The organism is Clostridioides sp. ES-S-0001-03 (assembly GCF_020676075.1).
Lineage (GTDB): Bacteria > Bacillota > Clostridia > Peptostreptococcales > Peptostreptococcaceae > Clostridioides.
On the sequence record NZ_JACVWJ010000006.1, the window covers coordinates 173,015 to 230,685 of the forward strand.

Sequence of the window (57,671 nt, forward strand, 5' to 3'; positions counted from 1 at the left end):
TATTATCCCTATGCAACTATTTTATTTATGCAATTTTAAAATTCCAATTAAATTACTTCCTTTTCTAACTTCTTCTCTTTTTCAGCTTTCATTTCTTCTTCTGTTTTCTTTCTATATGTACACTTTATTTCTAAATCTACATCAAAAAGTCTTTTTATCATCATTTCTTTCGCTCTTGCCAATCCTTTACAAAAGTAATCCATATTCATTTCGCCTTTAAATTCAACTTTTTCATATGGTTTTGACATATGTATTCCCCCATTTTTTAGTATTTTAATTATGTATTAGATAGTGTTATTAACTTATTTTGCAAAGTGATTTTTAGTACTTTCTAGTATTTCAAAAACACTATTCTTTTCTATAAATTCTCTTGAATAAAAATAAAAATTTCCTTCACACTTCATTGCAATTAAAAGTTCTTTTTTTAAATTTACATTTGGGTATTCTTCAACATGCTTTCTATATAAAGCACTTTTTTTATTTATATTTTGTAACATATAATCTTTATCTACTCTAAAGTAACCATACTTTTCTAATTCATTTATTTTTATTTCTACATCTAAATCATTCATGTTTCTATCACTCCTTATCTAACTTTTATCAAATCAGAAAATGAGTTCAATTCATTTTTAAGTTCTTCATACAAGCCTTTAATTTTACTCATTTTCTGATTCAGAAGTTCCTCGTCTATTTCTATATTCACTTTTAAAGTTATTACTTCTTTTTTCTCTTCCATCTTTTTCTCCCCATAAATTTATTTCTTTTTATATTATTATTTTATTTTTCTATTCAATTCTATTAAGCTTCTTATCTCTTTTGAAAGTTCAATTTTCATAGTAATAATTTCTTTTGTACTTGGAATAGCTTTTTCTTCTAAGATACTCATTTCTTGTATAAGTCTTTCTAACACTTCTTTATCTGTTTTCACTTCTTTTATTTCAGCCATTTTTATTACCTCACTTAATTATTTATTAGATATTGAATAAAACATTTTTATCATAATATTCAAATTCTCTTTTGCAACCTTCTTCAACATCAATTTCCCTTCTAAATTTTAAAATAAGTTTTCTATCATCATCACAGTAAAAATTAATACTTATTGAATCTTCTGGTACTTCACTTAATATTGTTATCTCATTAGCTCCTATAAGTTCAGTTATTTCTTTTAAATACTGTTTTAAACTCTTATAAGAAACTATTGTATCCAGACAGAATGTTTTATCGCTATTATTAAATTTAAAACTTTTTTTAGAAAAATTACCTCTATAGTTGTCCTCTTTATTTTCATTCCATTTTATATTTTTTCTATCTTTTTTATCTTCTTCTAATTCACATTCATAAAAATACTCTTCTTTTGTCAAATCGCAAGAAATAACTATAACTAGTTCATCAATCACAACATACTTTTTTTCTATATCAAATAATGAATTATCATGTGATTCTAGTCTATTTGCTACTCTTAAATCTTCAACTTCATAATCTTCCAATCTAAAACAAAATTCTTCTGCACCTAGAGAGTCATATACCAACTCTCCTTCCGTTTCTTCGTCAGTTGTAATCCAGTAAGATACATTTAGTTTTTCTGTTACTTTTTCAAAGTCTTTACCTTTCAATATAAACAACTTTATCACCTCAATCATTTTATTTTCATTACATTACCATCGCATCCAATTTATTAACAAACTCTATTCCATAAAATATCTTTACTCTTTCCTCATCTGGCAATTTTTTAAATGCTCTTACTAAATCTTCTGCATCAATTTTTTTACTAAGAAATTCATTTTTTACTCTTTCTTCTGCTTCAATCATTTTTTTTGTTTTATTATCAATAACTTTATTCATAAATTACACCCCTTTGTCTGCTTTGTAATCTTAATATATCACTTAATAAGCACAGAGTCAACTCTTTTTGTTTACATAGCAATCTTAAATATGATATTATATCAGAAGAGGTGATAAATTAATGAATGAAAAAATTAATGAAAGAATTAAATTATTAAGGAAGGAATTAAATTTAAATCAAAGAGATTTTAGTAAAAAAATTAAAGTTGGACATGCCACTTTAGCTATGTTTGAAACAGGTCAAAGAACTCCAAAAGATATACATATATCCCAAATTTGCCAAGCATTTAATGTAAACGAAAAATGGTTAAGACAAGGAATAGGAGATATATTTTTAGAAATTGATGATACAATAATTTCTGAACTATCAAACAAATATAATCTTGATAATTTAGATGTGAAAATACTTGAAAGCTATTTAAAATTGACTGGAGAACAAAGAAAAGCAATAAAAAAATATGTATACTCACTTGTTGACACAATTTTAGAAGATGATGAATTGTATCAAGACTATAGAAGTGAATATATCGAAGAAAATGCCCAGCAATCTGCTGCTAGAAATGGCAATACTGAAAATATAGAAGAAGCAATAAATTTATATGACAATTTAGATAACACTTTAGAAAGGTAACTTAAAAATAAATAATGCATAAATTTTTACGACAAATAGCTTACGAATTCATTTTAAGAGAAGAACTTACGACATTACCCTATTTGTCCTTTTCAGATTATTAGAAATAATAATTTGAAAGTTTATTCCTATGACGAATTTGCAAAACTGATAAGAAGAGATATTGATTTTATTACTGAAAAATATGACAAGCAAGGATTTGTATTCTGGAGTAAAAGAGATAATACTTTTGTAATTTGTTACAATACGTATTATCCTTTTTATTCTATCCGTTGGACACTTATGCATGAACTATCACACGTTTTTCTAGGTCACGCAACAAAAACTAATGTTTTAAAACTACATTCTAAAAACAATAAATTATTTGAAGTAGAAGCAGAAGCCTTTACAAAATATATATTATGTCCTCATACAGTTTTATCATATTGTAAAATTTTGGAAATTTCTGAAATTATGTATGTTTGCGGTGTTGATAAAAACATTGCGTTAAAAAAAAGTGTTTCTTTAAAGAAAGGGAAAAATAATATTACTGATTTAGAGAATTTAGTTATAAAACAGTTTAATGTTTTTATTAAAAATTACATAAAATATAGAAAGAAAGGTACTTAGTTAACTAAGTACCTTTCTTTCTATATTTTCTTTCAATAATTATACAAATCTTCCATTTATATACTATATTATGATACTATAATTTTATTAACATGTTTTTAGGGAGGTTTTTATATTATGACTGAATATATTGTAGTTCTAAATAATTTAAATAATTGGGATTTGAAAGAATTTATAGATGAAAATAATACATATTCAATTTATAGCTCTACAGATAAAGAAATGGTTATTGACTATGCAAAAAGTTTAGCTTCTTCTATGAAACCAAGTCATTTAATTATCAAGGATAAAAATAATGTTGTAGAAAAAGATGAACTTTTTTTAAATAATAAATGTAGAAAATGTGGTAAACAACTTCCAGAAAACTCAGAACAAGATTTGTGTAAACTATGTATAGACATAGTAAAAACACAAACTATGGAAGTTGATAATGTTGAAAAACGCAAAAAGGAATTAGAAAACCTTAAACGTAACCCTGCATTAGTAATTGCATCAACTACTCCATTTTTAGAAGGATATAACATATATAAATATATCTCTGTAGAATATAGTAAAGTAACAGCAAGCTTTAAATTAAGAAAAAGTACAGATATTGACATTTCAAAAAATGAGAGTAATTTAGAACTTGCTCAAAAGCAAGCACTTTATAATTTAAAAGAAAAAGCAGTATCATGTGGTGGTAATGCTGTAATTGGTATAAGCACTAATTACATAGAATCATATGGTTCTTTTTTTATAATGACAAGTGGAACTGTGGTAAAAGTAAAGCAAAATGATAAATAAACCATAACAAAAACAAATGTATATTGATATGCATTTGTTTTTTATGTTATAATGCATTTTTTCTTCATAAGTTAAAAAAAATTGCTTGAAGTATAAGAAAAAATGCACTTAGTTTTTTACATATCACCTGTACTTTTCTATAATATTTTGTTTATATTTGACATGTATAGTATGAAAAAAGTAAAATATATATGTTACTATCTGTAAACAAAATATATAATAAAGTCGAGGTAAAATAATATGTTAATTGTACATTTATCTACTGGAGCAAGAAAAGGCATAATTCTAACACTTTCTAATGCTAAAATGAATATTCCAAAAAACGTATTACATACTGCAATAACAAAAGGTTTTAATAAAGCCATGAATACAAATTTAACTAAAAATGAAGTAATGACAAAACATTTTGTAAATATTTATGATAGAATTAAATTTTACAACAATGATAATTTTTTCAATTTAGAATACAGCATGAGTGAGTATAGTTTAGAACATAAAACAGAAAACTATATCTTTTTGGAAGAAAACCTTTCTATCGCTGAAATAGACAGCAAAAACCATACTAGAATCTTATCTATAGATTTTGAAACTGCAAATTCAAAAAGATGTTCTGTTTGTAGTATTGGCTTTGTAGTTGAAGAAGATAATGAGATTTTGATAGAAAAAGAAATCTTAGTTAACCCTAATTCAGAATTTTCAAAGACCAATATTAAAATACACGGTATTACCCCAGAAGATGTTTCTAACGCTCCTAAATGGGATGAAGCTTGGAGTATTGTTGAAGAATATATAACTCCATCTACATTAGTGATAGCACACAATCTAAGAAGCATGGAATTAGCTTGTATAAGACAGGAATGTGAAAGATATAATATGGATATACCTAAATTCGCTGAAAAATTCAATAAAATGTCTTATGATACTTTAAAGTTAGCAAAGGATTTATTACCTGATTTAGAAAACTATAAACTATCTACTCTTGCAAAAAAATATAACATAGAATTTAATCATCATAATTCCTTAGAGGATGCAAAAACATGTTTAAAAATATTCAAAAAATTACAAGAATCTGATACTTTACTTAAAGAAGTCAATAATGAGATTTTAATTAATTCTATCGATTTTGATTTTGAAGCAAATTGTAAAGACTACCCTTTAGATTGGGCATTAAAATACAGAAAAGATTTTCCTTCATTCGAGAATGTATTCTTATTTCTAAGTAATAATGATTATAGTTGGGATAGTCAAAAAAATTTAATCAAAGTTTTTGGAGAAGACTATAACATGAAAATTACATTTATTGACATAAGAAAAAATATCGTAGAAATAGAAAATCTAAAAACAAACAAAACTCTTAAACCCGTTGAAAATAAGACTTTAGAGTTTATAATCAAAGAAATAAGAAAAAGATTTTCTCAAAAAGTTACTTGTTAATACGTATTGATACGTATTGATATTTTTGTTATAATATAAATATAGTTAGAGAAAGGAGGAAATGATACTGTTGATTAATAATAAGTGGAGTAATAGTAACAATTTTCATGATAATAATAGCACACTAGATTATATAGAGGACTTTATCTACTGTATGAGTCATAGCAATAGTTTTAATGATATGATTTTTAAAGGTGGAATAACATTATTATGTGCTTTTAAAAAATATAATTATGGGTAATATAACTGTTAATAAAAATCTATATAAATGTATATAAATTTATACAAAAATACAGATAAAATATAGATAAACAGTAAGCCCTTCGTATCAAGTAATTGGTGCGAACTCCACGTTAATTGCTTTTAACTCCTAAAGCTCAATGACCAAAGCGAAGCTAGAAATGGCATATGTAAAGGTGCGAAAGCGGAAAAAATAATTGAGATGGCATATGGTGAAATAAAAGCTATCAATTTTATGTGATAGTCCTAAGTGCTAATGCAATGGATGTTTAGCAGGGAAACTCCTAAGTCTTAGATATGGAGAACCTTCAACGACTATCTCCTTGAGGGAGAGTAAAACCACAAGCTAATGGTGGAAGAAAAATGTGGCTCTTATCAGAGGATAAGATGAAGATATAGTCTACGCTTATGTGAAAGCATAAGAGGTCTACTTGTGAGAGAAAGACTGCATTAAAAGTTGCGTTTTAATGTGAATGAGAAAAATATAGACAAATTTAAAATATATAGATAAATTAGCCGATTTGTATTAAAATATAATTAATACAAGGAGGTGGTACGTATGGAATTAATTTCCATTGGAAAGTTTGCTAAAAAAGTTGGTGTTCATCCAAAAACATTAAGAAGAATGGAAGCTGATGGAAGGTTAAAGCCTCATTATGTTTCAGAGGGTGGTACAAGATACTATTCAACTGAACAACTTAGAGAATTTAATCAAAAGTCAGAGTTAAAACGCATTGTAGTTGGATATTGTCGTGTTAGTACGCCATCTCAAAAGGATGATTTAGAAACACAAGTTGAAAATCTTAAAACTTATATGTATGCCAAAGGATATGAATTTGAGGTTATTAAAGATGTAGGTAGTGGTATTAATTATAAGAAAAAGGGTTTACAACAGTTAATAGATAAGATAAATAATAGAGAAGTGAGCAAAGTCGTAATTCTATATAAGGATAGGTTAGTACGATTTGGTTTTGAACTTATAGAATATCTTTGTGAAATTAACGGTGTTGAAATAGAAATTGTAGACCATAGTGAGAAATCTAAAGAAGAAGAATTAACTGATGATTTGGTTCAAATTATCACAGTATTTGCTAATAGATTATATGGTTCACGTTCTAAAAAAACTAAACGTTTGATTGATGAGGTGAAAAGCATTGATAATAGGGAAAAAGATTAGATTAAAACCCACAAAAGAACAAGAAATGTTATTTTGGAAATCAGCTGGTGTAGCTAGATGGTCATATAATTACTTTATAGCTACCCAAAATGAAACATATCAATCATATTTAGATAATAATAAAACAGGAAAAAGATTTATAGGTGATGGGGAGGTAAGAAAATACATTAATAATGTATTAAAACCTACTACTCATGCATGGTTAAAAGAGGTTGGAAGTAATGTAATGAAGCAAGGTGTTAAGGATGCAAAAGATGCCTACACTAAATACTTTAAAAAACTTGCTGACAAACCAAAATTTAAATCAAAACATAAATCTACTCCAAGTTTTTATGTAAATTATGAATCTTTAAAAAGAATTGATGGATTTCATTTTAGAGGAGAAAAAATAGGAATAGTTGAAACTTCTGAGATGTTACCAAAAGTAAAAGATAAATATAGTAATCCCCATATTAAGTATGACGGAAAGCATTGGTGTTTATCTTTTAGTATTGAAATTGAAGAAGAAACATATCAGCTTACAAATATATCACTAGGAATTGATGTTGGAATAAAGGATTTAGCTATATGTTCAAATGGTGAAACTTATAAAAATATTAATAAAAGTAAGGAAGTTAAAAGACTTGAAAAGAAACTTAAAAGGGAATTAAGAAGTTTTTCACGTATGAAGGAAAACAATATGATTAATAAAATCTATTATAAAAGTGGAGATAAAAAAGGAAGATTAAAGTCTTTTGAATATATTCGTCCACTTAGAGAGTGTAAAAACTATCAAAAACAACTTAAAGTTGTTCAAGGAATTTACTGTAGACTTACAAATATTCGTAATAACCATTTACATCAAACAAGTTCTGAAATTGTGAAAACCAAACCTTTCAGAATAGTAATGGAAACTTTGAACATAAAAGGTATAATGAAAAACAAACATTTATCTAAAGCTATTCAACAACAAAAACTATATGAATTTAAAAGACAAATTCAATACAAGTGTAAAAAATATGGTATTGAATTTATAGAAGTTGATAAATTCTTTCCAAGTAGTAAAAAGTGTTCTTGTTGTGAAAACATTAAAAAAGATTTAAAACTAAGTGATAGAATTTACAAATGTGATAATTGTGGAATATCTATTGATAGAGATTATAATGCAAGTATTAATTTAGCAAATTATTCAGTTTAAGAGCTTTCACATTAAAAGAAATCTTAAACGTGTACCCATCGATACTGGGGAATTTAAGCCTATGAAGTGTTATATCAAACTAAAGTAGATTATCTTCGGATATTCAAAATAGGACACGTTGAAGTAGGAAAAGTTAAGTTAAAAGCCTTTTAGGTATAAGACAACTTACAGTAAAGATGTAGACAAGTAGATATATTTATATAAATTTGTGTATATTTTTCGTATCGGAATAGAAGATTAACAAAAGATATAGATATACACGGAACTGATTATAATAAATGGATTAATTTCAAAAAAGATATAATATCTTGCTCTCAGTATAGTAGATTTGAAGTAATATATAAAGTTATAAAAGAAATAACAACAAGTGAAGCTACTAAAAATGAAAGTGTAACCATAGGTGTTTATAGAGATGCTGAATTAATAACCAGATTCAGTATAGATGTGAATTTTAAGTGGTCTACTTTAGACTCAGAGAAATATTCACTAGGTGGATTAGTTACAATTAATGGATATACACCAGAATTAATATTGGTTGACAAAATACATGCTTGTGAGAGTAAACAAATTAATAGAAGGTTAAAAGATTTATTTGATATATACTCGCTAAGTTACTTAAAAGGATATAATAGCAATGATTTAGTAAGATTGTATATAGATAAATATAAAAATATACCAGAAAAAATGTACATGTTCCAATTAGAGAATTTTAATACTTTAGAGCATGGATATAATAGATTAAGAGGTATTGAATCTAAGCCTGAGTTTGCAACTGTTTATAAAAGAGTAAGCAATTTTATAGTTCCAATACACACTTTTATAGCATCAAAATCAAATAAAAATTATGTTTGGAGGAATGATAGGTGGACTTTACAGGAGTAATAAGAAACTCTTTCAATAATGTTGTACTATGTGGAGAATATGCAGGAAGCTTATTAGGAATAACTAATTTTCCAGACAATCATATAATAGCTCAATCTGCTTTTATAGATAAAGAAATTGATACAGATTATTTTACAGTGTACCCTGTTAAAAATTTAGACTTATCTTATGTAGAAGAAGTTAGAAAAGGTGTTTGGATAACAAATCCTGCAAGAACAATTTGTGATATGATAAGGTATGATAGCGAGTATAGTTTTATTCAAGAAGCTCTAGACTATTACATTTTCTATAATGAGAATGAAAAAGAACATTATAATGAGGTACTTAATGTAGCTAGATATTACAATATAGAACAAAAAGTATTGGATGCTATAAGTTTTGCAAAATCTCATGATTATTATGAAGAAAATTAATATTTGTAACTAATTTTATAAAGGCGGTGAAAATATGTATAAAAATGAATATATATTTCCAGCAGTTATAGCAAAACATGATAAAGGTGACTATGAAGTTAATTTTTATGATTTTTCAAATATAATAACTTGTGGCGAGAACTTAGAAAAAGCTTTCCTTATGGCAGAGGATGCTTTAAAACTGGAACTATTTGATTTATATTCAGATGGTTTAGAAATTCCAAAACCTACACAACTAAATAATATTAGTACTAAAGAAAATCAAACTGCTATATTGGTAAAAGTTAATTTAAAAGAAACAATAAAAGAATATGATAGTAAATCAATCAAAAAAACTTTAACTATTCCTTCATGGTTAAATAAAGAAGCTGAAAAAAATAATATAAATTTTTCTCAGTTATTACAGGAAGCATTGAAAAATAAACTTGATATTAATTAATCTTAATCAATAGTGCCTAGTGAATTTAATCTAGGCACTAAACATATAAACAATAGGAGTGATTTTAATGGACAATATAAAACGTGTTGCTCTTTATATACGTGTTAGTACAGAAGAGCAAGTATTACATGGTGATAGTATTAGAACTCAAACAGAAGCTTTAGAACAGTATGCAAAAGATAATGGTTTTATTGTAGTCGATAAATATATTGATGAAGGCTATAGTGCAACAAACTTAAAAAGACCTAGCTTACAACGTATGCTTGAAGATATAAAAGAAAATAAAATTGATTTGATTTTATTAACTAAAATTGATAGATTTAGTAGAGGTGTTAAAAACTTTTATAAAATAATTGAAATTTTAGAAAAACATAAATGTGATTGGAAAACAATTTTAGAAGACTACGACTCTGGTACTGCGGCTGGTAGATTACATATAAATATTATGCTATCTGTTGCTGAGAATGAAGCTTCACAAACAAGCGAAAGAATAAAGTTTGTTTTTAATAATAAAATTAGACGTGGTGAAGTTATCAGTGGAAGTACTCCTTTCGGATATAAGATTGTTGATAAACACTTAGTAATTGATGAGGAAAAAGCTGAAATAGTAAGAGAATGTTTTATTTCTTATGAAAAATTAACTTCTATGATAAAAGTTTTACAACATATAAACAACTCTTTCAATGCTAATTTTTCTTATAATTTTGTTTACAAACTATTAAGAGATAACATATATACAGGAATATACATTCGCAACGATTTCGTTGTAGAAAATTTTTGTGATGCAATTATAAGTCCAGAACAGTTTGAAACTGTTCAAAAGCTTTTATCAAAAAATGCTAAAGTTTATAATAACAAATTTCTTAACAATTTAGGTATGCAATATATTTTCTCTGGTATGGTAATATGTAAATGTGGGCGTAAAATGAGTGGTACATATTCTTTAAGCACGGATAAAAGAATATATAAGTATTATAGATGTCACATATCTCAGACTACAAAAAAATGTGACAATACAAAGAGATTATCAGAAAAAAAACTTGAGATTTTTTTATTGAAAAACGTAAGAAAACAATTAGAAGAAATTGCATTTAGACATGAATCTAATAATACAAAACCTAAAAGCAAAAATAATAATAAACAACTCCAAGATAAGATAAAAAAACAAATAAACAAACTTCAAGATTTATATTTTGATGACTTAATAGATAAAGAAAATTACAAACTTAAGTATCAAAAGCTTAATACACAATTGATTGAATTAGAAAAAAATAAGAGTGAGGAAAAAAATTCTATAATAAATCTACAAGCAATTAAAAGTTTTTTAGAAATTAATTTTGAAGAAATATATGCTGATTTAAATGACCAAGAAAAAAGAACTTTATGGACTAGTATTATAGATACTATAGTTATTGATGAAAATAAGAATCCTACTATCATTTTTTTATAATAATTAGCTTTAATTTTTGTACTAATACACTACTACCAGATGGTCCTAAAAATCCTAGTATTTCTCCTTTCCCTACTTCAAAATTAATATTTTGTAAAAATTTTTTATTTGTATAACTAAATGATAAATTATCAACTTTAATCATTTTTATCCCACCTTTTTATATATTTGACTATTTTAACTATATAGTCAATAAAAACCAATTTTTTTGTTTGTTAATACTTTTTAGTAAAAATATTAGCAAACAAGTTTAAAAATTTATTCCATAAGTTGTATAACTAGACCTCTTATCATCAATCTTAAAGCATCATCAAAGCAATTCTCACCAACTTCATGTTTGTATAACATAGTAAGAAATACTGCTCTAAACGCACCACTAAAGTTTTCTACACTTTTATTTTTTGCATTTGGAATATAAGATATCATCTTACTAATTTCAAAATCATCATGTTTAAAATGTTCTTCAATTATAGAATCTGGTAATTTTCGCATTAGTATTTCAAATTCTCCATTAATTAACAGATTTAAAATTGAAGTATCATCAACTAACTTATAAAATTTCATAAATATATCTGTCAACTGTTCATATGTAACACTGTCATCAAGTTTTTCTAATTCATATAACATTTGATTTTGTATTGAATCATGTATATCTCTCAATACTTCAAAAAAAAGTAATTCTTTAGATTGAAAAAACAGATAAAAAGTTCCTTTTGGAATATTTGCTCGTCTTACAAGCTCATCAACAGTAGTTTTTCTAATACCATATTGCTCAATGCACAAACTAGCTTCTTCTTTAAGTCTTTTAACTATGTATTCTCTTTCTTTATCAGAATATGATTTAGGCATCCTTTCACCTCCTATTTGACTAAATTAATCTTTACAGTCAATATAATTCATTTCCACTTTAATGTCAATAAATTTCTTAATTCCATTAAAAATCTTCGAAAATTCTGAATTTTATATAGCTTTTTTTATGCTATAATGTTATAATTAAAGTATAAATAATATATTATTCTATTTTCATATCTATTTGCTTATTTTTTAACTTAGTTTCTAATAGCAGTAATCATATTTATCTTTTTAAAAGTTCCATTTTTAATAAAAAATGAAGGAGTTGATTTTATGACTACTACTACAAAAAATCGTTTTTATGATTTTGTTCAAGAAAACTTAAATAAATATGTTGAAGTAAATTCTTATTTTAGCAGTTGCCCTTTATATGGGGAAATTATAGAAGCAGACAGCTTATCAATTACACTTTGTTCAAGATATATAGACGAATCTAATCCATCTTTAAACGAGACTTACACACTATATTTACCACTTAGCTCTATAATAGCTATTAGAACTATATAAAAAAGTTAATTAAATACAGGTTATTTTTATATAGGATGTAAGACTTTCTATATAAAAATAACCCTTTTCTATTTATACACTTAAAATATTAATACATATATTTAAAGCTGTAAATAGAATCTTATAATTATTGATTGTTTCAGTTATCAATAATTAAAATAACTATTTACAGCTTACATTTGACACTCTCTACTATAAATATATTAATCTACTAGTATCTATCTTATTTAGCACTTTTTAATTTTACTAACTCCTTAAAGGCGTTTTGATTTGCACCTCCACCAACTTGAGTTGCTTTTTCTAAAGTTTTATTTTTAAGAACATCTTTTTGACTATCAGCTAATTTATCACCAACCAAAATTACTGGTGACGCATTTTTTGCTCCTAAAGGGCCAACTGCTAATCCATCTATTAAATCATTTTGACTCTTGATTCCATTTTTAACTACATATGCATTTTTCAAAGTATCTTTTTTATAAAAATTATCTATTATCTTTGAATTTGTTTCGTCTCTGCTACTACCAGATAATCTAGTGGGATTTTTAAGTTTACTTTCCAAACTAGTTGATAAAGATACTGTACCGCCAATAATATAAGACTTCTCTATATTTAGTGAGTTTAAAAATTCATCTGCTCCTTGTAATTCGCTTTTTTCATTTGCAAGTATAATTGGAATATTATTTTCTGCTGCGGCTGCACCTACACTAATTGCATCAGCCAAACCTTTTACACCATTTACAACAGCTATTTGAGAAACATTTTTTATACTATTTAGTTTTTGAGCTAATAGCAAGCTTGTCTTATATCTGTCACTTCCTGATATTCTTTCAGTTGATATATTTAAGTTTTTTAATTGTTGTTCAGTTTCTTTACTTATGGAATTTTCTCCACCTATTAAGTATACTTTTTTTGCACCTAATCTCTGTATTTCAGCTTTAGTTTTTGAATTCAAAGCTTCCTTTTGTGTTAATAGTATTGGTGAATTGATAGCAGATGTAAAAGGAGTTGCTGCCAATGCATCCACTATTGAACTTCCATTTACTAAAACTACATTTTCTGAAGAACTAAAGCCATTTTGACTAACTTTAATGGCAGTTTCATATCTATCACTACCAATTAAAGATTCATTTGGAATACTTTCCCCAGAAGATTTTTCTGTAACAGCTTTTATAGTAAAGTTACATGGATAAAACTTGCTATCTCTATTTATATCATAGAATTTTCCAGTACTATCTATAATGTAACTTTCTCCTAAGTTTGCTTTTGCTTTAAACGTATCGTAACCTGGAACATTTGATTCTGAACCTATAGTTGATTCTCCACTTTTATCTTCTATGCTAACTACTATAGCACCTTTTCCTTCTGGTATATCAAAAGAATCGATTGGAACTGTTATGTATCCCGAATATTGTGTAGTGCCCTCTTTTAATTTTTTCATGTTATTTTCTTGAGGTATGCTATTTACTACTGGAGCATAATATATTTCATACTTAGCTCCTATACTCTCAGTTAAAAACATTACAGACTTTAGAGTCTCATCTCCCCTATTAAAGTCAAATACATTTGCAGCTGTTATCTTGTTTGAAATTAAAGGAACAATACTTGCATAGTCATGTTGATACATTTTTTCATCATCATTTGGTTTTTGACCTCCTCTGATTGAGAAATTATCTATATCAGACATAAGAGTCTTATCTTCATAAGATATCCAGAAGTATCCACGTTCAGAATTATAATCTCCCCAACTATTTTTTATTAGCCATGCACCATTTTTTGATGGTCTATTGCTTGAATTAAAGTTATCCTTAGAATAATTGTCATCCCAACCTACAACTGAAATAGCATGGTTAGTGTTAAAACTTTTTGTTGGACAATAATATGAATTTTGGTCTTCACTTTGATACCTAATATCTTCATAATAACCTGATGTTACTGCTCCATACTGTAATATAGCATTTTTTGTAGAGTTCATATCATTACTTACACATACAGCATCTGTTACATTAAAGACAGTTGGTGCTGTATTCATATTAGCTGGTTTTGTTGCTCCTTGTGCTTTAGATATTTTACCATTATATGGAATATCTTTTTCCAATTTAGGACCTGACCAAGATGTTAAGTATCCCATAGCTTCATAATTTAAAGCACCATCCATATCATTTACAGTCCATCCATATTCACCTTCTGAAGCCCACCATCTTAAATGTTCTTCTGATAAATCATAGTCTCCATAATTCTTCAATTTCAGGAAACTTTCTAAAGTTGCCATAGCTGCAAAGTCCCAGCATATTCCAAGATTTTCTTGATTTTTTATTGATGTCATTAATCCTAACTTTCTTGGGTCATAAGATGCTGGAGCTGTTCTTCCTTTGCTTTGAACTTTAGTACCTTCCAATTGATATGGATTTGGTATAATACCATTATATTTTTCTGTACGTCCATTTTTAGCATCTTCTAGATATTGTTTATAGGTCTCACTGTATTCAGCTTTTTTTATCTGATTCAATGTATTTCCATTTTCAGCTGACACAGGAATCGTTGACATTACTAAAATAGAAATTAAAAATAATGCAATAAACCTTGATGCTTTTCTTGAAGCAAACTTTTTCATACTTTCTCCCCCTAACTTCGAGCTAATTTTTAAAGATTTAATACTATATATGACTAAATATTGATTATTTCTAAATATATAATCATTTAAATCAATTATACCAAAGTTTTCCTTTAAAAATAAATAGAATAAAATAAAAAGCTGAAATTATCTTGGATAACTTCAACTTTTTATTTTATTATTTAAGATATTTTTATTTAAATCCAATTACTGCAGCTCCTAGAGCCCCCATTATCTGAGTATCTTCTGCAATAAATATTTTTTTATCTAATATTTCTTCTATCATTTTTACTAACACTTTACTCTTTGCAAGGCCTCCAGTAAATGCAATTTCATCTACTATTTCTCCTCTTGCTAGCATTGATGTTGACTTATTTGCAATAGATTTAAGTATTCCTGCTGCTACATCTCCAGTAGAAATATTTTGAGCTAAGAGACTTACTATTTCTGACTCTGCAAAAACTGTACACATACTAGATATATTAACTGGTTCATTTCCTTGAGCTAGTGTATCAATACTTTCTATATCACTCCCCAAAAGATTAGAAGTAATTTCTAAAAACCTACCAGTACCAGCAGCACACTTATCATTCATTATAAAATTAAATACATTTCCATCTCTATCTAAATTTATAACTTTACTATCTTGGCCACCTACATCTAAAATAGTCCTTACATTCTCATTTAAAAAGTAAACGCCTCTAGTGTGACACGTTATTTCTGTTACTTTCTTATCAGCAAAGTCCATTACTCCTCTGCCATAACCTGTGCCTACTACTTTTTTTATATCTTTTTTATCAATTCCATCGCTTAACAACTCATAAACTTGTTTAGATGTACTTTTAGGGCTCCATCCAGTTGGTATAATTATTTTTTTGACAATTTTTTGACCATCAAATAACACACCTTTTGTTGCTACTGACCCTGAGTCCACTCCTATACTAAACATAAACCCTCCTATTATTTACTCCTATAACATCTCCACAAACGCTTCAAATCTAGTTCTTAATTGTTCAGTGTCTGATTTTGAATAATCAGTTTCAAGAGACATAAATGGCTTATTTTTTTCTTTTGTAACAAATTCTCTTACTCTGTAACTTTCTATATTAAATGTATGACAGGCTTGTAAAACTACATCTATTACACCATCTACATTATATTCATCTATTATTCTATCTAATAGTTCAATTCTATGGTCATTGTTCATCATACAAGAGCAACCTATATTTATGTATTTTTGTGTTAAAGCATCATACACATCTTCATTTTCTTCATCAACTAATAAATCATTTGATCTTATAGCTCCACAAAGTTCATATGCAACAACTGATGCTCCAGCATCTTCTAAAGTTTTAACTATTTTTTCACTTATTCCACCAATTGGAGAACCTGTTATAAGAATTCTTGGTTTATCTTTTGTAATTGGACATTCTCCTTTTTCATATCTTTCTTTCATATCATCTATAACTTTTCTTAAAGATTGTTTAAGTTCAGCACGGTCAAATTTAAAACCTGCTTGATATAGAACATTATGAAGTTCAAGACCTGTAAGTGCAGATGGTTGTAATTTACCAAGTGCATAAAACTCTTTTAGAAGTTCTCTTTCTTCATTCTTATCTTTTATAGCAGCTCTTATATCATCTTCTGTTATAGTCACTCCTAAAGACTTTTCAACTTCATCTTTTAATTTTATCATTTCATCTTTCCAAAGCTTATAAGCAAACTCACCTTTTGCAGTATTTGGTAAATGCATTACATATGTTGGTTTAACCTTTGCAAGTTCTTCATACATTTTTTTCTTGCCATCACAGGTAGTTTCTCCTATTAATAAATCAGAAAAATAGAAATATGGACATGTATCTGTTATTGCATGTCCATAACTTGATTTTATTAAAGGACAAAGATTTCTTGGTAACACTTTTTCTGCATCTGGAATTGGTTCTTCACTAACTCCACAAACACCTACTACTGTTGCTCCTGCTGCCATTGGAATTTCAACTGGAGTAAATGTACAGAACACTCCAACCATTTTTTTCCCACTTTCTTTAAGTTCCTTTGCATTTATAAATCCTTTTTGTCTAGCTTCATTAAAACTATCAAATTGTTTTGGTAAATTTGCCATGAAAACATTCCTCCCAATTACTTCTCTTTATAATTCATTTTGTATTTTAAACAGTAAAACTTAAATATTTCCATTAAAATACAAACCTCTACATTAGATTTTATCATGCTTTACCTTTCACTCATCATTGTTTTTATCAATGCAAATCAATATATATATAGATATATTTTATAGTCATTTTTAAAATTTTAACACTTATTAATTAAACTCTCTAATCCTCAATCTATAAGCAAATACTGCTGTTTCATGCAATTTATCAATTAATTTTCCATTCACATAAAATCCTACAAATGCTCCTATTCCAGGCATTAGTTGCAAAAATTTGGCTAAATCTAAATAGTCCCTGTATTCTTGCTGAAATGTTCTCCAATCAAAATCATTGATATCATTTGGTAAATTTTTTATATACTCATCCCAATTATCCATCAATTTAAGTGTTGTATTTATATGAGATTGGCTAGAAAAGGCCAACTGCAATATATTTAGTATATAAATTCTTTCTCTATAGTCTTTGACATCATATCCATATATTGAAGCAACATCGTATAAAAATTTTATCTTAATACCTAAAAGTAGAGGAAAATCAGAAAGCCCCAAAAAAATCCCTCCAGCTCCTGTACCTGCTCCTTCAATCATTGCTGTAGTTTTATAATTTTTAGCCTTTTCATCAACTAGCTTTTCCCTTTCCTCTAAAGATATATTTCTAATTGGTGTCTTTGTCGCATATTTATATCCAAACAATACAGTTTTTGTCATTCCTTTTATTGAAGAAGTCATTATTTCATGGTATTTATCTGGCAAGACTCCATTGAATTTATTTTGTATACCTTTTGACGCCTTATCAAATATAGACGGTTTTTTTAATATATCTTTCTTCCATTGTTCTAATTCTTTTTTTGCTAATTCATTATAAGAAATCTCTTTATAATTTTTCAAATTTATCTCCTACTCTAAAATACAAATTTAATTAACTTACTTAATTGATTTAAAGTTATAGTTCATTTAACCTACTAAATTAGACTGTATAAATATTTTTTAGTCTCCTTATCTGCAAAACTTGCTTCTACTGTGTTTTTATAAATTATTTTATAGTCTTCTAAATTTAGATTAAATATATCAAATATTAGATTTAGTTCTGAATTTAAACTTATATCTGACACAGTTCTATTATCAGTATTTATGCTTACATTCAAATTATCTTTATAAAAATCGTAAAATGGATGACTTTTATAAGAATCTACTGTCTTAGTTTGTACATTACTGGTTGGACATATTTCCAGTAATACTTTTTTATTTTTAACTAAATCATATGCATATTTTTCTCCATTAATTTTTATACCATGGCCAATTCTATCTGCCTTTAAAATATTTATAGCATCTAATACATTTTTTCCACTTGCAGCTTCTCCTGCATGTACTGTAACTTTATATCCATAATCTCTTGCCAATTTAAAAGCTTCTTCATATTCACTGCAAAATCCGTCCTTCTCTGGACCACATAAATCTACTGCTACAACACCTCTATTTATAAAAGATTTACCTGCTTCAATTACCAACAATGCCTCTTCTGAGGTCATTGTTCTCATACAACCTAATATTAAATTCCCTTTTACATCATAAACACTTTCAGCATCTCTAATTCCTTCAACCACACTTTCAATTATACTTTTAGCACTCAACCCATTTTGAGTATGAAGTAATGGAGCAAATCTAATTTCTATATATTTAATATTTTCTTTACTTACATCCTCCAAAAGTTCAAAAGTAATTCTTTTTAAACTTTCTTTAGATTGCATAACTTTTAGAGGTAAATCAAATTTTTTTAAATATTCATCAAGTGAAGTACAATCATGTGGAACTTTTGATAATTTTTTTATTTCATCAATATTATCTGATGGTAAGTCTATTTTCTCTTTAAGTGCTATATCAAATATAGTTTCTACTCTAACACTTCCATCTAAATGGCAATGTAATTCTATCTTAGGTAAATTTTCAAACATTTTATCCTCCTTTTATACTTATAAATAATATATTCTATTGATAAGTTTTTAAGTCTTATTTCTATTATAACAATATACTAAAATTTTTCATGTTAAAAGCTGTGTATTAGTAAAATATTCTCATTTAATTTATAATTATCTAATTATATCCATTGATTTTTTTTAATATACATTTATTAATATACATTTGATAGTAAAAATTCCATTACATAATAATTTAAATTATATAAAGGCGATTTTAAATTTTTAAATTACAAAGGAGGACTTATTTTGATTACTTTAACTTTTAATACTATACAAACTTTAACCTTATCTATGCTATTCTTTTTAATTGGTAATCTGTTAAAGAATAAGATTAAATTTTTAAATAACTTCTGTATACCTGCACCAGTAATAGGAGGTCTATTATTTTGTTTTTTAAATTTATTTCTTAAATACTTTCATATAGCAGACATCTCTGTAAGTGGAAACTTAATGCCAAATTTCATAACTTTCTTTTTTACAACTATTGGACTTGAAATAAGCATAAACCTTATAAAAAAAGGTGGTAGTGTATTATTTAGATATTGGATTTTATGTGGAATATTAGCATTTTTTCAAAATATCATAGCCATATCAATATCAAAAATTATAAAACTTGAACCACTTTTAGGACTTATGTGCGGTAATGTATCTATGGAAGGTGGTCATGGTTACTCGGCTGCATTTGGGCTTACAATAGAAAGTCTTGGTATAAATGGTGCAGTTGGAGTTGGCTTATCGGCTGCAACAATAGGTCTTATTATAGGCGGGATATTGGGATGCCCTGTTGCTAGATTTCTAATAGAAAAGTATAAATTGCAACCTTCAACAAAAGCAGATTTATCAAGTCTTAAATATAAAAAAGATTCAATGAGAGTAATGAATAAATTTTTTAGAAACAGGAATAAAATAATCCAAAATAACTCGTCCCAAAAGATAACTCCTACTATATTTTTAGAGCAAGTTCTTCTTATATTTATTTGTATAAATACAGGAGAAATTATAAGCAGAATATTTTATATGACATGTAACATTCTTTTACCTTCTGTTGTGACTTGTATGTTTTCAGCAGTTATTTTCAGAAATTTAAATGACAAAATAAATATACTAGAGTTAAATTTTAAACTTATAGAGTTTCTAAAAGAACTTTCATTAGGAATTTTTCTAACATTATCACTTATGAATATAGATTTATTTGAATTATCAACATTATTGCCTCCAATTCTTCTAATAGTAACTTTTCAAGTAATCTTTATAATTTTATTTTCAATCTTTATTTGTTTTAAGATACTTGGAAAAGATTTTGATTCTGCCATCATAATAAGTGGCTTAATTGGACATGGAATAGGTGCTACTCCAAATGCTTTAGCCAATATGAGCTCTTTAACACAAAAATACGGAGATTCTCCAAAAGCGTTTTTGGTTGTTCCCTTAGTAAGTGGTTTTTTACTAGATGCCATTAGTATCCCTTGTATACTATTTTTTATAAACATACTGAGCTAGTATGTTTATTTTTTGTTATATATTGACAATTTAGCTTTTTTATTATATATTATAAGTATAGAACTTGATAATGATTTTCATTAGGAGGTGTTAATAATGACTGTTTACAACTTAAAACTTGGACAAAAGGGAATTATAGATAATATAGCTGGGAATGAAAAACTTATGAAGAGACTTCTTGCTTTAGGATTAATAGATGGCACTGAAGTTGAAGTAAAAAAAATAGCCCCTCTTAATGATCCTATAGTGATTAGATTTAGAGGATTTGATTTAGCTATTAGAAAATCTGATGCAAAAAATATAAATTTAAAAAATAATTAATATAAAATAAAAATAAGAAAAGAGATTTTAAAATCTCTTTTTTTATTTGCATTAAAAACATTTGTATTAGAACCATAAGTAATCTTAAGAAGATAGCCACTGACATTTATATTTGTTATAAAATTTAAAATAGAAATTCATAAATAGTAGTTATAAAGCTATATTTAAATTTGTATAAATATAGTATATTTATTTACATTTAATATATTTATATAATTATTACTTAAGAGTATAAAATACTAATTAATATTTCAACAAGTTGATTTTCTAGATACACTATATAGGTCTATTAAATTTTACTTTTAAATTTTTATCGTCTTGAACAAGACTATAAGTATTGTCCCATTGTTCTTCTTCATTGCTTTTTTCAAAAATATCATATGGTGTTTTTGCATTTTTATTATTAGAATTTTCTTCTTTTCTATCTAATGTACTATTCTTCACTTCAGAAACAGTATTTTGTCCTCCCTCTGACTCTTGTGCTTTCTTTTCTTTTAATTCTTGAATTTTACTTTCGATTTCTTTTATTTCTTTTTTTAAATTTTCTATTTTTGACTTAGCCATTTCATTATCAATACTTTTATCGTTTTTAACTTTCTCCAATTCTTCTTGCAATACTTTTTTTTGCTGTTCTAAACTTTGTATTTCACTTTGGTTATTACCTGAACTGTCTATATTAGACATCCTTGGTGTCTGACCACTTATACTTTCAATTTTCATTTTAGTAACCTCCTATTTCTATATGTTAAATTTTTCATTTATATATACTTTTATTTACATATATAATATTGGTTACAAATTCTATTTTCAAGTTAATTGTTCTGAAATGTCAGTATAGTGTAATGAAATAATTAGTAATATATTTATTTGAAAATAATCTGATGTATTCTCTATACTTATAGCTCCCTGGTATTTCTTAGCAACCTCTCTTATATTTGAAATTCCGATACCTGAACCACTTGTGTAATTATTTGCTGCATTATAACTATTCCTTATTTCTATCATAAAAAATCCACCATCTAGTTTAGTTGATAGTTTTAAATATCTATTTCGTTTATCTACAAATTTACAAGCTTTAATTGCATTGTCAATAGCATTGGCAAATACTATACAGAGGTCAACATCATTTATACTAGTATTACTTGGTATAATTACGTCACAATCCACCTGTATTCCTAATTGTTTTGCTATGCTTAATTTATTGTTGAAAAGGGCATCAATTACAATATTTCCTGTATTACAAGAAAATGATAGGTCACTGGTTATTTTTTCGAGTTTATTTAGGTACTCTTGTGCTTTTAAAATTTCGCCTTTTTTTAGCAATCCATTTACAATAGCTAAATGATTATTAAAATCATGCCTAAAAGACATCGTTTGTGACAATCGAGATTTTGCTTCTTCAATGTAATTTTTTTGAGAATGAATTTGTTGGTTTAAAATCGCCTTATTTTTCTCTTCTTTTAAATATTGCATCAATTTCTTAAACTCAAATAAAGAGAAAAAAACACATATAATTCCAATTGAAGAAAAAAGGAAAGCTTGAATTTCTTTAGTAAGAGATGTATTTATTAATAATTTTACAGTTTGAAGTTTTGTATCGATATTTATCGTTGAACTCGAATAACCAGTATGCTCAAATGATTGCCAAAATAATATTATGAGTAACAATGGCATTATCAAAATTATTGAATATCTATCAAATTTTACAGTTTTAATATTAAATTTTTTAGCACTATACCAATATATAAATCCAACTATTATAATCGTAATAAAAAATGAAATCTCTGTATTTATAACAAATTTATAAATATTTATATCTGTATTATTTATAAATAGTAAGTAATTAAATGGAGCTATAAATCCATATGCTAACTGCTCAATTATATATACTAATAGAGATAATACTATAGATAAAACTGTAGATTTTTTTATTACATACTTTACAAACAAAAAAGTCAGTAGAAAAAATATAAGCCGTGAATAAAATAAATTATATAAATTAAAATATGTATTTATACTAATTGACAAAACTGATACTAACAAGTATAAACTACAGTCCCCAAATTTCGACTTAGTATTTGTAAAACTAATTAGAAAGTAATATTGCAATACTGCCATTAGACTTCTATCTACTGCAAAAACGAACAAAATACTATATTCTAATAATACATTAGAAGAAGATAAATTAGCCATGCTATCTCCTCCTATTTTTCATATTTTCAAGCATAGCTTCAGAAAATTCTTGTTGACGTAACCTAGAAACAGGTATCATATCTCCATTTTCCATAACTACATTACCATTTTCATAGCTATATACAGCTTGTAAATTAATTATATAACTACGATGACATCTAAAAAAATTTATTGGTAAACTTCTTTCTAGACTATCAATAGTTTCATAATAATCAATAATTTCTTTTTTTAAATGGATATAAATCTTTCTTTTTATAACTTCACAATATAAAATATCTGCTATTTTTAACCTCCAATATGAGTGCCCTTTTTGTATTGTTATATAATTTTTTTCATTACTATCCAGCTTTATAATTATTCTATCCATTGTCTTAGATAGTTTTTCATTAGATAATGGTTTGAGCAAGTAATTTATAGCATCTACTTCAAAAGCATCATATACAAATTCCTTTAAAACTGTCACAAAAATTATAAAACAATCATTATCATATGACCTTAGTTTTTTAGCTGCTTGCATTCCATTAATACCTTCCATCTGTATATCTAAAAAGATAATATCAAATAATTCATGATTATATAATAGAGTCTCAGCTTTATCAAAAAGCTCTATATTATATAATAAATTATTTTTATTCATATATAGCTCTATATTTGCTTTTAAATCATTTAGCATATACGATTCATCATCACAAATAGCAATTGAAATCAATATGTAACACCTTCTTTCTCATATTATTTTATTATATAAAGTTAACTTCTTTCTTTCAATTAATCTGTTCTAGTATGCTTAATATATGTTCCAAAGTGAATAACTTTACGTTTCATAGTATATCTAATTTAAATTTATGTATCAATACTCTAAATTTAATTTTCCATTCTAGTAAATTTAAAAACAAACAAATATATTTAATATTTTTAAATTACTTAAAATTACTTAATAAAAAAAGATATCATAAAATAATTTTTAAAAACTATTTCATGACATCTATTTTAATTTAAGTGTTGTGCTATATTTTTATTATTCAAATACTGTTTGGTCTTCTACATCTTCTTTTAATGAATTTAAGGCTTTTAAAACTATGTTCTTTCTAATTTTTTTACTTTCTTCTTCTCCTAGCTTTGGATTCCCAAGTGGGTATGGTATACCTACTGCTGGAACAATTCTATTTGCTCCTATTGTAAGTGATATTGGTACTACAGTACAAACATGGACAACTGCTATACCTGCTCTTTCAATCTCTTTTACCATCGTTGCTCCACAACGAGTACAAGTGCCTCATGTAGATGTTAAAATTACAGCCTCTACTTTATCTTCTACCAATTTTTTAGAAAATTCTTCTCCAAATCTCTTAGAATTACCCACACTTGTTCCAGTACCTGTAGTGGTTATAAAGTAATTTGCCAACTCTCCAATCACACCATCTTTTTCAAATTCTCTAACCACATCTAATGGCACAACTAAGTTTGGATTTTCAAGTACATATGCTCTATCATAACCTCCATGTATAGTTGTAAAATCTTTATTTGACATAGAATTCATACCTGTTAAATCATAAATACCATACTTAGTAGCACTTGAAGATTCGATTTTATCTGGATTATCAGTTGGAACTATCCCCCCAGAAGTTACTAATGCAAGTTTTATTTTAGATAAGTCTTTGATAGCCTTTACAGGTGTAACTCTATCGAATTCTGGCATTGGATATTCAGTTTCAAATTGTTCTCCATTCATTTTCTTAACCAGCATTTCAATTGCTCTTTCAGAACCTCTAAATTCATGGAAGAAATTTTTTCTTATTCCCCTCATTATATATCCTTCTACTTCGGGAGGTCCTACTTCTTCACCCTTAACTAATTTAATCCCTAGTCTTGACATTATTGGAACTACCTTTCTAAGACTAGCTGCTGAATTTCCTGTAGCTATTATGTGTAAATCTAGTTTAAACATATCTACACCTGGATTTTCTTTATACATTCCTGTAACTACAGGAATATTTAATTCTTCTTCAACAGCTTTACAAATAGTTCCACAGGCTACTCCATATCTCCCTGCATTAAATGCTGGCCCTGCAATAAATAAATCAGGTTTTTCTTCTTTTATCATTTTTAAAAGTTCTCTAGTAGCATTTTCAATATTTTCTCCAAAATATGTGTCTCCACAAATTACAGTTGAAACTATCTCTGCTTCATCTTTGAATTGACTTTGAAATGCCATTCCAGGTCCTACTACTCCCTTTCTTTTTTCTGGTGGAATATCTGCTTTTTCTTCTCCTCCTATACCAGCAAAGAAATTATTTATATAGTGAACAACTCTGATTTTACTCATATCTTAATCCTCCAAATCACTTTATAGTTATTACATCAATTAAATTAATAATAGTATTAACAATAACCTATACTCAAATATTTATTTAATAATATCTTGCTGTCAAATGATTGTAACCATTTGCTATAGTTGATGCTATTATAATCTGTAATTCTGCATCCATACTTCCATCCTCATTTAAGCATCCTTTATATCCACCAATCATCATTTCAACATAATCCAAAGTTCCTATAACTTTTTTCATAGCAGGAAAATGGACTACTAAGTTTCCCTGACCACAAGAAACAAGTGCATCTGCCTCTTTAGTAGCATCTGCTATAGATTGACTCTTTCCATCTTTTCCAGGAAACTCATCAGTTATTAAAACTACACTTGCTCTAACTTCACTACATTTTCTACAATTCATCATAAGGTCAGTGTCTGGATTTCCGTATCCTTCTTCTGTTATTAATACTCCATCAACCCCTAAAAATTCTACTAACTTTGCAACCATATCAGAACTTCTTTCTTTGTCAACTAAAAATACATTTTCATTAGTTAAAATTACACCTATAAAATTTAAGTCTTTTCCATGTCTTTTATATAAGTCATGTATAACTGGATTATTTAAATGGTGGAAAGTAGTCACTTTATCACATGGTGCAACACAATTACCAGATATTATGGCTCCATCCATTATTTCAGTTGGATACATAAATGTTGGAACTATTTGTTTAGCATCAACTCCATAATAATAAGTATCATGTAAAAGTCCCTGTGATTGCAACATATGAACATATGCTACTGTTGGTAGGTCTGGATATTCTTTCACTTGTTTTAATAGTGGTTTTGTTTCATATACTATTATTTCATCTGGTTCAATTTCCTTGCCTGCTTCTCCTATATAGGCGCCTATCTTTAACCCAACTATTCTAGCTGCTTCTTCATAATCATGAGTTTCTATTCCCTCTTTTGCTTTTATAACAATACATACATTATTTGTTTTTGAAAAAGGTGTATATTTAGCAGTAGGACCACTCATATCAATTACACCTTCCTGAAACCCAACTATATTTCCACAAGTTATAACACAAGCTCCTGAAAGGATATGAGTTCTTCCACTTCCTACAGTCTTTACTTTGTTAATAATTCCAGGAAATATTTTGCTTTCATCTCCAATTTTAACTCTAGGTTCTATAACATCTTTAACTGGTGCTATTCTTATTGATTCACCAGGTCTTGCAAGTTCAACATTTACACTTACAATTCTTTCATCTTCTAAAGCTATCTGTTCTATTTCTTTACCATTCACGTATAATATGCCATCTTTTACTTCTGTTTTCTCGCCAAATTCAACGTTTTTTATAAATATATTCCCTAGCTCTAACTTCATATGAAAATCCCCCTTAATACATTTAATCGCAATTAAAAATATCTATTATTACGTTTATTTATATACAAAGCATTTTATATGCCAATTATTTAAAATATAGCTTTTTTATGTTAATGCTATAGATATTTTCATTTTTTACTTATATAAACATTGAATTTACCTATAATTATTGTAAGTCTTAAATTTAAAAATTATAATAAAAAAAATAAGTAGAATTTTTCTACTTATCTTTTAATAATTGTGAGAAATTTTTTGCTCAGTATATGAGAAGTTTTTTTCTCACTTAATATTGTACTCTGATATTTTATTAGTTAATTGTCTTCTGCTAATCTCCAATTTTTTTGCTGTATTTGAAATATTATTTCCACATAGAGATAGAACCTTTTCAATATATTCACACTCAAATTCTTTTCTTATTTCTCTTAGAGGTCTAATACTTATTTTATCATCTATGTTTATATTATTTGATATTAAGTTTAAATTATCTTTTGATAACTTACTTCCTTCACTTAAAACTACTAATCTATTGATTATATTTTTTAATTCTCTTATATTACCTGGATAATCATAATTTATTAAAAAATCAACTACTTCTTTATCAATTGAGGATATTTTTTTATCATGTTCAATCTGGTATTTATTTAAGAAAAAGTCTATAAGTGTATTTAAATCTTCTCTTCTATTTCTTAAAGGTGGTATAGTTATTGTTATTGTACTTATTCTATAAAAAAAATCTTCTCTTATATTACCATTTAGTATTTCTATTTTAGGTTCTTTATTCATTGCACAAATTAATCTAAAATCAACTTTAATAGACTTGTTGCTTCCTATTCTCTCTATAGATTTATCTTCAAGTGTCCTTAACAATTTTACTTGTACATTTAGAGGTATATCTCCTATTTCATCTAAAAATAAAGTGCCCTTATTTGAAAGTTCAAATCTGCCTTTTCTATTATCTACTGCTCCAGTAAAAGAACCTTTTTCATGTCCAAATAACTCAGATTCTAATAAGTTTTCAGAAAAAGAACAACAGTTTACAGGTACAAATATTTCATCTCTTCTTGGACTTAGACTATGTATATATCTAGCTAAAACATCTTTTCCTACCCCAGATTCTCCAAGAATTAGTATATTTACATCTTTACAAGCAGCCTTTTTTGCGATTTTTATTATATTATTAAAATCCTTATTTTTAGATTCTAAAGTAAAGTCCAAATTATTTTTTTGTGTACAAACTACTTCTTTTTCTATTTTTACTTTCTCAATTTCTTCTAATAAAGTTTCAATAGGATTGCTTTTTATAAAATAAGATAAAGCTCCTCTTTTCATGGCTTCAACTGCATTTTCAATACTTCCATATCCAGTAACTAATATAACTTCTATATTTTTATTAATAGATTTAATTTTATCTAAAAGTTGTACTCCATCCATGTTTTTCATCATAACATCAGACAAAATCAAATCATAATTTTTATTTTTTTTGATAATACTCACAGCTTCTTCTCCACTTAGTGCTATATCTACCACATATCCATTCTTTTGCAAAATTTTTTTCATTATTGTTCCATACTCTAATTCATCATCAACTACTAGTATCTTCATCATATAGTCACCTCTTTATTTAGTGGAATTTTTATATAAAAACAAGTACCAACTCCCAATTGACTTTTGACACTTATATCTCCGTTATTCTTTTTAATCTCATTATATGTAATATACAATCCTAATCCAGTTCCTTCACCAATCGGCTTTGTAGTATAAAAAGGATTAAATATATCCTTTAAAACGTTTTCTTTTATACCATCACCATTGTCTTTAAAATCTATAAATAAACAGCGCTCTTTCACATAGCAATTTATAATAATTTTACCGCCTTTATGTACTGCATCCACTGAATTAGATATTAAGTTTATAAATACATGTTTTAAAGACTCTCCATTTATGTAACACACTAAATCCTTATTGCAGTTTATATTTATTTCAACATCTTTTAACTGTAAAACTTTATACTGAAGCTTGACTATATTTTCAATAAAATTTCTCATATTTATATTTTCTAAACTATCATCTGATATTCTTGCAAAATTTAATAAGTTCGTTATTATATTACTTGCTCTATCTACATTACTTTCTATTGATTTTACACAATCATTTACCTCTTCTATAGTAACATTATCTTTTAAAAGATAACAATTATTTCTTATTATTCCTAGAGGGTTTCTTATCTCATGTGCTACTCCAGAAGCTAGTTGCCCTATAGATATCATTTTATTATCTCTCAACAACTTTGCTTCTATTATTTTATCATTAGTTATGTCTTTAATTAAAGCTACTATATATTCAACATTATTTTTTTTATATTCTACAGGGAAAGTACTTATTTTCAAAATTTTATTACTCAATTCTATTTCACTTGTTTCATGTGTATTTTCAGAAAATGTATTCTCAATAATATTTTTTATTATATCAATTAATTCTTCTTTTTTATATTGTGTCTCATTGATAAAATCATAGAATACTTTATTTGATTCAACTATATTGTAATTGTCATCTATAAGCATTATTATGTCTGTGATACTATTAAATGTAGCCTCTAAAGCCTTCTTATTTTCTATTACTTCTTCTGTTTTCCTTCTTATTTCTATTTTTAATAAATATGTATAACTATAAAAAATATAAATAGATATCAAAATTATGCCTATAAAAATATAAATGATTGGTATGACTCCTCTATCATATAATACATCATCAACTTCATTATATATAGAATACCATTTTTTATTTAAATCTTTATATACACCATTTTTCTGAAGTTTAAAAATTCCCTTATTTAAAATACCAACTAATTCTTCATATTGTTTAGGAACAGCGAGAACTGCCTTTTTGGTATAAATAGGAGTATTTAAAATACTATATTTATCTGAAAGTTCATAGTTTATTACATAGTATTGTAGTACTGGTTCATCACCAACAACTACATCTACTTTACCTGACATTAAATAATTGACTCCAGTCTTTATATCTGGAGTCAACACAATATCTATATTATCAACTCTTTGTTTCAAAAAGTTTATAGAATAGTCACCCTCTGGTATTGCTATTGTTTTTCCTTTTAAATCTCTATAACTATTTATATTCTGTGATTTTTTATCTTTCAATATGTTTGCGCTTAACGTATAAATTGGGTCAGTAAATACAAACTTATTTGCTCTTTCTTTTGATGGAATTAAGTCAAAAAATCTTATACTATCATCCACTGGATTTACAAAGGATTCTTTCCACCATGTATTTGGTTTAAAATAGAAATCTCTACCTATTTGGATTGATAGGGAATTAATTAAATCAACAACAATTCCTTTGTATTGACCATCTTCTTGACCTTTATATCTAAGGGGAGGAGAGCTCTGGTCAGAACTATAAACTAAATTTTCATGTTTTTTTAGCCATTGTTTTTCCTCTTCTGTAAATGGAAGTGATTTCTTAACATATTCAAATATATTCAAATTATACTCCATACCTACATACATATTTGCGAGTGAAACTACAACTAAAAATGAATAAATAATCCCTATAATTACTATCTTTTTTTTATTCACCTTAAAACTCCAATCTTTCTTTTTTATATAAATTCAATATTTAATAACAAAATCCTACTTTTTTCATTAAATATTTATATTTATTATAAGATTAATTGTATAGATGTTGAAACTATAGTCATTACTATTCCTATTAGTGCTTCATACGGAATCAATTTAAATCTTTCACCTATATCCATATTTATACTACCTGCACTAGTATGAAATAATGAACCATGTGGTAATTGTTCAAATACACTAGAACCTGCATTAACAATTGATGCACCTGAAATTGGCGATAATCCACCACTTAATATAGCATCAGAAAAAGTTGATGATGCTATAGTAGCTCCAGCTGTTGATGATGCTGTTGCCAGTGACATAAGTATACCTGAAATTGGTGCTAATAAAAATTGTGGCATATTTAAATATTGTAGTATACCTATTGTACTCTGTTGTAATTCAGACATTTGTATAATACCTGCAATAGTCCCTGTTCCGAGTAATAATATGCATACACCTTGCATCTTAGATAATCCAAAAGATAAATACTCTCTTGTATTCTTCAAATTTCCTGTAGCTATTAAGGTCGCTACTCCTCCTATAGGAAGTGCAACCATAGGGTCTATTACTATAGGTGATATATTTCCTAAAAACAATAAAAATATAGCTACAATTGGACCACATAATGACTTAAACAAACTTGGTAAGCCCTCTCTTTGCTCCAAGAGTTCATATGATTCCACCTTGTTTCCTTTATTTATTAATAAACTTGCCAAAACAACTGTAATCACAATACCAACAATTGCTGGAATTACGTTTGCTATCATAACACTAGATAGATTTACAGAAAAATTTCCTGCTACCGCAATGGTATTTGGATTTGGTGATATTATATTACCTGCTTTACCTCCACCTAACATAGCTAAAAGTATTGCTAATTTAGAGTAGTTTAATTTTCTTCCTATGTATAAGCCTATTGGTGCTACAGTTATTACAGATACATCTAAATTTACACCTACTCCTGCAAGTACCATTGTTGAAGCAGCTATAGAAAGTAAGGCTCTCTTTTCTCCTAATATCTTTACGATTTGTTCTGATATTTTATCAACTGCTCCTGTTTTTATTAGACTTCCAGCCAATACACCTGATGCTAAAGCTCTAAGAATTGATGGTGAGATATTCATAGCTCCAGTTGCCATAAAATCTACAGTTTCTGTTATACTCGCTCCTCCAATTATTCCCCCAACAAATGCCCCTAACATTAAACTATATACAGCTTGAAATTTCTTTATAATTAAAATAATTGCTACTAATAAGCCAAATATAGCTCCAAAAGTTGTTATTTGCACACTATTCCCTCCTATCTTAAAGTAAGTTAATTATTTTTTACTTAATTTAATTTTATTTAAATATATTTTAAGTATTCTGTATCCACTTGTCAATTATATTTTAATTTATTCAATTAGATTTAACATTATTTATTCAAAATTATATCTTATATGTTATAATGATTTCATACTATATAATCTTTTTATTTAGGTTATTTTAAAGTAATATTTTTAAAACGAAAAAGAGAGGATATTTATATGAATGATTTAAATTTAGGAGAAAAAATAGCTGAAGTTCGAAAAAAACAAAATCTAAGTATTCGAGATTTAGCAAAACTAGCAGATGTTACACCATCATTATTGAGTCAAATAGAACGAGGTCTTGCTAATCCATCTGTAAACTCATTAAAATCTATAGCCTCTTCTCTAAATGTTCCTCTATTTACATTTTTTGTATCTGAAGTAGATAAAAAAAGTTTAATAGTGAGACGCGATAGTAGAAAGAAAGTTATTTTACCTGGAAGTAATGATGTTGTATATGAAGTTTTAATTCCAGATTCTAGTGGTAACTTAGAATTTGCTATTATGGATTTGGCTCCAAATACATCTTCTTGTGTTGATAGAATTACTCATAATGGAGATGAAATTGCATACATTTTAGAAGGAGAAGTCAAACTATTTATGGATGATGATGAATTTACTCTATTCAAAGGTGATAGTGTTAAGATTCCTCTAGGAACAAAGCACAAATGGCAAAATGATTCTAATAGTGAAAGCAAAGTAGTTTTTGCAGTTATACTATAAAGGGTAGACCTTATGAAGAGATATAAATTTATATTTTTTGATGCAGATGATACTTTATTTGATTTTAAAAAGAGTGAATCTTATGCTTTCAAGAAACTTTTATCTAAATTTGGATTGGATTTTAACTTTGAAAAATGTATAAAAATATATAGAAATATAAGTGATAAGCTTTGGCTTGACCTTGAAAAAAACACTATAACTTTAGATGAGCTTAAGCTACTTAGATTTGAACTTTTTGCAAAGGAAATGAAATTAAATGTTGACCCTATAATTCTTAGTAAAATGTACCTAAATCTTTTGTCAGAATGTACTTTTTTAATGCCAGGTACACTTGATGTATTGTCATACCTTAAAAGTAAATATAAAATTATCATAATAACAAACGGAATTTCTAAAGTCCAAAATAATAGGCTTAAAAACTCAGAAATAAAAAAATATATTGATGGAATGATTGTATCAGAAGAAGTAAAAGTATCAAAACCAAATCCAGAAATATTTAAATATGCATTTAAAAAGTTTAACTGTTATGATAAAACTTCTGCTTTGATGATTGGTGATAGTTTAACTTCAGATATATTAGGAGGAATAAATTCAGGAATAGATACTTGTTGGCTAAACTCCAATAACAGTATAAATTATACTAGTTCTATACCAACTTATGAAATAAACACTCTCATTGAATTAAAAAATTTATTATAATTTATAAGTAGAATCTTATTATTTTGCAATAATTTTTTTAGCTAGCGTATATTTAAGCTAAAAAAATTATTGCAACTTGCCAATATCAACTTTAATCTTGTAAAAATTTCTAAAAACACTTTCTAATACATTTACTGCATCTTGATTCAGTATTTTCCTTATCACCCATTAATATGAGCATCGCGACACTTTTTATAGGAGCCAATTGATGATAATCATTGATTTTTATTTCCAAATTATTGTATTTATTTTTTATATATTCATAAATGTCTTTTTGATTTTCAACTTTAAAATCTTTATCTCCTGGATATATCTCGTATGATATATTGAGATTACTATAGGTTTCCTTTAAATACATTTTTATTTTTTCATTAATGTAATCTAAACATACTACACCTATTTTGTCTAGTGCTAGACCTGCCATCATATTACAATTTTTCATGTAGTCGTTCATCTTAATATCAATTTTATCTCCTATAGTATATAAAATAGCAAATGCCTTTTTACACTCTTTAGGCATTTTATCAGTATCAATTTCACTTATATAAACTTTAATATTCAATATGCTTTTTATACTTTTTATTTCTTCTTCAACTATTTCATTAATCATTTCTGGAACTTTTCTATTAGAATATCCCAAAAACTTTAGCACTGTATCTTTATTTATATAAATATTTTCTAAATCTATAAATTCTAAATAAGGCATATTTTTACTGTTATTCCAACTCATTCATATCAATCCTATCTAATTCTTTATAACTAATTCTGCCTGCTTTTATGGCTGCTTGTAAATTTTCTACTGGTGTTGTATTTAAACAGTTACAACCAAAATCGCATAGGAAATTATCATACTTTCTCATCTTTTTTAACAACTTTAGTGTTTCCTTTGTGATTTTATCAGGTGTAGAACGTCCAAGAAGTTTTATTGGGTCTAAATTTCCAATTAAAACTATATCTTTTGGAATTCTTGGTGCAATCTCTTCATAGTCTAGAATTTGGTCTAAACTTACTGCATCTACATTGCAACTCAACATATTATCTAACAACTCTCTTGTGTCTCCACATATATGCATACCTTTCCAACAATCAAGTTCATCATATATCTCATTTAAATTTTTTACTATATATTCATCAAATCTAGCTTTGTTTAAAGTTACTGATGTTGGCTCTGCTATTGAAATATATTTTGCACCTGCTTTATTTGCAGCCACAGCATATCGCCTTACTAACTCAGTAGTGAATTCTAATAACTCATCCACAAATTTTTTATCAGTTATTATACACCTTAAAAGTTGTGTAGCCCCAGCTAATTGACCTGCAAGAGTAAATGGACCTTGTATTGATTCATATAATGGTTTTTTTATAGTTTTTGATATTAGTGACAAGCTTTCTAGATTGAGTGGCATACGTCCACTTGTATAAGGGTCTGGTACATCTAATTTTCTTAACTTTTCACTATCTGTTATTGTATGTGTCAATACACTTGGAAAATCGTAATCTGGTCTTAGTGTCTCTAAGCCCAGAGTCTCACAAAATGTAATTCCATCACAAAATGAATATATAAAATCTGATTCAAAATATTTGTCCATAGTTCTTGCTAATTCCAATTGTAAATCTACACTATCATATACTTCATATGCTTTTTTATTTATTAAAAATAAACCATTTGTACCCATATCAGGCAGGAAAAATCCTCTATCTTCACTATTTATATATTGCAATAAAGTCATATCTGAAAACATTCTAAATTTCTCCTCCTATAAGTTTGTCTATTAATTTAACTGCTTTTGGAGCATTTGGACTATATCCATCTGCACCTATCTCTTCTGCAAAATCCATACTTACAGGACCTCCACCAATTATTACCTTTGGCCTTTTACTTAAATTAAGTCTATTAAGCTTATTTATTACTGATTTCATGTTTTCCATTGTCGTTGTCATCATTGAAGATAAACCTATTATATCTACATTGTTTTTTATAGCTTCTTCTATTATATCTTCGCTTTTTCTATTTACACCTAAATCAATTACTTTATATCCAGTAGCTTCAACCATTACTTTTACAATATTTTTTCCAATCTCGTGGGTGTCACCTTCTACTACAGACATTAAAATTACTCCCTTTGATTTTTTCTTTATCTTTCCAGTGCCCTTTAAGATGCTAATACCTTTGTTTAATGCATCTGTACATACTATCACTTCTGAAAGATAGTATTCTTTACTCTCAAATTTATCTAAAGCACCTATCATACCCTTGTTTAACCCATATTCATATATATCCTCTACATTAATATTTTCCTCTATAGCATCTTTTACTAACTCTTCTATATTATTTACACCCATATTTAATATACATTCTGCTATTTTTTCAAGTATGTCCATATAATACTCATCCTTTCAAATTCCTTCATAAAAGTACTTTTCCAACACTCATTGAACTAATCTTCCATACCAAATAACTTTATACTCAAGTTACTTGATGTAGGTAATCTCTTCTTTGATTGGCTAATTGAATCAACTTCTTTAAACCATCTTTAAGAACATTTCTTTTAAATCTTAGGTAAAAAGTATAATAATTATTGGTAGTTTAAATTTGCAGTCCATGGAAAATCTATAGGAAATACTTTTGTAGTAAATTCATATATTTTTTTTAAATGTTTAAATTCATTGTATTGTTCTTCATTTCTTTCGAAAAATAGCTTATTAAGTTTATCTAAACTTTCTATCATAAGCTCCTCTTCCTTATATTTGATGATATATTTATTTTCAACTTGTTTAAATTCAATATGCTCTAATAGTTCAGAATCTACATATTGATTAAAATAACCTTTTAAATTATCACATAATTTACTGTAATTTATTATTTTAATTGTTCCTTGTTGATAATCCAAAGACTTTAGTTCATTACATTCTAATTGGTCCTTTAGATTTCTTACATGTACCTTATAGTCTAAATACTCTAAACCAAATTTATTCGTAACATATTTTAATACATTTTCAACATTTATATTATTCACTCCTATTTCAACTACTTCTCCTATAATAGAACCTTCTTTTTTTATTGTTCTTATTATTAAATATCCTATTATGTTACTATTTTCTTTTATAAATACTTTCTTATAATCAATTGGCCCCCAAGCAATAGTAGCTGCATGTAATAATTTTTTAAATTCATCTCTCGTTCTTATAAATCTAGTACTATTTTGATTATATAATTCAATCATTTTATCTAAATCAGCATCTTTTTCAAAATTAGTTTCATCAAATTCAACTATTTCATATGGTATTTCAATATTTTCTGGCTTTATTGTATATTTATAGAAACTCTTCACTACACTACAGTTTCTTCTACTATATAAACTTCTTGTCCCTGAAATAATTAAAACATCTACACCATCAGAAAACATTTTTTCTTCTGCTTTATCTAGTATTTTAGATGAATATCCCTTCTTCTCATAATCTGGATGTGTGCATACTCCACCTATAGCTGCAACCTTTAGTTTATTTCCTTGAATAGATACATCTTGTACCAAATAGTTTACATCTGAAACTACTTTTTCATTTTCTGATATTATAATCATATTTTCTATGTTATCTTTATTCAATAAAAGGGGAAACTCTTCCACCATAGTTGGCTTATAGTTTCTTGATATTCTAAACACATAGTTTATTAATCCTGTTACTTTATCAAACTCTTCTACTTTTGCACTTCTTGGTTTTATTTCCATCTATATACCTCCTGATGTTATTTAAAATATTTCAATGCTATCATTTTTAGTAAAATATTTATTACCACATTTTTAAATTTATCACTACATTTCTAATTATATCTTTTTTCTTCATGATTTTTAATTGTTTTTCAACAAACTTCTATAAAAAATATATATAATTCCCAGTTATACTTATAAAATGACCATTTATGTATAATATATTGAAATATTTCCTATATGTTTATATGATTAAACTCTATAGGTCAATTGAAACAACCATTTTATTGAGAAGGTTATATTTTTTTATTACCTTCTTTTTTTTATAATAAATTACTATTTGATTAATAGAAAATATTCTAAGTTCCTTTTAAATAATGACTTTATTGTTTAATTGTACTAAAATAGTATATGTAGGTTACAAATAATCTAATAAATACTAAACATTGGAGGTAATAGATATGGCAGATTGTAATTCATGTCCATCAAAGGGAAATTGTAATAGTCAATCAAATTGTTCTATTGAAAATAACCCTAACAATAAATTTGGAAAAATAATTGGTGTTATGAGTGGGAAAGGTGGAGTTGGTAAATCGACTGTAACTGCTTTACTTGCTAATAAACTAAATAAAATGGGATATAAAGTTGGTATATTAGACTCTGATATAACAGGACCAAGTATTCCTAGACTTATGGGTCTAAAAAATGTAAAAGCTTATTCTGATGGTTCTTATATTTATCCTGTAGAAAATTCAAATAACATAAAAGTAATGTCTATAAATCTTATGATAGATGATGAAAATGAACCTGTTGTTTGGAGAGGACCTCTAGTTGGAGGAGTTGTAAAACAATTTTATACTGATGTACTTTGGGAAGAACTAGACTATTTACTTATAGACATGCCCCCAGGCACTGGAGATGTTGCATTAACAGTTATGCAATCTATACCTATAAGTGGAATAGTTATGGTTTCAGTTCCTCAAGATTTGGTATCTATGATTGTATCAAAAGCTGTTAATATGGCTAAAAAAATGAACATAAATGTTCTTGGAGTTATTGAAAATATGAGTTATATTCAATGTCCTGATTGTTCTAAAAAAATCAAACTATTTGATGGTGACTCTACTGAAAAGTTTTTAAATGATTTAGATTTAAAACTTCTAGGTGAACTTCCTATGACTAAAGAAATCATAGATATTACTCATAATGGTGTTACAGACATTAGTAATGATTTAGACTCAATATTAACTGATATTGTTGAAAATATCAAATAGATATAAATTAAAATTTTATAGTTTTACACTCTAATACTAAAAGAGGTGTGTATTTATTTTGTAATATTACAAATAAAATACACACCTCTTTTACATCTATCTATGTTTTAAATACACAAAATATTCTTCTATTATATCTCCATTTTTCACTTTTACTAAGTATTCATTATAGTGAGCATTGTATGGCTGTGTCATTTTACACTCTACTACATTTTCTATATCTTCCAATTCTAAGAGTTCTACATCTTTTAAAAATTTTCTTTCTAAAAGCTCCATTAGTCTTTCCATAACCTATTCCCCCACTTCTCCAACATAATTAAAATAAAGCAAGTAAATTATCTATTTATAAAATTTACTTATTTATATTATATCCCATATCTTACAAATCCTAACAGAATTCATAAATTATTGTGAGAAAATATGTATTAACCTTTTAATAAATCTATCTTATAGTGATATATTAAGTATTCTTTCAATTATGTAAAGCACTCCTCTTAATCCAATAAATGGTGTATATGGATATATATTTACACTTTTTAGGTTTGGATTACTTATCTGTATATCTAACTTTGAATTGTGACTCATATCAATACTAGTACCATCTCCAAATAAAACCAATAACTCATTTTCTTTTAAATATTTATTTCTTTCTAACTCATTATTTCCAATATATACAGATTCGTCATTACAATCTGTATTATGCAATATATTAACTCTATCAACTTCAAGACCTAATTCATTCAATAAATCTTTAAATCCTAAAGCAGTGTCATAATCTCCAAATACAGCACATTTTTTGCTTTCCTTATAAAAATAAAACTTCCTTTTTATATTAAATACTTGTCTTTTTATGTTAGATACTTCAGCTTCATAAGCACTTTTATCCAAATCCCACATAGTTACTTTTTGTATGTCTTTAATAAATTCTTCAGTATTTTTTATTCCATAAGGCTTTTTATACACATAAGGTATATTGTACTTATCCTTCATAAAAGTGGCTGCTTTAATACCTTCTTTCCTAAGTACTATATTTAAACTAGATTTAGATGCATTTTCTATTTCATCTATTGATGTGTATGATGTAAAGGTTACATTTACTTCTTTTTTGAAAAAAGTCTTTATCATCCTTTTAATTTCTTCACAATCTGATAAAAAGTTATATTGGTCTATATTACATCCAATTATATTAAAACTATCAATTTTTTCATTGCTCTCTTTTACTACATCCTTTGCTAATATATAAAGAAAATCTTCAACTCCTTGATTATAATCTTCTCTTAATCCACCTGTTGTAATTGGGATTAACTTACAGTTTACAGAATCACTTATGATATTGCAGATTCCTACTATATCCACACCTATAATAGAAGATACAGATGAAGCCATTACAAATATATATTTTGGGTTAATATTATTATCTATTTCAATTATAGCCTTTTCTAATCTATCATAATTTCCAAACGTAACATCACTTTCACTCATATGAGTTGAATAAATCTTTGCTTTGTCTTCTCCATTTAAACTTCCAATTGCTTCTATCGCATAGTGAGTTGTTCCTGATGGGCCAAATTCTATGACACAGGCTTCACTTATTGATGATACTGTAAATATTATTCCCATTCTATCAGAAGGATTTGGAAAATATTTATATACTTCCATATTAAATCACTTCCTTTCTTGTAACTTTCTCCACATCAAACAATTTAATTAAAGTTTCCATTATGCCTATTGGAAGCTCAAACCCTATTTTTTGTGCATGTTCGTCTAACGTTATTTGCATAAGTCCTTTTTCTTTTAATAACATTGGATTTTCATGGCCTATATAAATATCTGCATTTATAGTATCATACAAACTTCTAAGTGGAGCTATATTCGCAATTCTGCTTATATATGGATTGTGTCCTTTTTTTATTATGTTGTCTTTAAATAAACCATCTTGTTCATAAAGTTCACGCACTTGTATAAATTCTGGCACTAACCCTAATTCTGTTAAGAAATCCACTGTTTCAAACACCATCATTGGTGTATTCCCATAAATTAGCTTTTTACCTTCCATTAGAAGTCTACATTTATTCAATAACAAATTATATTTTTGTCTTTGTTCTAATAATTCATCTTGTACATCTATATCTAAAATGTTACAAAGTTTATTATAGTTTTCCATTATAATTGACTCTTTCATGTTTTTATCAAAATATATGTATTCTATTCCAAATTTATTTTTCATATCTTCTGCTAAATCCAATGCTATCATGTCTGTTACTATATTTAATTTAGCACTAGATGCACTTTTTATATCTCTTATAGTACATTTAGATGGTATTACACAATTTATTTTTACGCCTTCTTTAAAAAGTAACTTTACAAGCTCTGTATCTTCTACATTCTCTTGTCTATGCCCTAAAATATTAACACCTTTTTTATTTGTATGATTCTCCATAACTGATGATAAACTCTTTAAAGCTCTAGTCATTCCAATTATATGAGAATTACAAGTATAATGTTCGGTATTAACTGCTAAAACAGGGATACCTATCAGTTCTTCCAATTCCTCAGATAAAGCATTATAATCCTCACCTATTAACTCTGGTACACATGTAGTTACTATCATTATTGCATCAAACTTTTCAACTTCTGAAATATACTTTACAGCTTCTATTACTTTTTTTTCTGCACCAAAAACTATATCTTTATCTTTTAGAACTACTGAATAAACACTATCTTGACCAGACTGTCTATGATATGCAAAGTTTTTACTATAATAAGTACATTCATTTGTTCCTACTATCACAAGAGCCATGTTTTTTATATATGATGCAGTTAATACAACTCCAAACAATGGACAATGAGTCCCTGGAAACACAGCATATGATAAAGATTTTATATCTTTATCATATGCTATATCTTTTAATCTATTTAATACATTTAAAGTATACATATTTTTTCCTTTCCAATCCTATTACTTATACAACTTTATAAATTTAAAGTTACACTTATATTACTTTTTATATTTTTAAACTGTGGTCATTTCAAATGTTAAAACTTTATATACTACTAGTTCTTCTACATAACATTATTGGATGAATCCTAGGCTTTTTGCTAATTGGATCTATATCTATATCACATTTTACCTTATAAACATCTTTTATTATTTCTTCACTTATTACGTTATTAGGATGGCCATCCGCTACTATAGCACCATTATTCATAATAATAAGTCTGTCACTATATTTGCTCGCTTGATTTATATCATGTAGAACCATAATTATAGTCATTCCAAATTTTTTATTTATATCTTTTACAAGTTCCATTAGTTCTAATTGATGAGATATATCTAAATATGTTGTAGGTTCATCTAATAAAAGTATATCTGGCTTTTGACAAAGTGCCATCGCTAACCATACTCTTTGTCTTTCTCCTCCAGATAAATTACTTACCAATTTATCTTTATATGCTTCAAGACCTGTATTTCTCATTGCCCAATTTACTATCTCTTCATCATTTTTATTTTTACTTTCAAAAAAACCTTTATGTGGTATTCTTCCATAATATATTAAATCTTTTACTTTTATATCCTTTAAGGAGGCATTATGTTGAGCTAATAATGCCACTTTCCTCGAAATTTCTTTATTACTCATGACTTTCATATTTTTCTTACCAATATATATGTCACCCTGTTTAATTTTCAAAATTCTAGATAAGGATTTAAGTAGCGTAGATTTTCCTGAACCATTTGGACCTAATATAGAAACTACTTCTTTTTCCTTAATGCTCACACTCAGATTGTCTATGATAATCTTATCTTCATAACCTATTTTGACATTTTTTACATTGAACATTAATAACCGCCTCTCTTTCTTAATAAATATAAGAAGAATGGACCCCCTATTATAGACATAATAACGCCTACTGGAATCTCTATAGAGCCTCCTATTGTTCTTGCTAATGTATCTGCAATTAATAATACTATACTCCCTAGTACTATACTAAATGGTATCGTATATTTATGGTCACTACCAAGCAACATACGAGTTATATGTGGTACTATAAGACCCACAAAGCTGATGACACCAACTATGGAGGTAGAAACACCTGCTAAAAATATAGCTACTAATGAGATTAGAAACCTACTTTTATTTACATTGAAGCCAAGATTTGTAGCTGCGTCATCTCCTAGTTGCAGTACATTTGTACTTCTGATAAGTAAAATTGCTCCTATCAATCCTATAACAGAATACCATATTAGCATATTTACATCTAACCAAGTCTTTGTGGCTAAACTTCCGTTTAACCACAACATTGCACTTTGAATTCTTTCACTATACATAGTTGATAAATACGATATAACACCACCTAATATAGTGTTTACAGCGACTCCAGCTAGTATAATTCGCTCTGGTCTAAGCCCATTTTTATACGCCATCAAATATACTACTCCACAAGATATGAGTCCTCCTATAAAAGCAACTATTGGTAACATACTTGTATATTGTGGAAATAAAAGCAATATTATAATAGCAGCTACACTTGCTCCTGTAGATATACCTGTTATACCAGGGTCTGCTAATGGATTTTTCATAACAGCTTGTAACAATAATCCTGAAACTGCTAGATTTGCACCAACTAACGCTGCTAAAATATTTCTAGGCAACCTCATTTTATAAACTATTGTAGTAACCATTGTATTATTTTCATTTATCAATGCATCAAATATTTCCCCAATACTTAAATTTACACTCCCTACAGTAGAAAAAACAATTAATAAAATAATTACAGTTATCAACCCTGTAAATATCAATAAGACTTTTTTATTATCCATATTATTCACCTAAAATCTATTTATCTCCATATAAGATATCTCCCAGTTTATTTATTGAATCTTTGACATGTATATTTGCTGATACATTAAATATACTTGAGTCTAAATCTATAACTTTTCCATTTTTCACTGCATTCAATGTAGCCCATGCAGGATTTTTATCAAAAGAATCATCAAATGCTTTTTTAGTCTCTTCTATATTCCCATGTGCAAATCTAAGTATGTAATCTGGATTTTCTTTTATAATTTGTTCTAAGCTAAATTGTATATAATCTGAATCCACACTATCTGTTAAGTTATCAGCTATATTTTCAGCACCTACTGTTTTAACCAAATCACCAAGATATGAGCTCTTTGTAGCTAGCATAAAACTATTTCCACCACCAAATAAAATAGCTACTCTTGGTTTTTTATCCTGTTTTTTTGATTTTTCTACGACCAATTCTTCTACTCCTTTTAGCTCTTTTATAAGTTTTTCTGCTTCATCTTGTTTATTTATTTTATTACCTAAATTTTCTATACTTTTAAGAAACTTTGTGTATGTTCCAGTTTCAAAATAGAATGTATCTAGGTTATATTCTTTCATACTCTTCTCAACATTTTCTTTAAACATACTATCAACTATAAATACATCTGGCTCAAGAGATGCTACAATTTCTAAGTCAGGATTCATAGCTTGTCCTACTTCTGGTAGATTTTTATATTTTTCTGGCAATTCAGATTTAGTCGTTGGAATACCTACTAAAGTAGCATCTAATTTATCTAGTACTTGTGTTGCTGCTACTGTGGCTGAAACAACTTTTACGTTGTTATTTGACTCCTTATTTGCAGACTCATCATTTGATGGTTTTGAGCATCCTGTTAATATTAATGCACTAAGTAAAAATACTGAACATATCTTTTTAAATTTCATAAAAATTTCCTCCATAATAAACTTTATTTTAAATCTGTATTTTCTATTTTAATCTTATATTTATCTAGTTACTTTGCATAATCTTATTTGCAAGTTCTATATATACTTGTGACATTTCATCATCTTTATCTTCTTCTATAACGGTTCTTCCATTATTCTCAGACTGTTGCATGATTTTATTTCTTGGGATATAGTGAAAAACTTTACTTTTTATTTCATCAGCCAATTTTTCAACTAATTCTATTTCATTCTCAACATTTTTAGCGTTTAATATGAGTCCTTTTAAAGAAGCATATCCTCTATTTTTAAATTGCTCTACAGCTAAAGATATATTACTAGCAGCATACATTGACATCATTTCTCCAGAAGTTACTATATACACTTCATTTGCAAATCCATTTCTTATTGGCATTGAAAATCCTCCACAAACAACGTCTCCAAGTACATCGTAAATTACTACATCTGGATTATATATTTCAAATGCCTTTAATTCTTCTAATTTTTCAAAGGCCGCTATTATGCCTCTTCCAGCGCAACCTACTCCTGGAGTTGGGCCTCCTGCTTCAATACATAATACTCCACCATATCCTTCAAATACTATGTCTTCAAGTTTTAAATCATCTTTCTTCTTTTTCATTACATTGAGAACTGTTGGTATAAATTTTCCTTTCATTAAATTTTTAGTAGAATCTGATTTAGGGTCACATCCTATTTGCATAACCTTATATCCTAAATGAGAAAGTGATGCAGATAAATTGGAAGTTGTTGTTGATTTTCCAATTCCTCCCTTCCCATAAATAGCTATTTTTTTCATTGACTTTTTACCTCTCTTACATCATAATATTATTTAACGAAATTAATTATCATTCGCAATAACTATTTTACGCGATATGTTTTTTAAATTCTTAACTATATTTGTTTTTTTATAAAAATATTTGTATAAATTTAGATGAGGTGATTTTTTGAAATGTTTTAAAGATGATATAGAACTTATCATTAATGATTTTTTTGACTGTTGTAATATCCCAACAAAAGTGATTAATAAGGATTTAAAAGAACTTTGTAGTGTTGGCTACAGTGATAAACTAGAAATATACTTTTCAAGTTTAAACATATTCAATAATATAAAAAGCACAGATTTTATATCTAATAAAAACTTATCCTATATAATGTTAAGTTTTTGCAATGACATACAATTTTTAATTATGCCAATACATAAATTTGATATTTCTAGTGGCTATTTTGTTATAGGGCCTTTTAAATCATGCATTAATAATGATATTGAGTTTTCTGATATACCATTTAAGCCTCTATCATGTGTAGATTATATATCAAATCTTTTATCAGAAATATGTAATGATAAAATGAAACACAAACCAGCTCTTAGTTTTTATGTAAAAAAAACTATCGATTATATTCATAAAAACTACTCAGAGGATATAACAGTAAGTGATATATGTAATGATTTACAACTTAATAAAAGTTATTTTTGCTCCCTATTTAAAAAAGAAAGTGGATATACATTTACTAACTTTCTCAATAAGGTTCGAGTCGAAAAAAGTAAAAAATATTTGCTTCGAGAAGACATGTCTATTTTAGATGTTGCTGTATTTGTTGGGTTCAATAGCCAAAATTATTATAGTATGGTTTTTAAAAAGTTCAACAACCTTACACCAATTGAATATAAAAATATTTATAATTAAAAAATATCATTCTGCAAAGGATGATATTTTTTAATTATAAATATTTTGACGAAAACAGTTAATTCTTTGTTAAGTTGACTTTATCCAAAATATGCTAAATATCACCTTAAGTATTTAAATTACTATATGATATAAGTTTTCTCAAATTAACAACAACTTAAAGATTTAACATTCTCTTAACCTATACTTAACAAAACGTTAATATTTAAATTGACAAAATTTGTTATTCTATATTATGGAAACGATAAATTTTAGTTAATAAAGTTTATAATTCATATAAAAAATTTATTAATTTCTTAAGGGAGGAAATATCGTGAATATAGCAGTTAGTCTTATCGGTGGACTTGGACTTTTTCTTTATGGAATGAGTTTAATGGGAGAAGGTTTACAAAAATCGGCAGGAGACAAATTAAAGAAAATCATCGAACTCTTAACAAGTAATGTTGTTATGGGTGTATTGGTGGGTACAGTTGTTACAGGTATCATACAAAGTTCAAGTGCTACTACTGTAATGGTTGTAGGGTTTGTAAATGCAGGAATAATGAATCTAAGTCAAGCCATTGGTGTAATAATGGGTGCAAATATAGGTACTACTGTTACTGCCCAATTAGTTTCATTTAATCTTGAAGGAATAGCCCCAATTGCATTAGGTATAGGTATAGTATTTTATTTATTTACATCAAATCAAAAAACAAAACACTTAGCTGAAATACTTATTGGTTTTGGTATATTATTTACAGGTATGGAATTTATGAAAGATGCAGTAGCTCCACTTGCTGAGTATAAGGGATTTACTGATACACTCTTATATTTTAGTAAAAATCCTATCCTTGGTATATTAGCAGGATTTGCAATCACTGGTATCATACAAAGTTCAAGTGCTTCTATGGGTATGCTAATAGCTTTAGCTTCTCAAGGAATACTTCCTCTATCAGCTGCTTTACCTATACTTTATGGAGATAATATTGGTACTTGTGTTACTTCACTTTTATCAAGTGTTGGTGCAAATAGAAATGCTAGACGTGCAGCTGTAATGCATTTAAGCTTTAATGTAATTGGTACAATAATATTTATGCTTGTCTTAAATAAACCTATATCAGCAATAGTTACTCATTTTGACCCAACTGACACAGCTAGACAAATAGCAAATGCACATACTTTATTTAATCTTACAAATGTTATAATATTATTGCCATTTTCTAAATACATAGTTAAATTAGCAAATAAACTTATACCTATTAAGGAAACTGAGTCAGAAATTGTAAACAATACTAAGTACTTAGATGAAAGAATGTTTAGTACTCCATCTATAGCACTTGGTAATACTGTACAAGAAGTTGTTAGAATGGGCCATAAAGCTACAAACTCTTTAGAACATTCAATTGCAGGTTTTTTAAATAAAAGTAGTGAGGATATTAAGAAAACTTTTGAGTCTGAAAAAGTTGTTAATAAATTGCAAAAAGATATATTAAATTACTTGTTAAAACTTTCTAAAGAACCACTCAGAGATGATGAACGATTTAGAACAGATTTACTTTTCAATACAGTAAATGATATCGAAAGAGTATCTGACCATGCTGAAAATATAGCTGAGTTGGCTATGACTGTTAAAGAAATGAATGTTAACTTTTCTGATAGTGCAATAAAAGAAATCTATGAAATATACAATAAAACTATGACTAACTTTAAGGATGCTTTAGTAGTTTTAGATGTAAAAGATTTTGAATTAGCAAACAAAGTTTTAGAAGTTGAAAATGAAGTAAATTACTTAGAAAAAACTTTTAGAAATTCTCATATGATTAGATTAAATAATGGTAGTTGTACAATTGATGCTGGTGTACTTTACCTTGACTTACTTACTAACTTAGAAAGAATTTCTGACCATTCAACAAATATAGTAAAACAAGTTTTAAAACTTAAACAGAAAATATAATGACTACAATTTGTATTTAATTTTAATTAACTACTTAATATAATAAAAAGCTATAAATAATAATTCTATTATTTATAGCTTTTTCAATTTAGTTAATATAAATTTAGAATAGGTATTTTTCTTTTTCTCTTATATAATAAACGAGTACCTTAAACATTTGATTTAATTTTAAGGACAGGATTTTTTAATAATTGCTCAAAATCATCTTGTGGCATTGGCTTTGCATAAAAATATCCTTGTGCCAAATAACATCCAATTTTTTTTAGTATTCTCACTTGTTCTATACTTTCTACCCCTTCACATATAACTTTCATATTTAATTCTTTTGCCATATTTACCACTCCACGCACGACAGCTTGTTCACGACTACCATGCATTCCTTTTTGTATAAATGTACGGTCCAACTTAATTATATCAACAGAAAATTGTTGTAATAAGCCAAGAGAGGAATATCCAGAACCAAAATCATCTATAGAAATAGGAAATTCTGATTCTCTTAGTTGATTAAAATGACTCAAAATCTGATTGAGATTTTCAACAAAAATACTTTCTGTGACTTCTATTTCAAGGTATTTGTGAGGTATTTTATAGGAATCCGCTATTTCTATCAATTTTTCTGAGAAGCTTTCATTATTAAAATGAATTCTGGAAAAATTACAGGATACTGGACTAATATTTAATCCCAAATCCATCCATCTCTTTAACATTTTGCAGACTTCTTCATAGATATAAAAGTCAATTTCTACCACAAATCCGTTTTTTTCAAAATAAGGAATGAATTTTGCAGGACTTATTATACCTTTATGTGGATAATTCCATCTTACCAATGCTTCACTTCCTACCAATTTATTTGTATTCATATCTACCTTTGGTTGAAAGTATGGAACAAACTCTCCATGTTCTAAGGCTATTTGCATTCTATCTGTTAAGTTTCTTTGATGTAACCCTTCCTCTCTCATAGTCATATCATAAAGTACAACACAACTTTTGTGAGTTATTTCTGTATTTCTTCTTGCATAATTTGCTAGGTCAAGCATGAGAGATATATCATGTTTTTCAACTTCATCTACTATATATACACCAAATACAAGAATAAGTTGGTAAGTTTTTCTCATTTTTTCTACCCAACCATTTAATTGATTATCAATCTTGAAGAGACGTTCTTCTAAGCACTCCCAACTATCGTATTTTAATAACATAACAAATTGGTCTGCAGAAACGCGAGCACAAGATTCTTCAAAAGATACAGAATCTTGTAAAGCTTTAGCTAATGCACAAAGTATTTCATCTCCTTCTGAAAAACCTAAAGTGTCATTAATCATTCGAAATTGTTTTATATCTAAATAAACAATCACATATGAACCACTTTCTGCACTTCTTAAACTCTTAATAGCTTCTTTACAAAATTTATTTAAATTCCAAATTCCTGTAAGACTATCTCGGTATAACAAACTCTCAATACGTTTATTATTTTTTGACTTTAATAAAAGTAGAAAACTCAAAAGTATAATAATAATAGCTGATACTATAATAACGCCTCCAATAATTGCCATTGGATGCTGGTGGATAATATCTTGCCAAGTTATATCATATTGAATTATCGTATTTTTTAAAATTATTCTGTCCATTTGTTCTGTTGACATATATTGAATACATTTATCTAGTATAGAAAATAACCTCGAATCTGCAGAATCAGAAATACCAATACTTATTTCTTCTGCATAGTTTGTCAAGGTCGAAACAGAAAATTTTTCATAACGAGGATTGGACAATAGATAATCTGCAATATATGTATTTACATAAACAGCATCCACTTTATCCTTTAATACAGCCTCAAAACATTCTTTTGGAGAATTATAATACTGTATAGTTCTATCTAGTTTCCCATCTTCAGTAATATTTTGTCCAATTAAAGAACCATTTACAGCTGCCACTTTTTTAATTTCATTTTCTTTTTCTCCACTAACTAAAACTACTGGAGCACGTAAATAATACTGCGTTGTTCTTATATTGTTTTTTTGGTTGTTAATATAATCGTTTTCCATACCACAAACTATAGATATTCTAGAATCTTTTGATACTTGAAGTGCTTCACTATAACTTTTTGCAGAAACAAATCTAAATTTTAAACCAGTGTTATTTGTAATTTCCTTAAATAAATCAGCAACCACACCAGAAAACTCACCTGTTTTTGAATCACCATATTCTAGTGGTATCTTTGTAGAATCATAAACAGCTGAAATTTCACCAGATTGTTGTATATATTCTTGCTCATCTTTTGTAAATACTGGCTTCTGAGCAGTACTTATAGAAAAATATTTATTATATAATTTTGTTTCATAACTTGAATTCCTAAGTGTCAATGTATTCAAAGCAGAATTCAGTTGAGATAATAAATCCAGTTTCTTATTTGAAACCACAGTATAGAGTGGCTCTGGAGAAAATTGTGCTACACTTTTAAATGTACTAGTCCGACCAAGATGTGTTATAGCAACACCATCAAGATTTCCATTTTTTAAATCTCTTAATAAATCATCTGTTTCTTTATAAGATATAATTTTAACTTCAAAATCATTTGTTTTACAATATTCTTTAAAGTTTTCAGCATCCTTACTATTACTAATAACACCTACTTTCATATCCTGAAATGAATCAAAATCCTCATAATCATAACGAGTATCATCCACTTTTACATTTAAAGTTGTATAGATATTACACATTGGTAGTGTTGGAAAAAGCATTTCTTTTGTACGTTCTTTTGTATAATAGACACTAGGAAGAACATCTATCTCACCTGATTTTAACATTTCAAGAGCATTTTCCCAACTTTTACAATCTACTATTTCATATTTCCAGTTAGTGTACTTAGTAATTTCTTGTAAGTATTCAAAATTAAATCCTATATACTCTCCATTTTCATTTCGACTCATATAATCGCCATCATCATAATACCCGACTTTAACTGGAACCCTATCTGAAGCAGAGTTAATTTTTATTGGAAAAGAAAGAAAAATCATACAAACAATCAGAATCAATTGATAGGTTTTTAACTTCAAAATTTTGTCCTCCTCCCTCTTAGTAGCTATATTATATCATTTTCAATAGAAAAATAGAATATACTGCCAATTGTTTAACTTTCAAAATACTTCTAAAATATATATTACTAGTGAGAATACAGAAAACTTAACTTATATAAACATACTATTTTTTTATATCTATCGCACATAATAAGAATACTTAAAAAGCTATATAAATTTGCAAAATAACAAATTTATATAGCTTTTTACATGGTAAAATAATTCATTTTTTATATAATCTTTTTATAATTACATCAAATTGAAATTCCTATAAATTAATTTTATTGCACAATTGATACTTTAATAATATCCCCATTTTTTCTTTCTAGATGAACCACTTCTCCAGTTAAATCATAGTCAAATGCCTTAACTAGTATTTCAGTAACTTTTTTACCATCAACTACATCATCTTTTCCATTAAATAAATCTAAAGCATTGTTTTCAATCATTCTCTTTGCAAAATTTACAGGTAATTTTATATGTATTTTGTCGCCTGTATGTGATAGAACTCTTATTCTTAAAAACTTTTCTAAATTATTTCTTGGTATTTGTTTTGATGCCATTCTATTAAATCACTCTCCCTTATTTTTTATTTAATAATAAATTTTATTCTTAAAAATATCTTTATATGTATCTATTATAAAAGTAACACTATTATTTTCTGTGTTTAGTTTATACCTAACTCTATCTAATATGCCAGTTTCATGAGTTCATATATTTTTTTTAATAATTGTACATTTTTAGACTTTATTTTATAATTATTCTATATACTTTATACTCTCAGTGAAACTTTTTTATCAGAATGTTTTATTACATAAAATACTAAAATTAAACTATATCTATTTATCACTAAATAGTATCAGGGGGATATACTTATGATAGAAAAAATTAAAAACATGCTGAAAAATCACAATCATGATATATATATTTCACCACACAAATTATTAAGACCATATATAGCTCACTATACAATAACTTTTCCAGATAAAAATTCTATAGAAAACCTGACATTGATACCTGATGCCAGTGGATGTATCGTATTTGAATTTAGTAAAAAAGATATAACCAGCAAATTTTGGGGTGCTACAACAAAAACTATTATTGTAAAAAATGATATAGAAAATGTACTATTTAGAATATTTGTTGAATTTCTTCCATGTGGAGTATACTATTTAACAGGTTTTCCTCAGATAGAATCAGCCGATTTAATAATCCCTGTTAAAGACTTTAACACTCAACTTGATTTAGAAACTAATTCTATCTTTGAAAAATCCAGTACTCTTAAAGAACTCATCGAACAATTCGATAGGTTATTTTTATCGTACTTATTTAAATCTAATATAAAAGATTTAACAATACCAATTCTTATAGATGCTAGGAAACAAAACTCTATTATGTCTGTTAAAAATATTGCTCAAATTAGTTGTTATAGTGAACGCCATTTAAATAGGATTTTTAATAATTCTCTTGGTATGAGTGTTAAGACATACCTTAGATTATTACGTATAAATACAGTACTACAAGAAATACAAAGTAATAATATATCATTTACAACTTTAGCTCAAAATATAGGTTATTATGACCAATCTCACTTTATAAATGATTTTAAATCTATTTGTGGTGTTAATCCAACAACCTATATAAAAAATTTGTCTGATTTTTACAATGAGAAATATAAATTTTAACATATGATTATATTAAAGTTTATATTTGAGGAGGATTTAAAATGATAGAATCAAGATGTGGAATTTTGTGTTGTGAATGTAAGTATAAGGAAGATGTAAATTGCGCTGGATGTACAAATATTGATAAACCTTTTTGGTCTGAAGAATGTCCTGTAAAATCATGTTGTGAGAATAAAAATCTTACACATTGTGGCCTATGTGACACATTTCCATGTGAAATATTAACTCAATTTGCATATGATAAAGAACAAGGTGATGATGGAAAAAGAATTTCTCAATGTGAAAAATGGGCTTCTCTAGCTTTATAATAGTATCATATTTATATATTTTATATTGTATATAAATTAAAATATTAATACCTTAATACATAATTGTATATTCTCTAAGATAGATAGCTATTATTCAATATAAAATAATAGCTATCTATTTTTTTCACAAATAAACATTGATTTTTAAATCTCTTAATTTTATATTTTAATATTTATGTCAATTAAATGTTAGTAAAGTATTTTATCTGCATTTACACCAATATATAGTAACACAAAGCTTTTCAATTTTTTATGGTTAAGCATAAGCAAAAAATGTTAACTAAAAATTACAATTAAGTAGACATTTGTATTAATCTATGATACAATAGTATTTGTGGTAATACACAATTAAATCAAGTATATCTTGATATAGGTTAATAGGAGTATTTTTAATGAATAATGGAATAGTGAAATGGTTTAACAACGAAAAAGGATTTGGTTTTATAACAGTAGAAGGTGGAGATGATGTATTTGCTCATTTCTCAGCTATACAAACTTCAGGATTTAAATCATTAGAAGAAGGTCAAAAAGTAAGCTTTGATATAGTTAAAGGTGCTAGAGGTCAGCAAGCAGAAAACATAACTATATTATAATTATATAGATTTTTTCGGAAAAGACTCTTTTAAGAGTCTTTTTTTATTGGTAATATACAATATAATTATTAATTAAGTAAATAATATTATTTGGACAAATAAAAAAATCCCTCTCCTAAATATAAAATACTCTTCATAAATAAGGGTTATTTCAGTAAAGATACATAGTATATTATATATAAAAAATCCAATAGATTAGCTCTATTAGATTTTTATTTCATATATAAATATTTTTCATTAATGTTTTCAAAAGTTTAATAACGTTTTTGAAATTTTATCAAATTTTTCACTAGATATATCAAATTTTTGCTTAAATTTTTCATCGTTCATTCTTTCAACAATTACTTTATCTGGAGATAATTCATAAATAATACTTTTTATCTTATTAATAGATTCCTCATTATCATTATATTCCTTTATAATTGTTACTTCTAAAATAAATTTTCCTTTATACTGTTTATTAAATAAAATCATATTTGAAATATATTCTTCTAGAGTATATCCTATAATTGGTCTCTGAATTTTTTGAAAATCTTTTTCCGATATTGTTTTTATCTCTCCAATGACTTCATCACACATATTGGCTATTTCTATATATTCGTCTTTACCTAATAAATATCCATTAGAAAGTAATCGTACAGGCACTCTTTTGCGCTTTACTAACTCGATTACATCACAAATTTTATCATTCAATAGTGATTCTCCTTTTGAATTAATGAAAACTAGTTCTGCCTTATGCTTTTCTATTATACTTTCTAATTCTCTAAGTGAGTCATCCATCTTGTCAAATGATTGAAGTGTATCCACTTTATTATATGACCTTCCAATAGGACAGAATATACAATCAAAGTTACAATACTTTTCAGGAAGTATATTTACTTCTAATACTCTTTTTCCATCCTCAATATAAATATCTTTATAACTAAAACCACTCATTACTCTATCCTCTCAAAATTAATTTATTGATACTTCTTTATTATTAATATCTAAAATTGAAATTTTACATGTTCCACCTAAATTTTCTTGAACTGTTTTCGCCAAATAATTCAAGGCATTCTCAAATTCTTCAAATCTACTTTCATCTACTAATTCAATACATAAAAATGCATTATTTGTATTTTCAGTAAGCATTGTCCTCACTGCTTCACGCCAATTCCAACATCTACAAATTGCACCTTCATTATCTTTATAGACTATCTCACCTTCATATGGAGATGAGTTTTCTTCTGTTCCTAATGGTATAAATTCTTCATTTCCAACTGCTCTAGTCAACCTAATATCTCCCATAAATTTGTCTATGTCTTCTCCACCACAAGGCAATGCATATTTTAGCGAAATAGAATTGTAAATATCCACTAAGGGGTTAATAGTTGCTATATGATTTCCATTATGAACTCTTTTTAGCAATGCCTCAATAGATGACCTTGCTCCTTTTTTCGTTTTAAATTTTTTGAATGCTTCTCTCCATACTTTAATTACTTGGTTATTGCTAAATTCTAAATCCTTCAAGTGTTTTAATGCCTCTTTTTCTCCCTGCAAAATCATTTCCTTGTATTCTTCTTTATCCTTTATAGAGTTGTCTATGTCCTTACAAATAACAACTCCTATCTTTGAACTAGGAAATAGGTTCCAAAACTCATCCTCAACAACAAATTTTTTCATTAGAATACCTCCTCAACTTTAAAATATATAAAAATAAAAAAGCCTACAGAAATATTATTAAATATCTCCCAGGCTTTTATCCTTCCGTGTACACAATAACTGTGCGTTTTCTCTTGGACCTGCCCATTATAAAATGCGGAACCCTAGAAAACTAAACTATATATTTTTGTAATTTATAAAATACAAATAAATTTTAGCATAATATAAGATTTAAAACAATACTATATTGGATTCTTATATTTGTACAAAATAATATTTAAAGGTTATTTAGCTAATCTAATAGAATACTACATTATTGATATAATTTTATTAATAAAATTATAAGTATAAAAATTTCAGAATAAGTCTATTTTAAGTGTAAGTTATAAATCCCAATTAAAATAGACTTAAATTTCATTTTATGTTAAAATCTTTACAGTAATAAACAATTTTATTTTAAGGAGATAATTTTATGAATAATTACTTAAAATTTGCTACATATCAGCTCATAGGCTTTACATCTTCTATACCTAAACTTATAAAAATCAAAAAAAATCCAGATAAATTTAACTTAAAAGAAAAATTTGAATTTATGCAAAAACAAGCTAAAAAATCTTTAGATATAGTAAATATAGACCTTAATATACTTGGCAAAGAAACATTACCAAAAGAACCAATCTTATTTGTTGTAAATCATTCAAGTATGCTTGATAGTTTTATCCTAGCAGCAAGTGTAGAAAGACCAATTGGATGTGTAATTGCAGATGAGCCAGTTTGGAGAAATATACCTATATTTAAAGAATGGGCGAAGTTGTTACGATGTGTATATGTAAACAGAAAAAATAATAGAGAAGGGATTAAAAGTATTGCTGAAGCCTCACAAAATATACTTACAGGTCAGAGTATGGCAGTGTTTCCAGAAGGAGATTTAACCTGGATTAAAGAACCAAATTCTCTAGTATCAGATTTTAGAAGTGGAGCCTTAAAAATAGCATATAAAGCAAAGTGTCCTATTGTTCCATTAGTCATAAAAAATTCAAAAGATACTTATGAAGGATATCAACCTATTGGTAAAATTAACTCTGTTCCTGTTGAAGTTGAATTCCTAGAACCAATTTATGACCATATTGAAAATCCTAGACTAAAATCTTCTGTATTAGGAGAAAATATTAAAAAAAATATGATAAACAAAATAGAAAGTTTTAGAAAAACAAATAAAAACTTTTAAAGAATTTTAACATTAAAATTTATTGACTAGAAAAAATTTTAATGTTAAAATTTTTTTAAGAGGTGATTAAGATGGCAAAAAATACAAAACAAACAACAGTTCACATTGATGAAACATTACTTAAAGAAGTTAAAAGAATAGGAATTAATGAAAATAAAAGTATATCTCAAATAATAAATGAATCAATAATAGATTATGTATTAGTTTACAGAGAAAACGAAGACAAAGAAAAAAATGAACACGATAAAAATTTAAATGATACAATAAATGCTTTTAAAAGAGAGGAAGAAAAAAGAGTTGAGGCAAAAAGTGCTGCTAGAGCTATAGCAGAAGCAAAAAAACGAGTTCTCTACTAATAAATATAAAAAATCGGTACAAACTATGCACCGATTTTTTTATATCTAAAACATATTCAAAAAGACTTAAATTTTCTTTAAATTATATCAAATCTCCAACAACTTTCACTTTTATAAGGAGTGCATTACCTGGAAGATATGCAAGTGGAACATCTTCTATATTTAATACTTCTATAGTATCCTTTTTAGCACCTGCTTTTAAAGCTTTGTTTATGGCTTCTTGTTTTGCGTCTTCTATAGCATCTTCTCTAGACATTTTATCTAAGCTGTACACTTTTTCTACATCCCCACTTATTTGCCCTAAAGCTGCACCAATAGCATTTGCTGCAGTATAATGAGGAGGTCTTATAACATCACTTATACCTTTTAGTTTTTCTGGAACAATTATACTTCCTCCACCAGTTAAAACTAATTCAACATCATTTTGGCTAGTCTTCATTTGGTCTACAGCATCTTCTAGTTTTAAAATTACTTTTTTATATACCTCATCACAATAATCTTTATCTAAATTTTCAACATTATTTTTTCTATCCTCAAATGCCATGCCTAACTTTGTAACAACATCTGATAAAGTTAAAGTATCACCACCAAATATTATTGCATCTTCAGTTATTCTATACCCTACACTCTCAGGACCTATTTTTATATTGTCTTTTTCGCCTTTTACACAAGTTCCTCCAGCAAGTCCAATAGTTAAAACATCAGGCATTCTAAAGTTCGTATGTACTCCTCCAATTGTAACAGGAATTGAAGATTCTCTAGGAAATCCATTGTATAATACACCTAAATCACTCGTAGTTCCTCCAACATCTAGTACTATTGCATTTTTTACTTTTGATAAGAAAGACGCTCCCCTTATAGAATTTGTTATTCCACATCCAATTGTGAAAATAGGATACTTCATTGTGTACTCCAAATTCATTAATGTTCCATCATTTTGACTAAAATATATTTCTGCATCTATTCCTAAATCTTTCAATGCTTTTTCAAATCCTAAAGAAACAGCCTTACCTACTCTAGACAATGCAGAGTTTAAAATTGCTCCGTTTTCTCTTTCCAGTATACCTATATTACCTATTTCATTTGATAAGGATATTGGAATATCACCAAGAATCTCTCT

61 protein-coding genes and 1 riboswitch (1 of these 62 cut by a window edge) are annotated in these 57,671 nt (G+C 27.0%); of the genes, 24 read left to right on the forward strand and 37 right to left on the reverse strand.

Annotated features, from left to right (window positions below; all coding sequences use genetic code 11):
- Positions 1-47 precede the first annotated feature (47 nt).
- Genes IC174_RS14005 through IC174_RS14030 form a run of 6 tightly spaced genes read right to left on the reverse strand, consistent with a single transcriptional unit; the run spans position 48 to position 1,842 of the window.
- Positions 48-248 carry a hypothetical protein gene (locus IC174_RS14005; protein ID WP_021393851.1) on the reverse strand — a complete coding sequence of 67 codons (201 nt, stop codon included), beginning with the start codon at positions 246-248 and terminating at the stop codon, positions 48-50.
- Positions 249-302: 54 nt separating this feature from the next.
- Positions 303-572, reverse strand: coding sequence for a hypothetical protein (locus tag IC174_RS14010; RefSeq protein ID WP_227483199.1), 270 nt, complete (start codon positions 570-572; stop codon positions 303-305).
- A 14-nt stretch (positions 573-586) separates the two neighbouring features.
- Entirely contained in the window at positions 587-736 is a 150-nt protein-coding gene (locus IC174_RS14015) for a hypothetical protein (RefSeq protein ID WP_227483200.1), read from the reverse strand.
- Positions 737-772: 36 nt separating this feature from the next.
- Entirely contained in the window at positions 773-946 is a 174-nt protein-coding gene (locus IC174_RS14020; RefSeq protein ID WP_227483201.1) for a hypothetical protein, read from the reverse strand.
- 25 nt (positions 947-971) lie between these two features.
- A complete protein-coding gene (locus IC174_RS14025; protein ID WP_227483202.1) occupies positions 972-1,622 on the reverse strand; it encodes a hypothetical protein in 651 nt (216 codons plus the stop codon).
- Positions 1,623-1,650: 28 nt separating this feature from the next.
- A complete protein-coding gene (locus IC174_RS14030; protein ID WP_227483203.1) occupies positions 1,651-1,842 on the reverse strand; it encodes a hypothetical protein in 192 nt (63 codons plus the stop codon).
- Between the two features lie 121 nt (positions 1,843-1,963).
- On the opposite strand from IC174_RS14030, the gene IC174_RS14035 reads away from it, so the two are divergent.
- From IC174_RS14035 to IC174_RS14085, 11 genes are all read left to right on the forward strand, one after another.
- Positions 1,964-2,473, forward strand: coding sequence for a helix-turn-helix domain-containing protein (locus IC174_RS14035; RefSeq protein WP_227483204.1), 510 nt, complete (start codon positions 1,964-1,966; stop codon positions 2,471-2,473).
- A 114-nt stretch (positions 2,474-2,587) separates the two neighbouring features.
- A complete protein-coding gene (locus IC174_RS14040) occupies positions 2,588-3,082 on the forward strand; it encodes an ImmA/IrrE family metallo-endopeptidase (protein WP_227483205.1) in 495 nt (164 codons plus the stop codon).
- Between the two features lie 117 nt (positions 3,083-3,199).
- On the forward strand, positions 3,200-3,865 hold the full coding sequence (locus IC174_RS14045; RefSeq protein WP_227483206.1) for a heavy metal-binding domain-containing protein: 666 nt from the start codon (positions 3,200-3,202) through the stop codon (positions 3,863-3,865).
- Positions 3,866-4,105: 240 nt separating this feature from the next.
- Positions 4,106-5,299 carry a 3'-5' exonuclease gene (locus IC174_RS14050; protein WP_054277935.1) on the forward strand — a complete coding sequence of 398 codons (1,194 nt, stop codon included), beginning with the start codon at positions 4,106-4,108 and terminating at the stop codon, positions 5,297-5,299.
- 70 nt (positions 5,300-5,369) lie between these two features.
- On the forward strand, positions 5,370-5,540 hold the full coding sequence (locus IC174_RS14055; protein ID WP_227483207.1) for a hypothetical protein: 171 nt from the start codon (positions 5,370-5,372) through the stop codon (positions 5,538-5,540).
- A gap of 558 nt (positions 5,541-6,098) precedes the next feature.
- Positions 6,099-6,716, forward strand: coding sequence for an IS607 family transposase (locus IC174_RS14060; protein WP_227483208.1), 618 nt, complete (start codon positions 6,099-6,101; stop codon positions 6,714-6,716).
- Positions 6,694-7,893, forward strand: a complete 1,200-nt coding sequence (locus IC174_RS14065; protein ID WP_227483209.1) for a transposase — start codon at positions 6,694-6,696, stop codon at positions 7,891-7,893. Before IC174_RS14060 ends, IC174_RS14065 begins: the two co-directional genes overlap by 23 nt.
- Before the next feature lie 204 nt (positions 7,894-8,097).
- Positions 8,098-8,775 (forward strand): nucleotidyl transferase AbiEii/AbiGii toxin family protein, encoded by a 678-nt coding sequence (locus IC174_RS14070; protein ID WP_227483265.1) that lies wholly within the window; start codon positions 8,098-8,100, stop codon positions 8,773-8,775.
- The gene (locus tag IC174_RS14075) at positions 8,757-9,188 is read left to right on the forward strand and encodes a hypothetical protein (protein WP_021366669.1); all 432 of its coding nucleotides are present in this window, start codon (positions 8,757-8,759) and stop codon (positions 9,186-9,188) included. Before IC174_RS14070 ends, IC174_RS14075 begins: the two co-directional genes overlap by 19 nt.
- A gap of 34 nt (positions 9,189-9,222) precedes the next feature.
- Complete coding sequence (locus tag IC174_RS14080) at positions 9,223-9,627, forward strand: type II toxin-antitoxin system HicB family antitoxin (protein WP_227483210.1); 405 nt, start codon at positions 9,223-9,225, stop codon at positions 9,625-9,627.
- A 67-nt stretch (positions 9,628-9,694) separates the two neighbouring features.
- The gene (locus tag IC174_RS14085; protein WP_227483211.1) at positions 9,695-11,077 is read left to right on the forward strand and encodes a recombinase family protein; all 1,383 of its coding nucleotides are present in this window, start codon (positions 9,695-9,697) and stop codon (positions 11,075-11,077) included.
- On the opposite strand, the gene IC174_RS14090 is transcribed toward IC174_RS14085, so the two are convergent.
- Positions 11,064-11,222 carry a hypothetical protein gene (locus IC174_RS14090; protein ID WP_227483212.1) on the reverse strand — a complete coding sequence of 53 codons (159 nt, stop codon included), beginning with the start codon at positions 11,220-11,222 and terminating at the stop codon, positions 11,064-11,066. The genes IC174_RS14085 and IC174_RS14090 overlap by 14 nt on opposite strands.
- A gap of 113 nt (positions 11,223-11,335) precedes the next feature.
- Positions 11,336-11,926 carry a TetR/AcrR family transcriptional regulator gene (locus tag IC174_RS14095; protein WP_227433255.1) on the reverse strand — a complete coding sequence of 197 codons (591 nt, stop codon included), beginning with the start codon at positions 11,924-11,926 and terminating at the stop codon, positions 11,336-11,338.
- 276 nt (positions 11,927-12,202) lie between these two features.
- Between IC174_RS14095 and IC174_RS14100 the strand changes: the two genes are divergently transcribed.
- Positions 12,203-12,436, forward strand: a complete 234-nt coding sequence (locus IC174_RS14100) for an ATPase (protein WP_227433254.1) — start codon at positions 12,203-12,205, stop codon at positions 12,434-12,436.
- 223 nt (positions 12,437-12,659) lie between these two features.
- Here IC174_RS14100 and IC174_RS14105 read toward each other — a convergent pair whose 3' ends face one another.
- The 5 genes from IC174_RS14105 to add all read right to left on the reverse strand — a co-directional run bounded on the left by IC174_RS14105 (position 12,660) and on the right by add (position 19,169).
- Positions 12,660-15,047, reverse strand: coding sequence for a cell wall-binding repeat-containing protein (locus tag IC174_RS14105; protein ID WP_227433253.1), 2,388 nt, complete (start codon positions 15,045-15,047; stop codon positions 12,660-12,662).
- A 193-nt stretch (positions 15,048-15,240) separates the two neighbouring features.
- A complete protein-coding gene (locus IC174_RS14110; protein ID WP_227433252.1) occupies positions 15,241-15,996 on the reverse strand; it encodes an acyl-CoA dehydratase activase in 756 nt (251 codons plus the stop codon).
- 21 nt (positions 15,997-16,017) lie between these two features.
- The gene (locus tag IC174_RS14115; RefSeq protein ID WP_227483213.1) at positions 16,018-17,169 is read right to left on the reverse strand and encodes a double-cubane-cluster-containing anaerobic reductase; all 1,152 of its coding nucleotides are present in this window, start codon (positions 17,167-17,169) and stop codon (positions 16,018-16,020) included.
- A gap of 198 nt (positions 17,170-17,367) precedes the next feature.
- A complete protein-coding gene (locus IC174_RS14120) occupies positions 17,368-18,105 on the reverse strand; it encodes an EcsC family protein (RefSeq protein WP_227483214.1) in 738 nt (245 codons plus the stop codon).
- Between the two features lie 74 nt (positions 18,106-18,179).
- Entirely contained in the window at positions 18,180-19,169 is a 990-nt protein-coding gene (gene add, locus IC174_RS14125; protein ID WP_227483215.1) for an adenosine deaminase, read from the reverse strand.
- A 270-nt stretch (positions 19,170-19,439) separates the two neighbouring features.
- Between add and IC174_RS14130 the strand changes: the two genes are divergently transcribed.
- A complete protein-coding gene (locus IC174_RS14130; protein WP_227483216.1) occupies positions 19,440-20,693 on the forward strand; it encodes a sodium/glutamate symporter in 1,254 nt (417 codons plus the stop codon).
- 96 nt (positions 20,694-20,789) lie between these two features.
- The gene (locus IC174_RS14135) at positions 20,790-21,014 is read left to right on the forward strand and encodes a FeoA family protein (RefSeq protein ID WP_003423664.1); all 225 of its coding nucleotides are present in this window, start codon (positions 20,790-20,792) and stop codon (positions 21,012-21,014) included.
- 276 nt (positions 21,015-21,290) lie between these two features.
- Here the strand turns inward: IC174_RS14135 and IC174_RS14140 are convergent, their stop codons facing one another.
- The 8 genes from IC174_RS14140 to IC174_RS14175 form a co-directional block, all read right to left on the reverse strand.
- Positions 21,291-21,734 carry a FlxA-like family protein gene (locus tag IC174_RS14140; protein ID WP_227433245.1) on the reverse strand — a complete coding sequence of 148 codons (444 nt, stop codon included), beginning with the start codon at positions 21,732-21,734 and terminating at the stop codon, positions 21,291-21,293.
- A gap of 87 nt (positions 21,735-21,821) precedes the next feature.
- Positions 21,822-23,207, reverse strand: a complete 1,386-nt coding sequence (locus tag IC174_RS14145) for a sensor histidine kinase (RefSeq protein ID WP_227483217.1) — start codon at positions 23,205-23,207, stop codon at positions 21,822-21,824.
- A 1-nt stretch (position 23,208) separates the two neighbouring features.
- Positions 23,209-23,916, reverse strand: a complete 708-nt coding sequence (locus IC174_RS14150; protein ID WP_227483218.1) for a LytR/AlgR family response regulator transcription factor — start codon at positions 23,914-23,916, stop codon at positions 23,209-23,211.
- Positions 23,917-24,225: 309 nt separating this feature from the next.
- Entirely contained in the window at positions 24,226-25,533 is a 1,308-nt protein-coding gene (gene grdF / locus IC174_RS14155) for a sarcosine reductase complex component B subunit beta (protein ID WP_227483219.1), read from the reverse strand.
- An 85-nt stretch (positions 25,534-25,618) separates the two neighbouring features.
- Positions 25,619-26,905 carry a sarcosine reductase complex component B subunit alpha gene (grdG, locus tag IC174_RS14160; protein WP_227483220.1) on the reverse strand — a complete coding sequence of 429 codons (1,287 nt, stop codon included), beginning with the start codon at positions 26,903-26,905 and terminating at the stop codon, positions 25,619-25,621.
- Positions 26,906-27,184: 279 nt separating this feature from the next.
- Positions 27,185-28,510 (reverse strand): sigma-54-dependent transcriptional regulator, encoded by a 1,326-nt coding sequence (locus IC174_RS14165; protein ID WP_227483221.1) that lies wholly within the window; start codon positions 28,508-28,510, stop codon positions 27,185-27,187.
- Positions 28,507-30,501 (reverse strand): ATP-binding protein, encoded by a 1,995-nt coding sequence (locus IC174_RS14170; RefSeq protein ID WP_227483222.1) that lies wholly within the window; start codon positions 30,499-30,501, stop codon positions 28,507-28,509. The genes IC174_RS14165 and IC174_RS14170 overlap by 4 nt, the downstream gene beginning before the upstream one ends.
- A gap of 83 nt (positions 30,502-30,584) precedes the next feature.
- A complete protein-coding gene (locus IC174_RS14175) occupies positions 30,585-31,832 on the reverse strand; it encodes a GntP family permease (RefSeq protein WP_227483223.1) in 1,248 nt (415 codons plus the stop codon).
- A gap of 237 nt (positions 31,833-32,069) precedes the next feature.
- Here IC174_RS14175 and IC174_RS14180 point away from each other — a divergent pair, with 237 nt between their 5' ends.
- Both IC174_RS14180 and IC174_RS14185 read left to right on the forward strand, forming a co-directional pair.
- Entirely contained in the window at positions 32,070-32,615 is a 546-nt protein-coding gene (locus IC174_RS14180; protein ID WP_227433237.1) for a helix-turn-helix domain-containing protein, read from the forward strand.
- A gap of 12 nt (positions 32,616-32,627) precedes the next feature.
- On the forward strand, positions 32,628-33,314 hold the full coding sequence (locus IC174_RS14185; RefSeq protein ID WP_227483224.1) for a YjjG family noncanonical pyrimidine nucleotidase: 687 nt from the start codon (positions 32,628-32,630) through the stop codon (positions 33,312-33,314).
- Positions 33,315-33,423: 109 nt separating this feature from the next.
- Here the strand turns inward: IC174_RS14185 and IC174_RS14190 are convergent, their stop codons facing one another.
- The 4 genes from IC174_RS14190 to IC174_RS14205 form a co-directional block, all read right to left on the reverse strand.
- Positions 33,424-34,044, reverse strand: coding sequence for a hypothetical protein (locus IC174_RS14190; protein ID WP_227483225.1), 621 nt, complete (start codon positions 34,042-34,044; stop codon positions 33,424-33,426).
- Positions 34,031-35,056, reverse strand: a complete 1,026-nt coding sequence (locus IC174_RS14195) for a uroporphyrinogen decarboxylase family protein (RefSeq protein ID WP_227483226.1) — start codon at positions 35,054-35,056, stop codon at positions 34,031-34,033. Before IC174_RS14195 ends, IC174_RS14190 begins: the two co-directional genes overlap by 14 nt.
- 1 nt (position 35,057) lies before the next feature.
- Entirely contained in the window at positions 35,058-35,696 is a 639-nt protein-coding gene (locus IC174_RS14200; RefSeq protein ID WP_227483227.1) for a cobalamin-dependent protein, read from the reverse strand.
- A 194-nt stretch (positions 35,697-35,890) separates the two neighbouring features.
- Positions 35,891-37,042 (reverse strand): GNAT family N-acetyltransferase, encoded by a 1,152-nt coding sequence (locus IC174_RS14205; RefSeq protein ID WP_227483228.1) that lies wholly within the window; start codon positions 37,040-37,042, stop codon positions 35,891-35,893.
- Between the two features lie 440 nt (positions 37,043-37,482).
- Between IC174_RS14205 and IC174_RS14210 the strand changes: the two genes are divergently transcribed.
- Positions 37,483-38,295, forward strand: coding sequence for an Mrp/NBP35 family ATP-binding protein (locus IC174_RS14210; protein WP_227483229.1), 813 nt, complete (start codon positions 37,483-37,485; stop codon positions 38,293-38,295).
- Between the two features lie 96 nt (positions 38,296-38,391).
- On the opposite strand, the gene IC174_RS14215 is transcribed toward IC174_RS14210, so the two are convergent.
- From IC174_RS14215 to IC174_RS14245, 7 genes are all read right to left on the reverse strand, one after another.
- Positions 38,392-38,583 carry a hypothetical protein gene (locus tag IC174_RS14215; protein WP_227433230.1) on the reverse strand — a complete coding sequence of 64 codons (192 nt, stop codon included), beginning with the start codon at positions 38,581-38,583 and terminating at the stop codon, positions 38,392-38,394.
- Between the two features lie 159 nt (positions 38,584-38,742).
- On the reverse strand, positions 38,743-39,954 hold the full coding sequence (locus IC174_RS14220) for a nitrogenase component 1 (protein WP_227433229.1): 1,212 nt from the start codon (positions 39,952-39,954) through the stop codon (positions 38,743-38,745).
- Between the two features lies 1 nt (position 39,955).
- Positions 39,956-41,233, reverse strand: a complete 1,278-nt coding sequence (locus IC174_RS14225; RefSeq protein WP_227483230.1) for a nitrogenase component 1 — start codon at positions 41,231-41,233, stop codon at positions 39,956-39,958.
- A gap of 106 nt (positions 41,234-41,339) precedes the next feature.
- On the reverse strand, positions 41,340-42,134 hold the full coding sequence (locus tag IC174_RS14230; RefSeq protein WP_227433227.1) for an ABC transporter ATP-binding protein: 795 nt from the start codon (positions 42,132-42,134) through the stop codon (positions 41,340-41,342).
- Entirely contained in the window at positions 42,134-43,114 is a 981-nt protein-coding gene (locus tag IC174_RS14235; protein WP_227433226.1) for a FecCD family ABC transporter permease, read from the reverse strand. Before IC174_RS14235 ends, IC174_RS14230 begins: the two co-directional genes overlap by 1 nt.
- 16 nt (positions 43,115-43,130) lie before the next feature.
- On the reverse strand, positions 43,131-44,027 hold the full coding sequence (locus tag IC174_RS14240; protein ID WP_227433225.1) for an ABC transporter substrate-binding protein: 897 nt from the start codon (positions 44,025-44,027) through the stop codon (positions 43,131-43,133).
- Positions 44,028-44,091: 64 nt separating this feature from the next.
- Positions 44,092-44,841 (reverse strand): nitrogenase iron protein NifH, encoded by a 750-nt coding sequence (locus IC174_RS14245; RefSeq protein ID WP_227483231.1) that lies wholly within the window; start codon positions 44,839-44,841, stop codon positions 44,092-44,094.
- Between the two features lie 148 nt (positions 44,842-44,989).
- Here IC174_RS14245 and IC174_RS14250 point away from each other — a divergent pair, with 148 nt between their 5' ends.
- Together IC174_RS14250 and IC174_RS14255 are read left to right on the forward strand one after the other, a co-directional pair.
- Positions 44,990-45,730 (forward strand): helix-turn-helix transcriptional regulator, encoded by a 741-nt coding sequence (locus IC174_RS14250; protein ID WP_227433223.1) that lies wholly within the window; start codon positions 44,990-44,992, stop codon positions 45,728-45,730.
- Positions 45,731-46,043: 313 nt separating this feature from the next.
- Positions 46,044-47,663, forward strand: coding sequence for a Na/Pi cotransporter family protein (locus IC174_RS14255; protein WP_227433222.1), 1,620 nt, complete (start codon positions 46,044-46,046; stop codon positions 47,661-47,663).
- A 149-nt stretch (positions 47,664-47,812) separates the two neighbouring features.
- Here the strand turns inward: IC174_RS14255 and IC174_RS14260 are convergent, their stop codons facing one another.
- Together IC174_RS14260 and IC174_RS14265 are read right to left on the reverse strand one after the other, a co-directional pair.
- Positions 47,813-50,719, reverse strand: coding sequence for an EAL domain-containing protein (locus tag IC174_RS14260; protein WP_227433221.1), 2,907 nt, complete (start codon positions 50,717-50,719; stop codon positions 47,813-47,815).
- Positions 50,720-51,021: 302 nt separating this feature from the next.
- A complete protein-coding gene (locus tag IC174_RS14265; RefSeq protein ID WP_004454426.1) occupies positions 51,022-51,303 on the reverse strand; it encodes a hypothetical protein in 282 nt (93 codons plus the stop codon).
- Positions 51,304-51,615: 312 nt separating this feature from the next.
- Between IC174_RS14265 and IC174_RS14270 the strand changes: the two genes are divergently transcribed.
- The 3 genes from IC174_RS14270 to IC174_RS14280 all read left to right on the forward strand — a co-directional run bounded on the left by IC174_RS14270 (position 51,616) and on the right by IC174_RS14280 (position 53,326).
- On the forward strand, positions 51,616-52,425 hold the full coding sequence (locus IC174_RS14270) for a helix-turn-helix transcriptional regulator (protein WP_227483232.1): 810 nt from the start codon (positions 51,616-51,618) through the stop codon (positions 52,423-52,425).
- Positions 52,426-52,466: 41 nt separating this feature from the next.
- Complete coding sequence (locus IC174_RS14275) at positions 52,467-52,733, forward strand: DUF3795 domain-containing protein (protein ID WP_227483233.1); 267 nt, start codon at positions 52,467-52,469, stop codon at positions 52,731-52,733.
- A gap of 392 nt (positions 52,734-53,125) precedes the next feature.
- On the forward strand, positions 53,126-53,326 hold the full coding sequence (locus tag IC174_RS14280) for a cold-shock protein (protein WP_227433218.1): 201 nt from the start codon (positions 53,126-53,128) through the stop codon (positions 53,324-53,326).
- A 246-nt stretch (positions 53,327-53,572) separates the two neighbouring features.
- Here the strand turns inward: IC174_RS14280 and IC174_RS14285 are convergent, their stop codons facing one another.
- Entirely contained in the window at positions 53,573-54,262 is a 690-nt protein-coding gene (locus tag IC174_RS14285) for a radical SAM protein (protein ID WP_227433217.1), read from the reverse strand.
- A gap of 18 nt (positions 54,263-54,280) precedes the next feature.
- The gene (locus IC174_RS14290; RefSeq protein WP_227483234.1) at positions 54,281-54,988 is read right to left on the reverse strand and encodes a B3/4 domain-containing protein; all 708 of its coding nucleotides are present in this window, start codon (positions 54,986-54,988) and stop codon (positions 54,281-54,283) included.
- A gap of 63 nt (positions 54,989-55,051) precedes the next feature.
- Positions 55,052-55,146, reverse strand: a riboswitch (guanidine-I (ykkC/yxkD leader).
- 293 nt (positions 55,147-55,439) lie between these two features.
- Between IC174_RS14290 and IC174_RS14295 the strand changes: the two genes are divergently transcribed.
- Complete coding sequence (locus IC174_RS14295; protein WP_227483235.1) at positions 55,440-56,195, forward strand: lysophospholipid acyltransferase family protein; 756 nt, start codon at positions 55,440-55,442, stop codon at positions 56,193-56,195.
- Positions 56,196-56,266: 71 nt separating this feature from the next.
- Positions 56,267-56,551, forward strand: coding sequence for a transcriptional regulator (locus tag IC174_RS14300; RefSeq protein WP_227433215.1), 285 nt, complete (start codon positions 56,267-56,269; stop codon positions 56,549-56,551).
- Between the two features lie 82 nt (positions 56,552-56,633).
- On the opposite strand, the gene IC174_RS14305 is transcribed toward IC174_RS14300, so the two are convergent.
- On the reverse strand, positions 56,634-57,671 hold the 3' portion of the coding sequence (locus tag IC174_RS14305; RefSeq protein WP_227483236.1) for a hydantoinase/oxoprolinase family protein. 507 nt of this gene lie beyond the right edge of the window; only the last 1,038 of its 1,545 coding nucleotides appear in the window; its start codon lies beyond the right edge, outside the window; the stop codon is at positions 56,634-56,636.

What these genes read in the sequence shown, in the direction of transcription:
- IC174_RS14020 (WP_227483201.1), bottom strand. Translation starts at nt 946, where the DNA reads ATGGCTGAAATAAAAGAAGTGAAAACAGATAAAGAAGTGTTAGAAAGA.
- IC174_RS14165 (WP_227483221.1), bottom strand. Translation starts at nt 28,510, where the DNA reads ATGATGAAGATACTAGTAGTTGATGATGAATTAGAGTATGGAACAATA.
- IC174_RS14180 (WP_227433237.1), top strand. Translation starts at nt 32,070, where the DNA reads ATGAATGATTTAAATTTAGGAGAAAAAATAGCTGAAGTTCGAAAAAAA.
- IC174_RS14105 (WP_227433253.1), bottom strand. Translation starts at nt 15,047, where the DNA reads ATGAAAAAGTTTGCTTCAAGAAAAGCATCAAGGTTTATTGCATTATTT.
- IC174_RS14215 (WP_227433230.1), bottom strand. Translation starts at nt 38,583, where the DNA reads ATGGAAAGACTAATGGAGCTTTTAGAAAGAAAATTTTTAAAAGATGTA.
- IC174_RS14035 (WP_227483204.1), top strand. Translation starts at nt 1,964, where the DNA reads ATGAATGAAAAAATTAATGAAAGAATTAAATTATTAAGGAAGGAATTA.
- IC174_RS14140 (WP_227433245.1), bottom strand. Translation starts at nt 21,734, where the DNA reads ATGAAAATTGAAAGTATAAGTGGTCAGACACCAAGGATGTCTAATATA.
- IC174_RS14095 (WP_227433255.1), bottom strand. Translation starts at nt 11,926, where the DNA reads ATGCCTAAATCATATTCTGATAAAGAAAGAGAATACATAGTTAAAAGA.
- IC174_RS14270 (WP_227483232.1), top strand. Translation starts at nt 51,616, where the DNA reads ATGATAGAAAAAATTAAAAACATGCTGAAAAATCACAATCATGATATA.
- IC174_RS14110 (WP_227433252.1), bottom strand. Translation starts at nt 15,996, where the DNA reads ATGTTTAGTATAGGAGTGGACTCAGGGTCAGTAGCAACAAAAGGTGTG.
- IC174_RS14290 (WP_227483234.1), bottom strand. Translation starts at nt 54,988, where the DNA reads ATGAAAAAATTTGTTGTTGAGGATGAGTTTTGGAACCTATTTCCTAGT.
- grdG (WP_227483220.1), bottom strand. Translation starts at nt 26,905, where the DNA reads ATGAAGTTAGAGCTAGGGAATATATTTATAAAAAACGTTGAATTTGGC.
- IC174_RS14045 (WP_227483206.1), top strand. Translation starts at nt 3,200, where the DNA reads ATGACTGAATATATTGTAGTTCTAAATAATTTAAATAATTGGGATTTG.
- IC174_RS14275 (WP_227483233.1), top strand. Translation starts at nt 52,467, where the DNA reads ATGATAGAATCAAGATGTGGAATTTTGTGTTGTGAATGTAAGTATAAG.
- IC174_RS14190 (WP_227483225.1), bottom strand. Translation starts at nt 34,044, where the DNA reads ATGAGTTGGAATAACAGTAAAAATATGCCTTATTTAGAATTTATAGAT.
- IC174_RS14195 (WP_227483226.1), bottom strand. Translation starts at nt 35,056, where the DNA reads ATGTTTTCAGATATGACTTTATTGCAATATATAAATAGTGAAGATAGA.
- IC174_RS14220 (WP_227433229.1), bottom strand. Translation starts at nt 39,954, where the DNA reads ATGGAAGTATATAAATATTTTCCAAATCCTTCTGATAGAATGGGAATA.
- IC174_RS14085 (WP_227483211.1), top strand. Translation starts at nt 9,695, where the DNA reads ATGGACAATATAAAACGTGTTGCTCTTTATATACGTGTTAGTACAGAA.
- add (WP_227483215.1), bottom strand. Translation starts at nt 19,169, where the DNA reads ATGTTTGAAAATTTACCTAAGATAGAATTACATTGCCATTTAGATGGA.
- IC174_RS14210 (WP_227483229.1), top strand. Translation starts at nt 37,483, where the DNA reads ATGGCAGATTGTAATTCATGTCCATCAAAGGGAAATTGTAATAGTCAA.
- IC174_RS14200 (WP_227483227.1), bottom strand. Translation starts at nt 35,696, where the DNA reads ATGGACATACTTGAAAAAATAGCAGAATGTATATTAAATATGGGTGTA.
- IC174_RS14010 (WP_227483199.1), bottom strand. Translation starts at nt 572, where the DNA reads ATGAATGATTTAGATGTAGAAATAAAAATAAATGAATTAGAAAAGTAT.
- IC174_RS14015 (WP_227483200.1), bottom strand. Translation starts at nt 736, where the DNA reads ATGGAAGAGAAAAAAGAAGTAATAACTTTAAAAGTGAATATAGAAATA.
- IC174_RS14135 (WP_003423664.1), top strand. Translation starts at nt 20,790, where the DNA reads ATGACTGTTTACAACTTAAAACTTGGACAAAAGGGAATTATAGATAAT.
- IC174_RS14145 (WP_227483217.1), bottom strand. Translation starts at nt 23,207, where the DNA reads ATGGCTAATTTATCTTCTTCTAATGTATTATTAGAATATAGTATTTTG.
- IC174_RS14235 (WP_227433226.1), bottom strand. Translation starts at nt 43,114, where the DNA reads ATGGATAATAAAAAAGTCTTATTGATATTTACAGGGTTGATAACTGTA.
- IC174_RS14295 (WP_227483235.1), top strand. Translation starts at nt 55,440, where the DNA reads ATGAATAATTACTTAAAATTTGCTACATATCAGCTCATAGGCTTTACA.
- IC174_RS14265 (WP_004454426.1), bottom strand. Translation starts at nt 51,303, where the DNA reads ATGGCATCAAAACAAATACCAAGAAATAATTTAGAAAAGTTTTTAAGA.
- IC174_RS14205 (WP_227483228.1), bottom strand. Translation starts at nt 37,042, where the DNA reads ATGGAAATAAAACCAAGAAGTGCAAAAGTAGAAGAGTTTGATAAAGTA.
- IC174_RS14100 (WP_227433254.1), top strand. Translation starts at nt 12,203, where the DNA reads ATGACTACTACTACAAAAAATCGTTTTTATGATTTTGTTCAAGAAAAC.
- IC174_RS14280 (WP_227433218.1), top strand. Translation starts at nt 53,126, where the DNA reads ATGAATAATGGAATAGTGAAATGGTTTAACAACGAAAAAGGATTTGGT.
- IC174_RS14090 (WP_227483212.1), bottom strand. Translation starts at nt 11,222, where the DNA reads ATGATTAAAGTTGATAATTTATCATTTAGTTATACAAATAAAAAATTT.
- IC174_RS14285 (WP_227433217.1), bottom strand. Translation starts at nt 54,262, where the DNA reads ATGAGTGGTTTTAGTTATAAAGATATTTATATTGAGGATGGAAAAAGA.
- IC174_RS14225 (WP_227483230.1), bottom strand. Translation starts at nt 41,233, where the DNA reads ATGTATACTTTAAATGTATTAAATAGATTAAAAGATATAGCATATGAT.
- IC174_RS14050 (WP_054277935.1), top strand. Translation starts at nt 4,106, where the DNA reads ATGTTAATTGTACATTTATCTACTGGAGCAAGAAAAGGCATAATTCTA.
- IC174_RS14115 (WP_227483213.1), bottom strand. Translation starts at nt 17,169, where the DNA reads ATGGCAAATTTACCAAAACAATTTGATAGTTTTAATGAAGCTAGACAA.
- IC174_RS14080 (WP_227483210.1), top strand. Translation starts at nt 9,223, where the DNA reads ATGTATAAAAATGAATATATATTTCCAGCAGTTATAGCAAAACATGAT.
- IC174_RS14005 (WP_021393851.1), bottom strand. Translation starts at nt 248, where the DNA reads ATGTCAAAACCATATGAAAAAGTTGAATTTAAAGGCGAAATGAATATG.
- IC174_RS14060 (WP_227483208.1), top strand. Translation starts at nt 6,099, where the DNA reads ATGGAATTAATTTCCATTGGAAAGTTTGCTAAAAAAGTTGGTGTTCAT.
- IC174_RS14230 (WP_227433227.1), bottom strand. Translation starts at nt 42,134, where the DNA reads ATGTTCAATGTAAAAAATGTCAAAATAGGTTATGAAGATAAGATTATC.
- IC174_RS14185 (WP_227483224.1), top strand. Translation starts at nt 32,628, where the DNA reads ATGAAGAGATATAAATTTATATTTTTTGATGCAGATGATACTTTATTT.
- IC174_RS14300 (WP_227433215.1), top strand. Translation starts at nt 56,267, where the DNA reads ATGGCAAAAAATACAAAACAAACAACAGTTCACATTGATGAAACATTA.
- IC174_RS14240 (WP_227433225.1), bottom strand. Translation starts at nt 44,027, where the DNA reads ATGAAATTTAAAAAGATATGTTCAGTATTTTTACTTAGTGCATTAATA.
- IC174_RS14030 (WP_227483203.1), bottom strand. Translation starts at nt 1,842, where the DNA reads ATGAATAAAGTTATTGATAATAAAACAAAAAAAATGATTGAAGCAGAA.
- IC174_RS14245 (WP_227483231.1), bottom strand. Translation starts at nt 44,841, where the DNA reads ATGAAAAAAATAGCTATTTATGGGAAGGGAGGAATTGGAAAATCAACA.